The following is a 57337-nucleotide window of genomic DNA, read 5'->3' on the forward strand; positions in this document are numbered from 1 at the left end:
AAATGAAACAAAAGTGAATAAATTTTAGTAAGATTAAATTTTACTTCATTTAAGAGCAAATACATGCAGCCATTAGACAGCAAACAAACCGAGGCTTTGCTTGCCGTATTGGATAGTGGCAGTTTTGAATTGGCCGCTACACAATTGCGTTTAACACCTTCAGCAGTATCACAAAGAGTCAAGGCATTGGAAGCGGGCATTGGTATGCCTTTGGTTGAGCGTACTCGACCTTGTCGTCCTACGGCTTCAGGACGCATGTTGTTGCAATATTTGCGGCGGCGTAAGCTCTTGGAAGAGGAGTTTGCAGCCAATTTTGCGCACAACGAATATTTCATGCATGCACCGATTGCCACCAACCATGACTCCTTAGAAACATGGTTACTGCCTGCTTTGGCACCTGTGGCGATTGCGGAAAATGTGTTGTTGCAATTGAGTGTGGACGATCAAGAATTTACCCATCAAAAACTGCTCGATGGTTCGGTTGTCGCTGCCATTTCATCGAAAGACACGCCGATTAAAGGCTGTGCGGCGACACCTTTGGGTACGGTGCGTTATCGATTGATGGCCAATGTGGCGTTCCAGCAGCGTTATTTTTCTCAAGGCTTGACGCATGCTGCTTTGAAAGCCGCGCCTTTGGTGCGTTATAACCACAAAGATTTGTTGCAACATGATTTTTTACATCGGTTTTGTCATTTTAATGCCGATGCATGCCCACAATTGATGATTCCGTCTACCCAAGCATTTTATAAAGCGGTGGAATTGGGGTTGGGTTATGGCATGATTTTGGATGTGCAACAACAACAATTACAGGGCGCTGTGTTGGATTTGATGCCCGGAGCATTTGTAGATGTGCCTTTGTATTGGCATGATTGGCGTTTGCAATCGCCTAAAATGCAGCGTTTGAACCAAGCTTTGATTGAACATGCCAGTGCTTATTTATTGCCTTTGTCTCAATAAATACAGATACAAAAAGCGTCCTGTAAGTTTACAGGACGCTTATAAGAGGTGTTTTAAGCGTTGGCTTGCGCCAAAACTTTGTCTAAAGCATCGCTGAACAATTGCACTGAACGTTCGATGTCTTCTAATTTGTCTAAGCCAAACAAACCAATGCGGAACGATTTGTAAGAAGCAGGTTCATCGACTTTCAAAGGCACGCCGCCTGCAATTTGTACGCCTTCGGCGATGAATTTTTTGGTGTTGGAAATGTTGTCGTCATCGGTGAAACACACAACCACGCCAGGCGCTGCAAATTCGTCTGCCGCCACGCTGACAACGCCACGTTGTTTCATGACATCACGAATGCGCTCGCCCAATTCTTGTTGCTTGGCTTTTAATTGTTCAAAACCAATTTGTGCCGATTCTTGCATCACATCACGCAATACCACCAAAGCATTGGTAGGCATGGTTGCATGATAAGCATGACCGCCATTTTCATAAGCTTGCATGATTTCCAACCATTTTTTTAAATCCATTGCAAAACTGTTGCTTTGGCTGGTTTGCACAGCTTGCTTGGCCGTTTCATTCATCATTACCATGCCGCAGCAAGGTGGTGCTGACCAACCTTTTTGTGGTGCAGAAATCAAAATGTCGACACCCAAATCTTTCATATCCACCCAGATGCAGCCTGAAGCGATACAGTCTAAAACCAATAAACCACCAACTTCATGGGTTGCAGCCGCAATTTGGCGGATGTAGTCATCAGGTAAAATCATGCCTGCTGCGGTTTCGGTATGTGCTGCAAATACCACTTGTGGTTGGTTCGCGCGAATGGCAGCAACGGCTTCTTCGACAGGAATAGGGGTGAATGGTGATTGTGGATGGTTGGCATCTATTTGGCGTGCTTTTAAGACGATTTCTTCTTGTGGTAAGCGCGCCATTTCAAAAATTTGGCTCCAACGGAAGCTGAAAAAACCATTGCGAATGACCAAGCAAGTTTTGTTTTGTGCCAATTGGCGTGCCACGGCTTCCATGGCGTAAGTGCCTGATCCTGGCACGATGGCGACTGCATCGGCTTGGTAAACTTGTTTTAATGTGGTTGATAAATCACGCATCACTTGTTGAAATTTTTGTGACATGTGGTTGAGTGAGCGGTCGGTATAGACCACTGAATATTCCAACAAACCCTCTGTATCAATGTCGTTGCGTAAGGCTGGCATTGTTTTTCCTCTGTTATATGTGTGTCAGAAAGACTAGCTTAAACGACTTTGAGGTCGCTTGTCAGCTTAATAACGACGGGTAAACTGTGGTTGATAAGGACAATAGGGGCCAGCTACCAATTTAGTTTGCTGTTTTTGCATATATTTCCAGTTGTACCATCCATAAATGGCGTTGATGATTTTCAGTAGCCACATGGCAACAAATATCCAAGCAGCATCATCTCCGGGTGTAAATAGCAGTAACCAAACGGCTGAATTGACGATATTGATACAAATCCAAGCCACCCATTGTTCTACAAACCGCCAAGTCATGAGCAATTGTCCCGTTATGGCCATAATCATCAATACGCTGTCCCACGGAAAATGGTCGGCTTGGTAGTAAATTTGTAAGACTTGTATATAGATTAAGGACACAATGATGAGGGCAATTAAGATGGCCAACCAACCACGAGGAAAGATTTCTCGAATCACAATGTGTTCGTGTTTGATGGCGTACAGCGGCTTGTGTTTAGACCACACTTTCCACCCAACCCATTGCAAGGGTAGATAGAAACACAAATACAATCCTGTCATGAAATATAAGCCATATTTAAAACTGATATAAGCATGTAATGTGACATAAACCGTGCCAACATAAAAATTGGATAAATGCCCTTTCGCAACCAAAAAGACGCACCACATACCTAAAATGGTGGCAGACATGTTTAGCAATGGCGTATTTTTAAATACTGCCACGCCCAAACCGACCACTGTGAACGTGATGCACCACCACTTTTCAAAAGTGCTGCATTGTTGCCAGAAAGTGCGGATAGTGTTCATGGTGTGGTGGTAGCATTCTATCAATAAGGGTTAGCAAACAAATGAGTCATGTAGCTAGCAAAATTGTGTTATGGGTTGGTTATTTTTCCTACTTGAGGGATGGGTTTTTGAATATTGGAGGCCAAACGCAAAGAGCAATAAGGGCCGACAAACATTTCATTTTGCAATTGACTTATTCGATTCCAACGGTAACAGCCATAAAGACAATTGACTAAAAAAATACCCATCATAAAGCCTGAAATGTAAATAGGTGGGCTGAGCATGGAGGTATAAGCCCAATAACCAATGTTAAAGACATTGACTGCTATCCAAGCGACCCAACACTCTACGAAGCGTGCCAACATCAAAACATTGGCGATGATACTGAAAATAACCGCAATTATCACCAAATTAGGCATGCCATTGCCCAAACTGTAAATGACTTGTGCAGTAAAAGCTGCAATTAAAATCATGCCCAATACAATGGCAATCCACGCATTGGGAAACAAGCGCCGCAGTAAAATATTTTCTTGTAAAGTAGGATGACCAATGCTGTTTTTTTGCCAGAGATAAATACCCAAAATTTGTAGAGGCAGATGAAAGCAAAGGTGTAAATACATCGTCAATTCGTCATTGACCAAATAGCAATGTAAGGCATATAAGAGGTTGTAAACCACGCCGCAGTAAAAAGTGATGGTTTTGGCTTTTGCTGCAAAGAAGATACACAAACTACCAGCGCATGCGATGACCAACGACAGTCCGTCGAGTTGCTCTAAGGCAAACAGAGCTAAAAATGAAATGATACAGAACACCAACCATGACTGCTCAAAGTGGGTGCACTCTTTCCATAGATACATGGTGAAACCTTGTGTGTGTTTTAAGGTGTTGTTGTGTGGGACATCACCTTTAGTGTGTCTTAAAAAGCAAGCATCTATTATGCCAAGGTTATGTTTTGTGTGATGAGAACGAGTTAATAACTGGGTTTATTGTTTTATATCAATGTTTTTATTTAAAGTAAAAAAAGCGCCCTGATTCACAGCAGGACGCTTTTTAAAAGTCAGATTGAATTAAGCAACGTATACAGGACGCTTAGCGCACAAAGCCGTTACTTTCACTGCAATCGCTTGCAACGCAGCAGCATCGTTTGGTGTATCCAAAACGTCCGCAATCAAATGAGCCAATTCGCGCGTGTCGTTTTCGTCAAAACCACGAGTGGTGATGGCCGGTGTACCCAAACGGATACCTGAAGTCACGAATGGTTTTTCAGGGTCATTAGGAATGGCGTTTTTGTTCACAGTGATGTGTGCTTTGCCCAAAGCTTCTTCTGCCGCTTTGCCGGTGATTTGCTTAGCACGCAAGTCTACCAAGAATACATGGCTTTCGGTGCGGCCTGAAACAATGCGCAAACCACGCTCGGTCAACACTTCAGCCAAAACTTTGGCATTGGCTTTCACTTGTTTGGCGTAATCTTTCCAAGATGGATCCAAAGCCTCTTTGAAAGCCACCGCTTTGGCAGCAATCACGTGCATCAATGGGCCGCCTTGCAACGATGGGAAAATCGCTGAGTTGATTTTTTTCGCCAAAGCTTCGTCATTGGTCAACACGATACCTCCGCGAGGACCACGCAAGGTTTTGTGAGTGGTAGAGGTCACAAAGTGCGCGTGAGGCACAGGGTTAGGGTATTCGCCAGCGGCAATCAAACCCGCGTAATGCGCCATATCAACAAACAAATACGCACCGACTTTGTCTGCAATTTCGCGGAAGCGTTTGAAATCGATTTCCAACGCGTAAGCCGAAGCACCTGCCACAATCATTTTAGGTTGGTTTTCAATGGCCAAACGTTCTACTTCATCGTAGTCAATTTCTTCGGCATCATTCAAGCTGTAAGGCACAACTTTGTACAATTTGCCCGAAATATTCACCGATGCGCCATGCGTCAAGTGACCGCCATGCGCCAAATTCATGCCCATGATGGTGTCGCCTGGTTGCAAAACCGAAGTGTAAACCGCTTGGTTGGCTTGTGAGCCTGAATGTGGTTGAACATTGGCAAACTCAGCACCAAACAATTGTTTCAAACGGTCAATCGCCAATTGTTCAGCCACATCGACAAACTCGCAACCGCCATAATAGCGTTTGCCAGGATAGCCTTCTGCGTATTTGTTGGTCAATTGTGAGCCTTGGGCTTCCATAACGGCTGGTGAAACATAGTTTTCAGAAGCAATCAATTCAACGTGGTCTTGTTGACGTTCTACTTCTTGGGCAATGGCTTGCGCCAACTCTGGATCAAATGATGCAACGGTAACACTGCGAGAAAACATGACTATCCTTCCAATGAGAGTGCATAAAACAGGTCAAAAACCTGAATCAGGAATGGTATTTTAGCCCATCTTGAAGGTTTTTGCATGGGCTGAAAATACTTGCAATGCGCAATTGTTTATTTATTCGGAACAAATCTTTTGTAAACAGACATTTTGCAAGGAACAATCATTTTTGCATTGAAAATGATATGTCGGTTTATGAAGCATTTTAGCTAGAATTGGGTAGGTTGGTATCAAACCGATTGTGCCGTAATATGTGCCAATAAAGGTTTACAGGACGCTTGTAGCAAACGTTTGGTTTCTTCAAAGTCACCCGTATGCCAAGGATCGGGTACGCCTTGTGGATAGTTTAATTCAGGAAGCAAATCGGTGATGACAAACATGTGTTGGGCATCTTTGGTGAGTAACTGCTGCAAGGTTTGTAAATTGTTGGCATCCATCGCCACGATATAATCGTATTTTTCCGCGTCTTGTGGGCGCACTTGGCTGCTGACAAAGCCGCGGCTGTCTATGTTCAATCCGTCTAAAATATCCGCAGTGCCACAATGCATGTCTTCGCCATTGTGCCAACCTGATGTGCCTGCGCTGTCGATGTGAAACAAATGGCTTTGCCCTTGTTCTGTCAGCCATTGTTTCATGATAAATTCTGCCATCGGTGAACGGCAAATATTGCCCAAACAAACAAATAAAATGTGCGTCATGACCAGCTCCATTGGTTTACAGGACGCTTGAAGGCGTCCTGTAAATGTTTTAGTTAGGGAACATCGGATTGTGGCTTGGCATGTCTACGGCTCTGGCATAGCTAGGCAAAACATCCGTGTCTTGTAAAGCTTCATGCAAAATGCGAATGTGTTCTACTTGGCATTCGACCATCAAATCAATGAAATTGGCCAAAATCAGATTGATATCGTCATTCGGTGCCAAAGTCCATGTGAAAATTTGTGGTGCCAAACTCATGACTTCGTCGGTTGAATTAAAGCCAAACAAAATTTTGCCGCCTTCTTGTGCTGCCACCACCACACCTGCACGCGGGCTTTGTAAACGAATGGCGCGCAAAGCATTGGCAGCAAAGACATCCAAAGCCATGCGTGTGCGCAAAGCCGAGCCTTGTTGCAAGGCCAACATCGGTGTGGTCGGTGCCACGGGATTGGCAAAAACGGTGACGCCATTGCCATGTAAATGCTCAATCCACAATTGCATCAATGGCATTGCAGCTTCTTTTAAGGCTTGGTTCAAAGCGTCCTGTAAGTGTTTTTGACCATAGCCAACAGCATAAGCCACAACCACTTCTTGGCCTGCGGCAAATTGCAATGAAGCACTTGGAATTTGTGCTGCCAATTGTTCCGATGCCGCCATGTTTTGTTTGGCAGCATACCAAGCGTCCGATTTGAAATAAGCCAAATCAGAGCCGTCGATTAAATTGGGCAACCACGTTGTTTGTTGTAAGGCGGCAAATTGTGGGTATTGCGCAAAAAAGGCATTCAAATCAGGCAAGCTTTGTTTCAATTGCACAGGTTGTTTGCTACCGACCACCAAAATCACTGGCATGGCAATCCATTGAATTTCTTCTTCGGTTTGCGCCAATAACACTTGGTTCAAAGACAGCCACAATTGTTGGTAAACCGCTGCGTCCGGTGCCATAGACATGGCGACTGACAAGCCTAAAATGTGGCGTTGGAACAACATGTCAGAAATTTGATGGCGCAATTGTTCGCCTGCCAATTTGCCTTGGGCATTGTTAGGATTGGCAGCCATTTGACCTGCATACATCAACAAGTCATTTTTAACTGGGTCAGTTGGGAAGGGGCGGGTATCAGGGAGTAATGTGTTCACAGCGGTCTACATCCAAAAAGATTCAGACCGCTATTTTAACAGACGCAAGCGCAGAGGTTAAATAAGGCTGCGCTATTGTGCATTAGCCTCGGCTATTTTCATGACTTCTAAGTCTTTTTTGGCAATCGGTTGCAGCCATTTGTTTGCAGGCGTCAAATGTGGATCATGGTGCATGCGCCATTCATGTAATGCAATCATGGCACTTTGATGGTGAAAACCACTTTGGCGTTGACTGCGAATGTGCAACGCACCCGATAAAACCAAACTTAACAACATCATATAAGCCGATTGATGAATGTCAGGTACGGCTTTGAATTTGGTTTCCAGTAGCTCTAGCAATTTTTTAACTGCCAAAGTGCAGTTAGCATGGTAAACATGGTTGATGGATTCTAGCAACATGCTGTTCAAAATGGTGGCACTGACGGCGATTTGTGGATTTAAAGTGCTGCGCCAAATGGTTTGCTCTTGCTCGAGTTGAAAATGACCTGAGATGTGTAGTGAATCCAAGCTTTCATACATATCCTCATGCGAAGGCAGTCGAAATTGCAGCAATTGTGCAATCGGCATGATTAAGCTTGCGCGGCTGCTTTGATGGGTGAGTAAGTCGTATAAATTCTCACTTAAATGTCTGTTTCGGCCGCAGTGCGCTTGGATATCATCTGGTAAAGGTTGAAAATAATAGCGGGAAATATCGCTGTCGCAAACATAACCTAATTTTAATTCATGTAATCGGTGTAAAAAATCATCTGCAGTTTCCGTCTGAGCTTGTTTGAGTGACCAATAGCCATTGAGGCTCGGATGGGTACGCAAATTCATTTTTGGCATGATGTGGTTGAGTTGATGGCATAAAGGATGACTGGTCGGTAAATACCGATACAGCAAATTAATGCTTTGATTGAACGTGGTTTCATCAATAGATTGCAAATTTTCTGCTGGGTAAATTTGCGTCAATATATATTGCATGTTTTCAAAAGCTTGCCAGCCTGATGTGGTTAAATAATCAATGTAAACCATGCCTTGTGGATGTATCACTTTGGCAATTTGCGCAGTATGGCGTTGTTTTTCATCATCCGATAAATAACTGTAATAACCATGACACAGTACGTAGTCAATTGGTGTTTTAGGAGTGAAGTCTAACCATTTAGATACAGAAAGTATGCGCACATTTTTTATTTTTAAGTGTTTGCATGCTTCCTGTATTCGTTGGGCATACACAGCAGCACTGGCCACCGCAATGATTTTTGCGTTCGGATATTCACATGCTAAGGCCAAAGCATTGGCACCATGGCTGACACCCAATAAAACAATTTGCGCTTGTTCAACCGGTTGGGGTTGTGGCAATTTGAATAAGACACTCAACGCACGTAGGCGGTCTGGGTGTAAGTCAAATTTGGGCTGGTCGTCAGGCAAGTGCATGGCTTATTCTTTCTTTATTTTATGGTTATATCTTATGGTTAAGAAACCTGCTTGAAATAATTTATGTTAAATGGCATTTATTGTAATGCCGCAATGCAATATATTGATATGTTAAGTCAATTTTTAGCAATGCTTAACCGCTTGAGAGCGGATGGTGATATCCATTTTGGTTAAGCTAAATAACTGAGTCATTTGTTTGCTAGCATTGTCATTGGCCAGTTGCAAAATTTTTGCTTGGCAAGCAGATTGTTGGATTTGAACCTTCGCAGCATTTTGTGCTTGTTGGAGTAGATTGTTATCCAATGGTTCTAAATTCATCCAACCTCGTTGGTGGTCGTAAACTTGAATATTGGAAATTTGGGTGGAAAAAACTTCCGCAGCAGGCAAATCGACAATCATTTTTTGACCATCGGCCGAAACTGTGACATCACTGGCATCTAATTTTGATAAATCCACACCTGCCACCACTTGTCCTTTGACAATGAACAAACCTTTTTCATGGTCTTGCCATAATTTATACCAATTGCCTTGTTTCTCAGAATGCACCACGGTGTCGATGTGAAAAGCCATGGTTTCTAAGCGATTGAGTTCTTGGATTTTGGTTAATACGCCTTCACGCGTGATGGTCACGTGTTGTTGCTGGCTGATTTGTTGCTGTTTTTGATAGAAAAAATAAGCATAATAAGCTGCGGCTGCGAAGATGACAAGCAAGCTGAGAACGAGCAACAGTGAAAAGAGTTTTTTCATGTATTTTGAGTGCGGACTTTGGGAGAAAGGCTGCATCATAAAGCTTTGTGATTATAAATAGGGTTTGTACAGGTAAAAGTGGTTTAAAGCGTGTTTAAAAAGCGGATTAAAAAGCGTCCTGTAAGATTTACAGGACGCTGGTGAGACATCAACGTGAGAGCATTAGTCTAATTTTTTGAAATGACGACGGCGTTCGGTTTCGCTCAAGTAGCGTTTGCGCAAACGAATCGATTGTGGTGTGATTTCTACCAATTCATCATCGTCGATGAATTCAACCGCGCTTTCCAAAGTCAATTTCATAGGTGTGGTCAAACGAACCGCTTCGTCAGTACCAGAGGCACGAACGTTGGTCAATTTTTTACCTTTTAATGGGTTAACCACCAAGTCGTTGTCACGGCTGTGAATACCGATAATCATACCTTCGTACAATTTGTCGCCTGGGCTCACAAACATACGACCACGGTCTTCCAAGTTCCACAATGCGTAAGCCACGGCTTCGCCTTGTTCTTGAGAAATCAACACGCCATTATGACGACCTGGCATGTCAGCTTTGACAGGACCGTAATCGTCAAAGACGTGAGACATCAAACCCACACCACGGGTCATGGTCATGAATTCGCCTTGGAAACCAATCAAGCCACGTGCTGGGATTTTGTATTCCAAACGAGTGCGGCCTTTGCCATCACTTTCCATGTTCACCAATTCACCACGGCGACGACCCAATTCTTCCATTACCGCGCCTTGGGTGTTGTCTTCCATGTCTACGGTCAAGTTTTCGTAAGGCTCAGATTTCACGCCATCGATGTCTTTGAATACCACGCGAGGTTTGGCAACAGCCATTTCAAAACCTTCACGACGCATGTTTTCCAACAAAATGGTCAAGTGCAACTCACCACGACCAGACACACGGAAGATGTCCGCATCGGCAGTGTCTTCCACGCGCAATGCCACATTGGTCAACAATTCGTGAGTCAAACGGTCACGGATTTGGCGAGAGGTAACGAATTTACCTTCAGTGCCTGCCAAAGGTGAAGTGTTCACCATGAAGTCCATGGTCAAAGTCGGCTCATCCACAGACAACATTGGCAAACCTTTAGGGTTTTCTTTGTCAGAAATGGTCACACCGATGTTGATGTCGTCCAAACCTGAAATGATGACGATGTCGCCAGCTTCAGCTTCTTCCAAAGGCACACGATCCAAACCTTTAAAGCCCAATAATTGGTTGATACGGCCTTGAGCGATTTGTGTATCAGCTTGCATCACAGACACGATTTGACCTGGTTTGATACGACCGTTCAAGATACGACCAATACCCAAACGACCGGTATAAGTTGAGTAATCCAATTGTGAAATTTGGAATTGCAACACTTCGTCAGCCGAACCAGCTGGCTCTGGAGTGTGTTTCAAAATGGTTTCAAACAAAGGACGCATGTTGTCTGATTCGTCTTCTTCTTGCAATTTGGCAAAGCCAGATAAGCCAGAAGCGTAAACAATTGGGAAATCCAATTGTTCGTCGGTTGCGCCCAAGTTGTCGAACAATTCAAATGTTTGGTCAATCGCCCAGCTAGGACGCGCACCTGGTTTGTCTACTTTGTTTACTACAACAATCGGGTGCAAACCCAAAGCCAAAGCTTTTTTGGTCACAAAACGGGTTTGTGGCATAGGACCTTCTTGCGCATCCACCAACAATACCACGCAGTCAACCATACCCAATACACGTTCAACTTCACCACCGAAGTCCGCGTGTCCTGGAGTGTCAACGATGTTGATGTGGTAACCTTCGTAATCAATGGCAGTGTTTTTTGCCAAAATGGTAATACCGCGTTCTTTTTCGATGTCGCCATTGTCCATTACGCGTTCATCTACTTGTTGGTGAGCGCTAAATGTACCTGATTGACGTAATAATTGGTCCACTAATGTGGTTTTGCCATGATCGACGTGGGCAATGATGGCGATATTGCGAATTTGTTTGCTCATAATCTCGTTGATATCTAATGAATTTTTTGTAACAGTACATTATAGCACCATTCAAAAAACCATGATGCAATTTCTATTGCACCGCAATGTAATAAAATTTTATATTAAAAAATAATCAGTTAAAAAAATTCAAATGACCGTTGACGGTGTTTTGATTCAATACAAAGGGATAAATATGCGCATATTACAGCTTGGACGTTTGTCAAATGATGTTAATGAAGCTTTGGCCAGTGGCTATGACACCACATTTTTGTGGCAACAAACACAAGCGGACGAATATTTGCGCCAAAATGGCAATCGGTTTGATTTGGTGGTGACATCGGCACAGTTTGGTTTGACTCAAACCCAATTAGAATACCTGCCGAATTTGAAAGCAGTGTGCAGTTTTGGCGTGGGCTACGATGCCATCAATGTGGCAGATTTGCAAAAACGCGGCATTGTTTTGAGCAATACGCCCGATGTATTGACCGATTGTGTGGCTGACTTGGCATGGGGATTGATTTTAGATGTGGCCAGACGCATCAGCGCAGCAGACCGCTATGTGCGCAGTTTGTCTTGGGGAGGCAAGCAGCGTTTTGGTAACAGTACCCGCGTCAGTGGCAAGCGTTTGGGCATTTTAGGTCTGGGTCGCATAGGCAAAGCCATTGCCAAACGGGGCGAGGGTTTTGGGATGGATATCGCTTACCACAATCGCCAAAAAGTGGCAGATGTGGCGTATGCTTATTTTGATGATTTGGGCGAATTGGCCACTTGGGCTGATTTTTTGGTCATTGCTTGCCCTGGCGGCAAAGAAACGCAAGGTTTGGTTGATGCAAGCGTCCTGAAAGCTTTGGGCGAACATGGCTTTTTAATCAACATTGCGCGTGGCTCTATTGTCGATGAGGCAGCATTGATTGAGGTGTTGCAAGCCAAACAATTGGCGGGTGCGGCTTTGGATGTGTATGCACACGAACCTAATATACCGACTGCATTGTTACAAAACGGCACGGTGGTATTAACGCCACATATGGGCAGTGCGACTTTGGAAACCCGTCAAGACATGGATACGTTGTTGTTGGACAATGTGGCCAGCTTTATGCAAACAGGACGGTTGTTAACTGCGGTAACATTGTAAACTATGGTTAGCTCGTGTTCAGTGCTGTCTAGGTGTAAAGGAATGGTGCAATGGTCAATTTATATGAGTTATTAGACATACCAGAAAATGCAGATCGCTTGACTATCGAGCGAGCCATTCGGTTGGCAAGAAGCCAAGGCAATGTGGAAGAGCGTTATTTGCAATTGGCGAGCAATTATTTATTACATGATAAAAGACGAGCTCAATACAATCAAAAAATGGGTATTAAGGCGCGTACTCGTGAAAAAAATCGATTGTCAGTAGGAACGGATTGGCGTTATGTGGGTGGTGGCGTGGCTTTGGTGTTGTCTTTGTTCATACCGCTTGGTTATGTGATGTTAGGACAGCAAAAAGCGGCCGAGCAATTGTATCAAAATCCAAATAGCGAATATCAAAAAGCACAAGAATCCATGCAAAAAGCGTGGTCCAACCATCCTGCACAGCCAGATGAGTTACAACACAAAGCCATAGAGCGGCAATTAAATGAGGCGGCTGAGGCGCATCAGAAAAAATTAGAGCAGATGCAATAACTATAGAGTCAATGCAGTATAAGTATTGGTAATGTTTCCAAAACACGGTAATATGCCACGATATTTAACTTGAAGGAAACATATCATGACCGTTGAGAATGGCAAAGTAGTTAGCTTCCATTACACCTTGACCAATGCAGCTGGTGAAGTTTTGGATAAATCTCAAGAGCATCCTATGCCTTACTTGCACGGTGCAGGTAACATCATTCCTGGTTTGGAAAAAGAGTTGGCAGGTAAAGTCGCTGGTGACAAATTGACTGTGAATGTTCCTGCTGCAGAAGCTTACGGCGAATACCATGAGCAATTGGTTAACGAAGTGCCGCGTGAAGCATTCCAAGGTGTGGATGTGATTGAGCCTGGTATGCAATTTCAAGCAGGTACACCAGAAGGCGTGCAAATCATCACTGTTAAAGCCGTAGAAGGCGACTTGGTGATTGTGGACGCTAACCACCCATTGGCTGGTGAAGATTTGACTTTTGAAGTAGAAATCGTAGAAGTGCGTGAAGCGACTGAAGAAGAAACTGCTCACGGTCATGTACACGGTGTAGGTGGTCATCACCACTAATTAAACTGAGTATTCGGTTTTTAAAGCGTCCTGTAAACATTTACAGGACGCTTTTTTATGTCTGACAAATCATTTGATTTTCTTGTGTCGCAATGGCAATAAACGCCCATTGCGCTTCAAACTCATCATGACCATATTCGATTGTATGTCCCGCACACCTTTGATTTGATTCAAGGTATGGACAATGAATTCTGAAAAATGCTCAAAGTCTTGCGTGCGAATGTGCAGCAAATAGTTTGAGCCACCTGTAATCACATACGCATCAGAAATCTCGTCTAATTGTTCGATGGTATCTTGGAAAGATTGATGCCAATCGTCTGCACCTTGATCGATGCGCACTTGTACAAAAGCTTCAACGGTATAGCCTAATTTTTTCGCATTGAGCAAAGCATGGTAGCCCTGAATGTAGCCTGCTTGCTCCAAGGTCTTGACGCGGCGCAAACAAGCGGAAGGCGATAAAGCAACCATGTCGGCCAAATCTTGATTGCTGAGTCTGCCATTGGTTTGCAAGTGGCGAAGGATTTTAAAGTCAGTTTGGTCTAACATCATTACTCCTGCGAAAAATAAGCTATTAATTAGAATATTATTTGAAAATACTATTTTCCATGTCATATATATGCAATATTCTGCATGAAGGCTTATGCTACACTGATTTATGATTTTGTAGTAAAAAATAAAAATTTTCTAAGTGAATTTAATATCTTATTGAGATTATGATGAAAAATGAACGCCCGCCTGTTTATTATGCAGAATACTTGCAATTAGAGAAAATACTCAATGCTCAAGCACCTGAAAGCGTCAAAGAGGGTGTGCGTGCTGATGATGAAATGTTGTTCATCATTATCCACCAAACTTATGAGCTTTGGTTTAAGCAAATATTGCATGAAATCAACATTGTGCGTGATATTTTTGCGCAGCCCAATGTGTCTGATAATGCGCCTGATGTTTACAATGCAGTGAGTCGTTTAAAACGGGTGTGTGAGATTTTAGAAGTATTGGTCAAGCAAATTTCAGTTTTAGAAACCATGACGGCATTGGATTTTTTGGATTTTCGCGATTTTCTGCGTCCAGCTTCGGGTTTTCAAAGCATACAGTTCAAAATCATCGAAGCTTTATTGGGTTTGCAATATCAAAGCCGCCACGGCCAAGAATATTACTTGTCGCAATTGAGTGAAACAGACCGTTTGCGTGTACAAGCGGTAGAGAGTGAAACGTCATTATTGTCTTTGCTCAATGTTTGGTTAGAACGCATGCCTTTGGCCGAACATCACAATGCATGGGCTACAAGCCATGAGAAAGATTGGGGTTTTTGGCAGCAGTTGCGTCATACGTATGCCAAAGATTTGTCTGAGGGTGAGCAAAACAATTTAGCGGTGTTTGATCAATTGTTTATGACGCAAGACACTTATCCGACAGAACGGCGTTTGAGCCAATTGGCGAGCAAAAATGCGTTGTTCATCATGATGTATCGTGACCATCCATTGTTGCAATTGCCGTATGAATTGCTCAATTTATTATTAGAAATCGATGAACAATTGTCTTTATGGCGCTATCGCCACATTCATATGGTTGGCCGCACGATAGGCAAGCGTGTCGGTACCGGTGGCAGCACAGGTGCAGGTTATTTGAAAGCCGCTGCTGAGAGCCACATGATATTCAAAGAAATTTCAGAGTTAACCTCATTTTTGATGCCAAGACACCAATTGCCACAACCGCCACAAGAAGTGGTGGCATGCATGTCTTTTGCATCGAGCCGTTGAAAATTGATTTAAACCACACATTCCATTGAGAAATAGAGGAAAAAAGTATGTTGACATTAGAATACTGCCGCGAGTTGGACGAAAAAGACGTTTTGGCGGCGATGAAATCTGAATTTGCTTTGCCGAACAACACCATTTATTTGGATGGCAATTCGCTAGGTGTGCGCCCACATGCTGCTTTAGAGCGTGTTAACCACATTGTGCGCCAAGAGTGGGAACAAGATTTAATTGGCAGCTGGAACACGCATGGTTGGTGGGAGCTGCCTTTGCACATTGGTAACAAAGTGGCGCAATTGGTGGGTGCGAAAGCGGGTGAAGTGGCTGTGACCGATACTACCAGCTCTAACTTATTCAAAGTGTTGGCAACAGCTTTGAAAATTCAACAAGATGACAGCAAACGCAAAATCATTTTGGCTGAACGTGAGGCGTTTCCAACCGATTTGTACATCATTCAAGGCATGACAGCATGGTTAGAGCGTGGTTATGAGTTGCGCTTGATTGATGGCCCACAAGATTTACAGGACGCTTTGAGTGATGAAGTGGTGGCAGTGGTGTTGTCACATGTGAATTATCGCAGCGGTTATTTATGGCCTATGCAAGAAACCACCGCTCAAATTCATGCTCACGGTGCTTTGGTTATTTGGGATTTGTGTCATTCTATTGGTGCGGTCGAAATTGATTTGAATGGCAGCGATGCTGACTTTGCTATTGGTTGTACTTATAAATATTTGAATGGTGGCCCTGGTGCGCCTGCGATGGTGTGGGTGCCTGAAAAACACGTTAACCAAGTCGGTCAGCCTTTGTCTGGTTGGTGGGGACATGCTAAGCCATTTGATATGGCGACCGATTACACGCCTGCTCAAGGCATACGCCGTTATTTGAGTGGGACACAGCCAATCACTTCTTTGGCATTGGTGGATTGTGGCGTGGATGTGTTCTTAAAAACACAGATGTCCCAAATCCGCAGCAAATCTTTGGCTTTGACCGATTTGTTCATTGCTTTGGTAGAGCAAGAATGTGGACAGCATGCGTTGACTTTGGTAACGCCGCGCGAGCAAGCGATTCGTGGCAGCCATGTGAGTTTCCGTCATGAACATGGCTTTGCCATCATTCAAGCTTTGATTGAGCGTGGTGTGGTGGGAGATTATCGTGAGCCTGAAGTGATGCGTTTTGGTATTACACCACTTTATTTGAGCCATGAAGACATTTGGGATGCGGTACAACATTTGAAAAATATTTTAGACACAGGCAGCTGGGATCAAGCCCATTTTCACCGTCGTGGTGCTGTGACTTAATCTGATTCAATCAAAAGCGATGGTTAACAAATAAGCATCGCTTTTTTTTGTAGCAATACTACAAAAGCAAAAAGCAAAATTACAAAATGTCAGAAGGAAGTTTAGATGAGTCAATTTGATAAAATTCAAGCGCGTGAGGCGGGCTTGCACAAAAAGCTCACTGCACGGCAAATGAGCATGATTGCCATCGGTGGCGCCATTGGTACGGGTTTATTCTTGGGCAGTAAGTTTGCCATCAGTTTTGCAGGGCCTGCGGTGATTGTCAGTTATGCCATTGGCGGTGTGATTGCTTTGTTATTGATGGCATGTTTGGCTGAAATGACGATTGCCCATCCTACTTCAGGTTCGTTTGGTGCTTATGCCGAGCATTATATCAGTCCGTTGGCGGGTTTTTTGGTGAGGTATAGTTATTGGTCGTGTATTGTGTTGGCAGTGGGTACAGAAGTGACGGCAGTGGCGGAATACATGAAAATGTGGTTTCCTGATGTGGCTTCATGGTGGTGGATTGTGGGTTTTTCTGCGGCTTTGATTGGTGTGAATGCTTACAGTGTGAAAGCTTTTGGTTCGGTGGAGTATTGGTTTTCATCGGTGAAAGTGTTTGCAATTTTGGCGTTCATTTTATTGGCGGTGATTGTGTTGTTTGGTCAACATGGCATCAGCGATGGCATGAAGAATTTGACCGCACATGAAGGTTTTGCTCCGAATGGTTTTTGGGGTATTTGGGTTGGTGTGATTATTTCGATTTTCAGTTATTTGAGTATTGAGATGATTGCGGTGGCAGCAGGCGAAGCTGAAAACCCAGAAGAGTCGGTGCGCAAAGCTTTTCGTGCCACTGTATATCGTTTGGTAATTTTTTACTTGTTATCATTGAGTTTGATTGTAATGTTGGTACCTTGGACGGCATTGGTGGCTAAAGGTGCGAGCAGTCCATTCATTACTGTGATGCAAGAGTTGGGTATTCCGTTTGCTGATGGCATTTTGAATTTTATTGTGATTATTGCAGCTTTGTCAGCGATGAACAGTATGTTGTACATTTCTACTCGCATGATGTTCAGTTTGTCACGCGCAGGCGATGCGCCGAAAATGTTCGGTAAAATCAAAGCCAATGGTGTGCCGATGAATGCGTTGATTTTGTCAGCCAGCGGCATTGCGGTGGCTTCTATTGTGTATGGCATCAATCCTGAGGCGGCTTTCCCAGTGATGATTTCTTTGTCGATGTTTGGGGCGATGCTCACTTGGGGCATGATTTTTGTGACGCATTTCTTTTTCCGTCGTCAAATTGAAAAAGAAGGTCGTGTGTTGAGTTTCCGTGTCCCTGGTTTCCCTGTTGGTACGATTTTGGGTGCGGTGTTGATGTTGGCGATTATGTTGACCACTTATATGACTGATGTATTCAAATCCACTTTGTTGTTTGGCTTACCATTCACCATCGCTTTGGTCGGTTTGTATTATGTGTTGCGTCGCAAACCACAAGCACCTGAAACTTTGACTCAAGCAGAGCAAGAGCAAGTTTAAGTCATTCATTGGATGGTTTGATTTTACAGGACGCTGAGTCACATCAGCGTCCTGTATTATTTATGCTTGAGTTATTTCCAATAAGCGCGCCAATGTAGCATCGGTCGTATTGAAGATGTTGTCTAAAATAGTGTAATGGTTGGTGTGAGTCATCGGGTGCACGATGGGATGAAAACCTTGTTGCATCAGTTGTTCAGCATAATGACTCGATTGCCATTGCAACTCGTCTAGTTCTTCCAAGCCATAAGCAATGTGCAAAGGCTTGGTACTGGCTGTGTGGCGACTTGGGCTGTATTGCACAATATCTTGTTTACTGAGTTTCAAAGCTTCGTTCAAATGGGTATGCACCAAAGGTTGTAAATCATACAGGCCGCTGATGGCAATAATATGATTGACCCAAGCATGGTGTTGCCATTGTGCGCTTAAATGTCCGCCCGCAGAATGACCACACAAATACACTTGGCGGTTTTGCCATTGTGGCTGTTGTGCTAAAAAATCCAAACCTTGTCCAACGCTTTGAACCAATTGTTCAAACGAGACATCAGGTGTTAATGGATATTCCAACAATAAAACATCCAAACCTGTGGCCAATAAAGATGGCACGATAAAACCAAAATCCTCTTTGCAGCACCACTGCCAATAGCCTCCATGAATAAAAACCAATATGGGCGCTTGTTCACGCGCGCATTCAAATACATCTATGGTTTGGCGTGGGTGGGTGCCATAAGTCAGTGTGTGGTTGGGATGGTTTTGGTAAACGGTGCTACTGCGTTGTTGAAAATCCACCAAAATGGCATCTTCATTGGCTACAGTGCGGCTGTTGTCGTATAAACGCATGCAAAATCCTTTAAAAATGGGCTTTCTTGTATGGCTATGTTAGGAGGCGGTAGAGATTCTGTAATAATGCAGGTTGGTATTTGTTTAACATGATATTGGAATTATTTATGAAATCCATAATGGCTTTGTCTTCATTGTTTACCTCGGTCTCGGTGTTGTTCATCGGCGTCGGTTTGTTCATCTTTTTTTCCAATATTGAGTTGGCCAATGCAGGTGTGAGTTCTGAAAAAATTGGCTTAATCAATGCAGGTTTTTATTTTGGTGCATTGCTCAGTGGCATTGCCGCGCAGCGTTGGGTGGCCAAAGTGGGTCATATCCGCGCTTTTGCATTGTTTACGGCATTGGTTGTCATCAGTATTTTAATGCATGTTTTGGTTAAAAATGAATATGCTTTGGTGGGTTTTCGTGTGATATTGGGTTTTGCCGATTACAGTTTGTTAATGGTGGTGGAAAGTTGGCTCAATGCCCGTTCTACCAACAAAAACCGCAGCAGTATTTTGGCAGTATATACCATGGTTTTTTACATGGCGTTCATGGTCGCATCATTGGTCATTGCTTATCCTATTGGTGCCGCATCTATGTATGTTTTGTGTGCCATATTGGCGGTGGGTGCCATCATTCCCATCATGCTCACGCGCACCGAACAGCCTGAGTTACCCCATAAAATGGGCATCAGTTTTCCAAAATTGTGGGAAGTCGTGCCATTGGCCTTGCTTGGGACGGTGGTAGCGGGTTTCTTGGTCGGTGGCTTTATCACGATGGCGCCTGTGTATGTGTCTTTGCGTGGCTTGGACAATCAAGTGGCATCGTATTTTATTTTGGCAGCCATGACCGCAGGTTTGATGATTCAAATTCCAATGGGGAAATTCTCGTATCGCTTTGGTCGTCGAGCAGGTTTGATTTTGGCTTCATCGTTTGCCATTGTGGCGGCTGCTTTGATGTGGACCTTGGGCCAATATGAATATGTATTAATTGGTTCGGCATTTTTGATGGGTTGTGGCGTGTTTACCATGTATTCATTGAGTTCCGCTCGAGCCAACGACAGTATTCCTGCGCACTCCAATGTGGTAGAGGTTGGTCGCAGTTTGTTGTTCAGCTATTGTATTGGCTCATTTTTATCGCCTTTGTTATTGGGCTTTTTGATGAAATATATGGGTGCAGAAGGCTTTGTATTGCAATACTTGGTATTGGCTGGGATTTTGTTGGTCTTCGCTTTGACTCAAGCCGTGATTCCTTTGGCAAAACGGGGTCGTTATGTGTCTATGCCAGTGAATGCAGGCATGGGCAGCGTGTTGGTCGCGCAGGAATTAGAAGATGTGCAAGCACAGCAAGCGCAAGAATCAGCAGATGCCGCTTCTGCTGGTGAATCGGAGACAATCGTGACAGCGTCAAGCCCAGTTAGTCAAGAGACTCAGAAGGATAATACTGTTTTACAGGACGCTTCTATTGTATTGGATGAAAGCCTTAAAGCTGAAGCAATCATCATAGAAGATACAAAGCCTATGATGATGGAAGAAGGTGTTGATAAGTCTGAAAACGCAGATAAAAACAGCTTAACCACGCTTTAATTCACAACAATTTATGGGTGCGGCTCTTGTAATTTGAGTTTGCACCCATATTTGTACCCCATTCTCAACCATTTAGCCAAACCAACGAACATGAGTCAACGTGATTTTTATGAAGTGTTGGGTGTATCGAAAAGCGCCAGCGATGAGGAAATTAAAAAATCCTACCGCAAATTGGCGATGAAATACCATCCTGACCGCAATCCAGATAACAAAGAAGCTGAAGAAAAATTCAAAGAAATTCAGAAAGCTTATGACATCTTGTCCACGCCTGATAAAAAAGCAGCGTACGACCAATATGGCCATGCCGGTGTAGATCCTAATATGGGCGGCGGTGGTTTTGGTGGCGGCTTTGGCGGTGGTGGTGGTTTTAATGGCGATTTTGGCGATATTTTCAGCCAAATGTTTGGTGGCGCAGGTAGCGGTGGTGGTCGCTCGCGTCAACCTGATTATAGTGGTGCTGATTTGCGTTATGATTTGCGCATCACTTTGGAAGAAGCCGCGCATGGCGTGAAAAAGCAAATCACGTTTGCCACACACGATGAATGCGATGTTTGTCATGGCACAGGTGCCAAAGCTGGTAGTACACCTACAACTTGTCATACTTGTCATGGTTCAGGTTCGGTACACATTCGACAAGCGATTTTCCAAGTACAGCAAACTTGCCCGACTTGCCAAGGCGCAGGCGTGGAAATCAAAGACCCATGTATCAAATGTAAAGGTCATGGCAAAGTTCGCACCAGTCGCACTTTGGATGTCAATATCCCCGCTGGCGTGGATACAGGCAGCCGTATCCGTTTGAGCGGTGAGGGCGAAGCAGGTACGCACGGTGCGTCTTCAGGCGATTTGTATGTGTTTATTGAAGTGGCTGAACACAAGATTTTCGAACGTGATGGCATTGATTTGCATTGTGAAGTGCCGATTGGTTTTACCACCGCAGCTTTGGGCGGTGAAGTGGAAGTGCCGACTATTGACGGACGTGTGAAATTGAAAATTCCACCAGAAACCCAATACGGTCGTAAGATGCGCATTAAAGGCAAGGGTATCAAATCATTGCGCTCAAGTTCAGTCGGCGATTTGTATTGCCATATTTTGGTAGAAACGCCAGTGAATTTGACCGAACGTCAACAAGAATTGTTGGAAGAGTTTGAAACCATTTCAACGGGTCAAGAGCGTTCACAAACCCCGCGCCAAAAATCATTCATGGATAAATTACGCGATTTGTTTGATTGATTCATCAGTATTAAAAAAGCGTCCTGTAACTGTTTACAGGACGCTTTTTATTGGCTTGAAAATGTTTATTTAATCGTCCAATGGAATATCCACGCAGAACAATTTTTTAGCACTGTCCCAAGTCGCAGCATCGGTGTTTTCCACGCCTTGATTGAATAATTTGGTGCTGGTTTTAATTTTGCTCAAAGTTTTGGCATTGTCGCTGTCATTTAAAGATACAAATGCAACGCTGGTATGTTCAGAGATGGCTTTGATGGTTTTGCCTAATTTGACCCATGATGTCGGACGCACTTGGCTTGGGTAAATCAAGACATCGGCCTGTAAGCCTGCGTATAAATCTGCATGCAAAGCATGGATTTCATCGCCAAACGCAAAAGAAACTTGATGACCACGCACATTCAATACTCGTTTTTTGTTGATGCGCTTGATGAATTTGTCGCCTTGTTGGGTGATTTCTTCAATGCTACATTCACGACCCAATGAATCCACATCTTTGCGGCTGACCAACACATGTTTGGGTGCGTGACCGACACGCACTTGCTGGCAATACACTTTTTGGCCTTTGTGTAACACGGCTTGAATTTCTTCCACACTTGGGTACTCAAACACATAGTCACTATTGATGTGACTTAGGCTTGGGTTGTAAGTTGGCAAAACCACCAAATTTGCAGACGTTTCGCTAATGGCTTGCAAAATTTGTTGCTTGGTTGAGAAGAAAGAAGGTGAAATCAAACGCACCATACTCATGCTTGTTTTCCTTAGTATTATTTTGGTTACTGAACCTTAAATGGTAACCTGTTTGTATGGCAGTGTGTGATAAATCTGATTATTTCCATCTTGTGCCTTGATTTCAAAGCAAGATGATTCTATGAAAGAGGTCGTAAAAATGGAGTCTGAACACAAAAAAGTGCAAGTTTACCAAGATGAACCACACAATACCTTAGCGATTATCAGCTTGGTCGCAGGTGTGGCGGCTTGGGTGATTATTCCTATTTTAGGAGCGATTGTGGGTGTGATTTGTGGCCATTTGGCCAGAGGGCAGTTATTAGAAAGACCACATGAGACCAGTAGTATTATGGCTTTATTAGGCTTGATTTTGTCGTATGTGCAATTGGTTTGTGTGACTTTGCTCATTGGTTTTGTCGTTTGGTTTGGTTGGGCTTTGATACAAGGCGTGACATGATAAAGACTGGGTGGTTTTATTGAAATTTTAGCGTATGAAAATTTTAATTATTGCCATTTTTTTGACAGATAAAATTAAAGCCATGAATATTAATTGGCTTGTGTTTTCGTGTGGTTAAGGAAGACATTGTTGGTCGTTTGTGAATGATGTTGATGGCGTGAAGATGGGTTTGCATGAGGTATTTTGTGAGTTGAATGAGGAATAGTTGGTTGATGTCATAAGATGGTTTTCGCTGTATGACTGGTTTAGATGGCTTTGAATGTAGTCTATAAGAGCCATATTCACGGTTGTTGCTTGTTTTAATTTGTTTAATTGTAAAATGTTTCGGATTTTTATGTTTTTTGGTGTAAAATATTACGTTAATTGATGTAAAAAATAACGATAATACTGCCCATGATTCAAAAAACCAAATTGAACAGCCATGTTTATTTATGTGTGTTGTTTACCCTCTTGTCCTATACCATCTTGCCGATGATCGCATCATGGGCAGGCGTGTTGAGTGGTCAATCGGCATTGCGCGAAATCTCTCAAAATCCTGAAACATTTTATGGCGAACAAGCAGCAAGAATTGGCATATATGCTTCTTATTTTTCAGCTGGTATGTGGTTTTGTTTGATTGTTGGTTACGCCATATTCAGCTTGCTTAATACCAATATTGTGTAAGCTTTTTGCAGGCTTAAGCATTTTTAGGTAACATACTTGTTTTATTGTAAAGATTTCGGACAGTACCGAAATCTTTTTTCTTTTGGTGATTTGTGTCCGTGAACCATTCTGATATCCCTGTTACAAAATCGAAATTGAGCGACAAACAACTGTCTTTATTATTGGCTTTGCTGGTCGCCATTATGCCGTTTTCTATAGATACTTATTTGCCTGCCATGCCTATGATGGCAGAGGCTTTGAACAGCAATGTACATACCATTGAAAAAAGTTTGAGTGTGTATTTAGTGGGTGCCGCTTTAGGGCAATTGTTTGGGGGCTCTTTGTCAGATTTGAAAGGGCGCAAACCGATTTGTTTGGTGGGTTTGTTGATTTTTGTCATCAGCACGGCATGGATTACACAAACCAGCCAAGCCGACCACTTGATTGCATTGCGCTTGATTCAAGGTGCGGGTGCGGGTATGGCAACGGTGATTGTGCCAGCGATGGTGCGTGATCGTTATACAGGTTCCCAAGCGGCGCAAATGTTTGCCACCATTGGCATTATCATTATGATTGCGCCTGCGATTGCACCAATGGTCGGTGCTTTGATTCAAGGAATTTGGGGTTGGCAAGCAATCTTTGGTTTTTTGCTATTGTATGGTGTGGCTTTGCTAGGATGTATGTACCAATATTTGCCACACAATAAGCCACAACGAGAACCCAATGAAGCGTTTTGGAGTGGTGTTTTTAGCCGCTATCAAAGCGTCCTGAAACACAAAGAAGCCATGGGATTTTTGTTGTTACAAGGCTTTTGTTTCAGTTGTATGTTTGTGTTTTTGACGGAGTCGTCTTGGGTTTACCAACACCATTATGGTTTGAATCAGACCCAATATGCATGGGCATTCATGTTCAATATCATTGCAATGGCAACGTTTAACCGAATGACGGCTTGGCGTTTGAAAAAAGGCTCAGCCCCAAAAAACTTATTGCGTGCGGGCTTGGCAGTGCAAGTGATTGCAGCAAGCGTATTGCTGGGATGGAGTTTGGTGGCTTTGCCGCCATTGCCACTTATGGTTTTATTGTTGATGCTAACTATTGGTGCACAAGGCTTGATTGTGCCATCCAATCAGGCAATTTATATGTCTTACTTTAGTCGCGAAGCGGGCAGCGCCAATGCATTGTTAGGTGCGTGTATGCAGATGATTGCGGCTTTGATTGGTTGGAGTACTGCTGAATTGCATGCAACAACAGCAGGCAATGTGACGGTGATGCCTGCAATGATGTTTGCATCCACTTTGTGCGCCATCATTGCCATTAGCGTGTTGTCTCGTTCGGCGTTTAAAGTGTCATAATCAGCCTTTGATCATAAAATTGCATATGCTTTTTGAAAGCATTGTTTTATTCTTCTCAATGAAACAATGCATTATCAATGGTATTTTTCTGTTGAGCATATGGATTTAAAATCTGTTTTTAAATCCATATGCTTTTTTGAGTATATAGGTATGAAATAAAGTTCCTTTTTTCTTGTACAAGCTTCCTATATGATGTTAGTAAATAATATATTAACATCATAAATTGGAGCTCAAGAATGTCTCGTTTAACCATCAATACCGTTGCCACTGCCCCTAGCGATGCCCAAGCCCGTGTAGAAGCGGTTGAAAAAGCCAATGGTTTCATTCCCAACTTAATTGGTGTGTTGTCTAACGCACCAACGGCTTTGGAAATGTACCAAGAAGTGGGCAAAATCAATGCACGCACCAGCTTGTCTGCCGCGGAAATCGAAGTGGTACAAATCACGGCTGCTCGCATCAATGAATGTGGTTTTTGCGTGGCAGGTCACACCAAAATCTCAACGCTTAAAAAATTGTTTGCTGAGGAAGTATTGACTGCCATTCGCGCGGTAGAAGACTTTGCGGCGCAAGAACCTAAATTGAACGCTTTGGCACGTTACACCGTTGCGGTGATGCAAAACAAAGGTGCGGTGAGTGACGCAGAATTGGCTGCGTTTTTTGCCGCAGGTTACAACCAACAACAAGCCGTTGAAGTGGTGTTGGGTGTGGCTTTGGCAACGCTTTGCAATTACACCAACAATTTGGCTCAAACTGAAATCAATGAACAATTGCAAGCATTTGCTTAATTGATGCATTGATTGTGTGAGCGTCCTGTAAAACGCTTACAGGACGCTTTTTTATTTGTTGTCTTTGATATTTGTTTTTTGAAAGAACACCCTCCATGACTCGTGAATCTTTGATGCAAGCGGTGAGTTTGCATGCTCAAACTCAATTGCGCCCTTTGGTTGAAAAAATCGACCGCGAAGGTTTTTATCCTGCTGATTATTTGCGTGGCGTGGGTGAATTGGGTGGTTTTGCGGCATTGGGAACGGTGGCTGAAGGCGGTTTGGGTTTGGGCTTGGCGGCGCAAATTGAAGTCATTCGCCGCATCGGTCATGAGTGTGGTTCTACAGCATTTATGGCGTGGTGCCAAAGCGCATGTGCTTGGTATTTACACCAAAGTCAAAATGCTGGCGTGTGTGAGCGTTATTTGAAAGATGTGTTGCAAGCGAATGTATTGGCAGGCACAGGCATGTCCAACACCGTCAAACATTTGTCTGGCATTGAAAAACATTTGCTCAAAGCACAAAAAACCGATGATGGTTATGTGGTCAGCGGCATGTTGCCGTGGGTATCTAACATTGGTGAAGGTCATGTTTGGGCAGCAACAGCGCAAGTGAGTGAAACCGAATTTGTGATGTTCATGACGGGCACGCATATGGATGGTGTGACTTTGCGTGATTGTCCTGAGTTTTGCGGCTTGGAAGGCACGCGCACTTTGGGTGTGAAATTCAAAGATGTGGTGATTACCGAAGCCGATTTATTGGCAGACACACATCAATTTGCTGATTTCATCAAAGCGATTAAACCGGGCTTTATTTTGTTGCAAATTGGTATGGGTGCGGGTGTGGTGGATGGTTGCATCGACATCATGCGTGAAAGCAATGTGGTCACAGCACATGTGAATCAATATTTGGACGATGGCGAAGCCGAAACAGCAGCACAATTGGCTGACAATTGGGCAGCGACGGTGCGCTTGGCTGAGCAAGCCGATGCAGGCGATGTGTCGATGTTGGAGGTGTGCAAAACCCGTTTGGAGGCATCTGAATTGTCATTGGCTGCGGCACAGTCGGCGGCGTTGCATGCAGGTGCTAAGGGTTATTTGATGCGCCATCCTGCGCAGCGACGCAACCGTGAAGCGATGTTCGTGGCGATTGTGACTCCTGCCATCAAACATTTGCGCAAAGAAATTGCCAAGCTCGAATGCGAGTTGGTACAAGCGGCAACAGCAGAAAGTTAAGATAAAAATGGCACGTTATATTTGTGAGCCTTGTGGCTGGATTTACGATGAAACTGTGGGCGACCCAGAACATGGTTTGCCTGCAGGCACGTTGTTTGAAGACATTCCTGAGGATTGGGAATGCCCTGATTGCGGTATCGACAAAGAGTTTTTCACCCGTTTACCCGATTAATTGCTTGGAATCCGTTTCATGACTGTTTTACATGCTCACAACATCAATCTTGGCTATCAGCAAAAAGATGGTCAATTCAAGCGCATTTTGCAAAACTTTGATTTGCAATTGGCTCAAGGTCAGTTGGTGACTTTGCTTGGCCCCAGTGGCGTGGGCAAATCATCGTTGTTGCGTGTGATGGCGGGTTTGCAGCGTCCTGAAAGCGGTGAAGTGTCGTTATTCGACCAAAAAATTACCCAACCACATCCTCGTTTGGCATTTGTGTTTCAAAACCCGTCTTTATTGCCGTGGTTGAATGTGCGTGAGAATGTTGGTTTTGGTTTGCGTTTCAAAGACCAACCGAAAATCAGCAAAGAAGAAGCCGAGCAGCGCATTACCGAAGCTTTGGCAGATGTGGATTTGGCACATGCGGGTGCTTTGTATCCGAGCGAATTGTCAGGCGGTATGGCGCAGCGTGTGGCTTTGGCACGTGCTTTGGCGCGTCAGCCGCAAATCATTTTGCTTGATGAGCCATTCAGTGCGCTGGACGAAATCACGCGCACACAAATGCAAGGTTTGCTCACGCGTTTGATTGACAAACACCAAGCTGCTGCTGTGCTGGTGACGCATGACATTGATGAAGCTTTGCTCGTGTCGCAGCGCATTGTGTTAATTGGTAAAATGCCCGGCCGCACGATTGGTGAATGGACTGTGCATCGCCAAGGCGAGGGTGAAGAGGCTTTATTGCAATTGCAACACGAGCGCGCAGACATTTTGCGTACCTTACAAAGTGCCAAAGGCGAGCAATTGCAAACGGCCACTGTTGATTTTGTGATTTAAGGACGCTTGCTCATGATGCCAAGAAATCGCCGTGAATTTTTAAAGCTCGCCAGTTTGTTCAGTATGGCAGGCAGTTTGCCGCTCTTACAAGCTTGTGGACAGCGTTTTGCCCAACAACCGAATGCGCCGCTGAAAATTGGTTATCTGCCGATTACCGATGCCACGCCTTTATTGGTTGCTTTAGACCAAGGCTTGTTTGAAAAACGTGGTTTGGAAGTTGAGCGTGCGGCAATGTTTCGCAGTTGGGCGCAATTGGTGGAAGCGTTCATTTCAGGCCAAGTCAATGTGGTGCATTTGTTGTCTCCCATGACGATTTGGACGCGTTACGGCTCAACTGCACCTGCCAAAGTGGTGATGTGGAATCACATGGCAGGCTCGGCTTTAACCGTTGGTTTGGACATCAACAGCGTCCAAGATTTGGGCGGCAAAACCGTCGCCATTCCATTTTGGTATTCGATACACAATGTGGTGTTGCAGCATATTTTGCGTGAAAGCGGCCTGAAAGTTACTGAAAAAACGCCTAAAAATGCGCAAGAAGTGCGTTTGTCGGTGATGGCACCTGCGGACATGGTGGCGGCGTTGGCTGCCAAAACCATTGCAGGTTTCATCGTGGCAGAGCCGTTTAATGCGGTGGCGGAAGTCAAAGGCGTGGGCAAAATCTTGCGTTTCAGTGCCGATGTTTGGCGCGATCATGCGTGTTGCGTGACGCTGATGCACGAACACGATGTGCAAAACCGTCCTGAATGGGTCGGTTCGGTGGTGGATGCATTGGTTGAAGCGCAATTGTGGGCAAATGCAAACCGCGCCCAAACCGCGCATTTGATGAGTAAGCAAGGGCAAAACAAATTCACGCCACACGAAGAAAAAGTGTTGCAACGCGTGTTGTCGCCTGACAGTGCGCAATGGCAATCGTATGTCGACAGCGGCATCATTCGCCATCCCGATTGGCAGCAACACCGCATTGATTTTCAACCATATCCTTTCCCAAGTTATACCGAATCCTTGGTAGACATGCTCCAACAAACGCATATTGCTGGTGTGAACACGTTCTTAAATGATTTGGATGGCAAGCAAGTGGCGCAAGATTTGGTGGACACACGTTTTGTCAAAGCGGCTTTGCAGCGCCAAAATGCGTTTGAAAAATTTGCTTTACCGCCATCTTTGCAACGCCAAGAAACCATCATTGTGTAAGGTCTTTGTATGAATCAGAAAAATTTGTTGTTGAACCTTGCAGGTTTGGCGGTTTTGTTGCTGTTGTGGTCGGTGGGCGTGGCGGCTTTGGGGCAAAATTTGCCATTGGCAAAATTATTATCACCAACGGCGACATTCAGTCATTTATACCATTTGTTGGCTGAAAATTTACTGACTGAGCATATTTTAGCCAGTTTGCAGCGTGTGGGCATTAGCTTAGGTTTGGCTTTGGCTTTGGGCGTGCCCATTGGTTTGGCAGTTGGACAATCGCGTTTATTGGAGACGGCCAGTAGCGGCTCGTTTCAATTGTTGCGCATGATTTCGCCATTATCATGGATGCCGATTGTGGTGATGCTTTTTGGCATTGGCAATGCGCCGATTTACTTTTTGCTGACCTTTGCAGCGATTTGGCCGATTATTTTGAATACTGCCACAGGTGTTAAAAACATTGATCCGCATTGGTTGCAACTGGGTGCATCTTTAAGTGCCACACGTTGGGAAATGCTGACTAAAATCACTTTGCCCGCCATCATAGGCCCGATTCTAACTGGTTTGCGTTTGGCCATAGGCGTGGTGTGGATTGTGCTCGTACCATGTGAGATGTTGGGCGTGAACGAAGGTTTGGGTTATTTTATTTTGGATACGCGCGACCGTTTGGCCTATTCAGAATTGATGGCGGCGATTATTTTGATTGGCGTGATTGGTTGGGCATTGGACAGCAGCGCTCGCGCTTTACACCGTTATTGGTTGCATTCATAAATTAGGTTATATCTATTCTAAATAAGCGTCCTGTAAATATTTACAGGACGCTTTGGTTTTTGTATGGTGCTGAAATAAAATTGAATAAGACAATGCAAAATGAATGAAAAAATGAAAATAGCCGTGTTGTACACAGGTGGTACAATCGGCATGTATGCGGGTGAGAATGGTTTGCGTCCGAGCCAAGAGACTGTTTTACAAGCTTTGAAGGTTTATCAAACACAAGCCGATTTTGACGTGACGGTGTGTCATCCATTGATAGACTCATCGCAAGTGACACAAGTGCATTGGTGCGAATGGCAGCAATGGTTGCAACAGCAAACTCATACAGATGCCATTTTGATTTTACATGGCACCGATACGATGGCGTATACGGCGAATGTATTGGCGTTGGCAATGGGCAGCTTGCGTGTGCCTGTGGTGTTGACAGGTTCGCAATATCCGTTGGGCACCGAAAATGGCGATGCTGAAACCAATTTAGAAGCGGCGGTACAAGCATTGTTGCAAAAAGCCGCGCCCAAACAAGTGAGTGTGGTGTTTGCAAACCAAATGTTGGCAGCCATTGGCAGCCGTAAAATCAGCACACAAAGTTTGGATGGTTTTGCCAATAAGCATCACCCACCTTTGAATGAATTTCAAAACGCTTTATGGTTGAAATCTTTATGCGAAACCAATGTGGCGTTGATGCCAAAAACTGCTATGACACCGCTCAACCCCAATATTCGTATCGCCAGTCATTATTGCGTGCCAGCAAGTGAGCAATGGGCGCTGCGTGCTATTTTGCACAGCGGTGCAGATGCCGTGATTTTGCAAAGTTTTGGTCATGGCAATGGTTGGTTTAGCCAAGCAGATGTGCAAGTGATGCAAGCGTATCAAGCGCAAGGCGGTATGATTATCAATGTTTCACAAGTTTTTGATGGACATGTCGCAGCGCAATATGAAGCTTCCAAAGCTTTGTTAGATGCGAAGGTGTTTATGGCGGGAGCTTGGACAGTGGAAACCGCTTATGCCAAAGTATGGGTGGGATTGAGCCAAGGTTTGCGTGGACATGCATTGCAGCATTATTTACAACAAGATGTGTTGGGTGACGCAGGTTGTGGGTCTTGATGCTGCGACAACAGATGATTAAAAGCGTCCTGTAAACTTTACAGGACGCTTTTTAATGGGTTTAACCATGTATGTCTAAGTGTTTGCGCATCAATTGGCATTGCACTGTCACTTGTTCATTCAAATTCAATTCGGCATCACCCAAAGCATGGTAATCGTTCAGTTCATAAAATGGCACTGAATTGAGCGATGCATACAGTTTCACAAAGCCCAAACCTGCATCAAACGCGACTTTTTCAGCTCTTTGTAGCAAAGCCGTACCCAAGCCTTGTTTGAATACAAACGGATGCACATACAAAGCATCCAATTGTGCTTCTTGGGTATCGAGCTGGAAAAAGCCTTGTACATGCCCTTTGTATTCAATCACCCATAAGGCTTTGTGTGGCAAAGTCATGGTTTCCAAATAGCTCTCAGGCGACAACAACACAGACCACGCATTCAAAATCGTGTCATTGTATGTGCTGGCGCAGGTATAACGCACCGCATACAAATGGGCATGATAAATCTCATCACAATCGGCAACAGTAGCAGGGCGAATCACAGTAGGTAAAGGCATGCAGTCAGGCTTTCTGAATCTATCGCATTACATGCGTGACAATTCGTTTTGCAAGGCTTGGACGTTTTGCATGCGATCATCAACCGCACGTTGCAAGCTGGCCAAGTTTTGTTGTTGGCGTTGGTCATTGTCTGAGCGGATCAATCGTCCATTGCTCAAAGCCAAACGGGCTTGTGCCAAGGCTTTTTTCTCATTGGACAATTCGGTGGTGAGAATGTCTCGTCGACCTTGGTCACGATGGTTTTGCGGATGATTGACAGGTTTGGCAGTGGCCGCCGCAGGCGCGGGTGTTGCTGCGTGTGTCGCGGCGGCGGCGGTTTGGGTACGAGCTTTGGGTGCGGCAGCGGGTGGATTGGCTGCGCTGGCATGATTGGCTTCATTTTGGCGAGCTAAAATCGTTTTATCGCTGGTATAAGAGCCAATTTTCTCTAATTTTGCCGTTTGACAATTGCCACTGGGCTTATTGGTGTAGACGTTTTGACCGTTGACCACGCAATGATAAACGTTTGCTTGTGCCGTAGACACCGATAACATGCCAAAGCCGACACAAGCCAACCAAATGATGGGCTTCATGTTCATACTCCTGTTTGATTATTCACCGAATTGGGCTTGTATGTCGGCAGTCAATTGTTCTAATTCATCTTGCCACATCAGCCAATCTTCTTCTATTTGTGCCAATTGTGCTTTGATTTCACCCAAGCGTGTGGCACTTTGCTGCATTTGGGCTTTGTTTTCGGGCGCATAAGCTTCTTCAGAAGACAAAAAGCTTTCTAAGCTTTGTTGTTCGTCTCCCAATTTTGCCATTGTCGTTTCGGCGGTGGCAATTTTTTTCTGCAAAGGCTTGGCTTGTTGTGATAATTGTTGGCGTATTTGCGCTTGCTGGCGTTTTTGGTCTTTGCGATTGCTGCTGCTCGAAGGCGTGGCATTGGCGTTGCCTGTGGATTGGTTGGCAGCTTGTTCTTGTTGCAAACGCCATTGGCGGTAATCGTTCAAATCGCCATCAAATTGGTGCAATTGATGGTCGTGAATGAACACAAAACCATCGGTCGTGGCTTCGAGCAAGCTTCTGTCGTGCGACACCACAATCAAAGCGCCCTGAAAGCTTTGTAAAGCCACTGTTAAAGCGTGGCGCATGTCCAAATCCAAATGGTTGGTCGGCTCGTCCAATAACAATAAATTCGGTTGTTGCCACACAATCATCGCCAAAGCCAAACGCGCTTTTTCACCGCCTGAAAACGGGGCAATCGCTTGCATCGCCATCTCGCCTTGAAATTGAAAACCGCCTAGAAAATTGCGAATTTCTTGTTCACGCACTTGCGGGCTCAATTGTTGAATGTGCCAAATCGGGCTTTGGTCGGAGCGCAGCGTTTCCAATTGGTGTTGGGCAAAATAGCCAATATTGAGTTTTTCAGCACGGATGATTTGACCTGCCAAAGCAGGAATTTCGCCTGAAATGGTTTTGATTAAAGTCGATTTACCGCTGCCATTGACGCCAAGCAAGCCAATGCGCGCGCCACTTTCTATCGAGAGCGACACTTTTTTCACAATGGTTTTGTCAGCATAACCCAAATCCACCTCGTCCAATTTCAACAAAGGATTGGGCAAATGTGCCGGTTCAATGAATTCAAAGGAAAATTCACTGTCCAGATGGGCAGGTGCAATGCGCTCCAAACGTGCCAAAGCTTTGATGCGGCTTTGCGCTTGTACGGCTTTGGTGGCTTTGGCTTTGAAGCGGTCGATGAACGATTGCAAATGGGCAATGTGCGCTTGTTGTTTCACATAGGCTGATTGTTGTTGTGCCAAACGCTGTGCGCGTTCTTGTTCGTAAAAATCGTAATTGCCGCCGTAAACCGTCAATTTTTGTTGGCTTAATTCCACGGTCGTGTTGGTCACAGCATTCAAAAAATCGCGGTCGTGCGAAATGATGATTTGAGTGCAATTTAAATTCGCCAAATGTTGCTCGAGCCACAACACCGTTTCTAAATCCAAGTGGTTGGTCGGCTCGTCAAGCAATAATAAATCCGCGCGACACATCAATGCTTGTGCCAAATTCAAACGCATGCGCCAGCCGCCCGAGAAAGTTTTAACGGCATTTTGTTGCTCTTCGGTGGAAAACCCCAAACCGTTGAGCAATTTTCCCGCACGAGCAGGCGCGCTGTAAGCATCAATTTCGTCCAATTGTGCCAACACATGCGCCATTTCTTCACCGTTATTGCTGTCTTCGGCTTGTTTCAAAGCGTCCTGTAAACGTTGCAATTGCGCATCGCCTTGCAAGACATAATCGATGGCTGAACAATCCAATGCAGGCGTGTTTTGTGCCACAGAAGCGAGCAGCCAATGCGCAGGCACAGAAGCATCGCCGCCATCGCTGTGCAATTCGCCTTTGAGCAAGGCGAACAAAGACGATTTGCCCGTTCCGTTTTTACCAATCAAGCCGATGCGTTGATTGGGATTGATGGTCAGATTGGCTTGGTCAAATAAGACTTTATTGCCGCGTTGTAAGGTCAGGTTTTGAATGTAAATCATGATGGCACACAGAACAAATGAGCCACCATTTTAACACCATCTGCCCATCATGATGTATGGATTACAGGACGCTTTTTAACGCATCGCGTTTGCCAGTGCTTGAATATTGTGGCGCATCAATCCCAAATAAGTATTGGCAGGCGCTTGCTGGCTCAAAGCATCGGCATACAATACGCCGCTTTGGCGTGTATGGGTTTCTTTGGCAATTTGCTGCACCAGTTTGGGATTGACCATATTTTCCACAAACACCGCCTTGATTTTGTCCCGTTTGATTTGTTGGATGAGTGCCGCCACGCTGGCTGCACTGGCGGCATCATGGGTAGAAATGCCTTGCGGTGCATAAAAATGAATGTGGTAGCGCTTGCCCAAATAAGCAAACGACTCATGTGCCGTCAAAGCTTTGCGTTGTGCCTGTGGAATGTTTTGAAACTGTTGCGCTGCCCAAGTGTGCAATTGCTGCAATTGGCTTTGGTATTGTTGCAAACGCTGTTGGTAATACGCTTTGCTTTGCGGGTCTATTTGTATCAATGCTTGGCTGATATTGCGGCTGTAAGTTTGCATCAAAATCGGGTCATGCCAAACGTGTGGGTCGAATGCACCGTGTTCGTGACTTGCATGGTGTTCGTGTTCTGCCATAGGCAATGCAGGTAAACCAGCAGCAGCGTGAACGATTTTTTTACCACTGTTTTGAGTGGCTCGGCGAATGTCTGCGCGCTCAAAACTCAAACCATTGAGCACAATCAATTGAGCGGCCTGAATCTTTTGCATGTCTTGCGCACGCAATTGATAAGTATGGGCATCGGTATTGGGACTTATCAGCGTGGTGACCTGAACCCGATTGCCACCTAATTGCTGCGTGATGTCTTGCAAAATACTGAAACTGGTCACAATCGCAATGGGTTTTTGAGCCCAAACCATCACAGGCATGAAAGCCAGCATAAGTATAAGAATCCAACGTTTAAAAATATTCATCTATAGGTCTTTCATTGCCAATTGAAATGGTCTTAATCATGGAGAGAATCGATAATCAGGCTTTACAATTGAAATGTTATAACATAACATAAATTAACAGCAAGCAAATTCGATTCAAAACATTGGGAGTCATGAATGAAGAAAACAGCAGTTTGGGTGGTATTGGGTTTGGTCGCAGCACAAGCGGCATCGGCACATGAAATGTGGGCAGCAGCCAAACACACACATGGCGGCGAAATGTTGCAAGCGGCGATTGGTTATGGACATTTTCCCAAGCAAGAGCCGATTGTGGCGGAGCGTTTGGCGATTTTCAAAGCCATGGAATTGGTTGGACGTGAAGGCAAACAAACGCTGAAGCAACAGGGTAAAAATTATCAATATGTCAGCAAAAAACCATTAAAAGAAGGCTCGTATTTGTTGTTGGCGACGTATCAGCCGACATTTTGGTCGGAAAACCAACAAGGTTGGAAGCAGCAATCTTTGTTGCAAATGAGAGATGCCCATTATTGTGAACAATCGGCGATGTATGGTAAGGCTGTTTTGAATATCGGTCATGGCGTGACCGACAATGCTGTTATCAGCCGTCCTGTAGGGCAAATGCTGGAGATTGTGCCTTTACTCAATCCTGCCAAAGTGCATGTGGGTGAAAAAATGCCGGTGCAAGTGTTGTTCAAAGGTGAGCCATTGGCGGGCGCGACTTTGGTGGCGACGTTCGATGGTTTTAGCCCAAGAGATTCTAACGATAAAAGCCATGCTTTGGGTGCACAAGCATTTTCGGATCAAACCGATGCTCAAGGCATCACACACATCATTCCTTTGCGTGAAGGGCATTGGAAGGCGAAAGTAGTGCACAAAGCCGATTATGCTAATTTAAGTGAATGTCAAAAATTGGCGGCTTATGCCACGTTGACTTTTGAAATTGGTTCTGCACACTGACAAGCATTCTTGTTGTAAGATGTGTCGATGACTGTTTGGCAAGCAGCAACAAACAGCTTTTTATCACCACACATGGGAGCAAATACATGGCAACAGTGAATTTACAAGGTAGCGCAGTACAATTGAACGGTGAGTTTGCACAAGTGGGTCAAGCGGCAACGGATTTTCAGCTGACCGCAGCGGATTTGAGCGATAAGGCTTTGGCAGATTTTGCAGGCAAACGCAAAATTTTGAACATTTTCCCAAGCGTGGACACGCCTGTGTGCGCCAATTCCGTTCGCAAATTCAATCAAGAAGCGAGTGCTTTGGACAATGCAGTGGTATTGTGTATTTCTGCTGATTTACCGTTTGCGCAAGCGCGTTTTTGTGGTGCTGAAGGTTTGGACAATGTGGTGAATTTGTCGACTTTCCGCAGCGCCTCGTTCCAAAGCGATTACGGTGTTGACTTGGCAGAAGGTCCGTTGAAAGGTTTGTGCGCTCGTGCGGTGGTGGTGTTGGATGAAAACAACCAAGTCATTCATGCGCAATTGGTGCCTGAAATCAAAGAAGAGCCAGATTACGCTGCGGCGTTGGCGGTGTTGTAATTGTATTGAATGGCTATAATATAAGCGTCCTGTAAACTTTTACAGGACGCTTTTGATGTGCGCTTAACGTGTGGCAATCAATGGCCAGCGCGGTTTGACATCAAAGCCGCCAACCGTTTGCGCTTTGTGCAAATTCATCGCCCCTGCAAACGCAATCATCGCGCCATTGTCGGTACACAAAGCCAAAGGCGGGAAAAACACCTTGGCAGGCAATTGTTTTAAATGTTCACGCAATTTCCAATTGGCACCGACGCCACCGGCAACGACCAAAGTATTGAAGCCTGTTTGTTTCAAAGCGTCTTGTACTTTGCGTGTTAATACATCGACCACAGCGTCCTGAAACGCCAAACAAATGTCTTTGCGGGTTTGTTCATCAATTTCGCCTTGTTCGGCTTTGATTTTGTTTACCGTGGTCAAAACAGATGTTTTCAAACCAGAAAAACTCATATTCAAATCGTGTGAATGCAACATCGGACGAGGAAATTCAAAGCGTCCTGTAACACCTTCTTTGGCCAATTGCGATAATTTGGCACCACCTGGGTATGGCAATCCGAGCAGTTTGGCGGTTTTGTCGAATGCTTCACCTGCAGCATCGTCAATGCTTTCGCCTAGCAATTGATATTGTCCGACATTGGTCACCGCCATGATTTGCGTGTGACCGCCTGAAACCAATAAAGCGACAAATGGAAATTCAGGTTTGTCATCGGCCAACATCGGTGACAATAAATGACCTTCCAAATGGTGCACTGCAATCACAGGTTTGTCGTTGGCAAACGCCAAAGCATTGGCAAAACTGGTGCCTGTGAGCAAAGCGCCACCCAAGCCGGGACCTTGTGTGTAAGCGATGGCATCGATGTCGGCAATGTTGACATTTGCTTCTGCCAAACACGCTTGCGTCAATGGTACCAAACGGTGAATGTGGTCACGGCTTGCCAATTCAGGTACGACGCCACCGTATTCAGCATGCATCGCCATTTGCGTGTGCAATTGGTTGCCAATCAAACCACGCTCGGTATCGTATAAAGCGACGCCAGTTTCATCACAAGAAGACTCAATTCCCAAAACCAACATGTTGCATATCCTATTTTTACAGACCGTTATTGTAGCCCAAATTGACACAGCTTGCCCGCATGTGTGAGAGCTTATGGCAATGGTATTGATTGATGGATTTTGATGGTTTTTAAATCAGGGAAATGGGCGATGAGGATGAATGTGATGGTCGATGAAGTGTGGTGTTGTGGCTGATTGGAGGTGTGGCGTGTGTGGTTGAATATTTGAATAGATTGGCTTAATCAGCTGATTGTATAAATTGTTGTTTGGATTGAACTGGCTATGGATTTTTTTGGAAGCGCGTCATGATAAAGCCACGGAGATGGTGAAAAACGCAGAAATGACTTGTCAGCTTAGAAAAAACGAAGTTTAATGGTCGGCAAGTTTACCGTCATAAATCAGTCAAACTTTATAGGCTTGACCCACGTCATTACATACATTCCAACGTGGGTGAAGGTCAGTCAACTTTATGGAATACAATTATGAAAAAAACACTTCTGGCATCTTCAATTGTGGTTATGTTTTTAGCGGCATGTGGTGGCGGTAATAGCAATGCAACACAAACGGCGCCATCTGAAACAAACAATGCTCCAGCGGCCAGTAGTGGTGCAGCAGCCGCACCTGTGGCAGCGGCAACAGGTGATTTGAAAATTTACAATTGGTCTGATTATGTTGACCCAGAAACCATCAAAGAATTTGAAGCTGCCAACAGCGTAAAAGTCACTTACGATGTGTATGACAGCAACGAAGCATTGGAAGCCAAAGTATTGACGGGCAAATCAGGTTACGATTTGGTGGCACCAAGCAATTCATTTGCAGGCCGCCAAATTAAAGCGGGCGCTTATTTGAAATTGGATAAGAGCCAAATCCCTAATTACAACAATATTGACCCATCTTTGTTGAAATTGTTGAATGAAGTCGATCCTGGCAATGAATATGCCGTGCCTTATTTCTGGGGCATCAATACTTTGGCGATTAACAAAGACAAAGTAGAAGCGGCTTTGGGCGGTCCATTGCCTGACAATCAATGGGATTTGTTGTTCAAGCCTGAATATTCGAGCAAATTGAAGTCTTGTGGCGTCAGCATTTTGGACAGCGCTGCTGAAGTATTCCCAATGGTTTTGAACTATATGGGTAAAGACCCACACAGTGACAAAGCGGAAGATTTGAAAGCCGCGCAAGAAGTGTTGATGAAGGCTCGTCCGAACATCCGCCGTTTCAGTTCGTCAGGCTATATTGATGACATGGCGCGTGGTGATTTGTGTGTGGTGTTGGGTTACGGTGGTGATTTGAACATCGCTGCACGCCGTGCCAAAGAAGTCGGCAGCAATGTGAACATTGATGTGTTGGTGCCTAAAGAAGGCTTTGGTGTGTGGATTGACTCTTGGATGATTCCAAAAGATGCGGCGAATGTGGCCAATGCTTACAAATACATCAATTCTACTTTGGATGCCAAAGTAGCGGCTAAAAATGGCAATTTTGTGACTTATGCGCCTGCGAGCAAAGGTGCGAAAGATTTGATGGAAAAAGAATATGCTGATAACCGTTCTATTTTCCCAACAGAACAAGATTTGCAAAATGGTTTTGTGATGATTCCAATGAATCCTGACAGTTTGAAATTGGCTGTGCGCTTGTGGCAAGACATCAAAAAAGGCAGCTAAAGTGATGGTTTTAAACAAAAGCCCGCGTGAATGCGGGCTTTTTTGTGTTTAAGGCATTTAAAAAGCGGTTTCTAAGGCAAAACGTGGAACGATTTGATGGTGGTGTTCAACCGATTCGGTAAACATCTTGAAAGGTCGCACCCACAAACCATAATCACCATACAAAGCACGGTATACCACGAGTATTTCTTCGGTTTCGCTGTGACGGGCACAATCTAAAACTTCGTACAACTGACCTTTGTAATGGCGGTAAATGCCTCGGGCAAGGATAGACATGAAAGCTTCTTTCTTAATAAATGCAAATGGTAGTAAATGATACAAGACAAGCGTCCTGTAACATTTGCAGGACGCTTGTTATTTGATGGAATGGGCATCAACGTTCGTTCATGCGCCGATTTTGAAATTCACGCGCTTGGCGATTTTGTTGGTATTGTATTTGACGATTTTGCTGCGTTTGGCGCATGATTTCTTGGCGTTGCGCCGCATTCAAATTAGGCCCCATTTTTTGTGGCGCAGGTCGATTTTGTTGGGCATTCGGACGCTGTTGGACGGTTGGTCGAGTGAGCTGTGGTCGATTTTGATTCACTTGTGGTCGTTGCTGATTGACCTGTGGTTGATTGGGTCTTACTTGTTGTGTATTGGGGCGACCATTGTTTGGGCGTACGTTGGGTCTGTTTTGATTTGGACGTTGTATGTGCGGTGGCGTTGGGCGATATTGGGGGTCAAAAGACGAGGCTTGATTGTGTTTCCAATGGTTGATTTGTGCTGCATTCAAATGGCGATAACGCGCATTGGGATGGTACATCGAAGGGCGGTTAAAATCAGGACGATAATAACGGCGATTATTATTGGTGTAATAGCTAACTGGATAATAGCGGTCGTTCCAATAATAGGCATTGCCAATCAAAAAGCCTGTGGTTACAGCAGCCGCAGAATTGGTATAAACGGTTTGAGTACTTACGGTATTGATAGGGTAGACGGTAGTGCCTGTGTCATCATAGTTTACACCAGAATAATAAGGGTCTATCACGCATGCAGTCGTGCTCAAAACTGCCATAGCGGCACAAATTTGCAGGCTTCGTTTGAACAAGAGATTCATTTGAGTATTCCTAAAAAAGAGGCGATAACGGTATTTAAACTACACAAAACCGCATCATAGTGGTGACAGACAACAATATGATAACAGTTGTTTTTTCTATTTTATCAATGGTGCGCTTGGTTTTACTTAGTTTTATGCTTATTCACATTGAATATGAAGCGTTAAAAAGAGTATAAAATCAAGATAATAGACAAACTGATGAACATCATGAGTGTGGTCAACAATAAGACTGCGGCACTGCGTGAACCGATGCCATATTGTTGTCCAAACAAGCTGAAAACCGTTGCCATGGAAATGGATGCAAGCAACACGCCTGCCATTTCCATTTCGGCGCTGACATTGGGTAAAAATTGAAACACCAACCAAACGGTCGCCGGCATCAACACCAATTTGATTGCGCTGATGAATAAAGCATGTTTGCCAGCGGCCTGTATCGAAGTACCTGCTAATGAGCCACCAATGACTAATAAGGCGATGGGAGAGGCGCAAGTGCTGATGAGGTTTAACACACGCTCTATTGGCGCGCTGACGCTGATTTTGAAACCTGACAATAACAAACCTATTGCCAAGCCAATTACCAATGGGTTTTTGATGACATTTTTGAAGGTTTGCAAGGCAATTTTGGCAATCGCTGTTTGGCTGTTTTGCTGTTTTCCCCATTCGGCTAAGGTCAAGACCAAAGGGATGATTAATAAGTTTTCAATCAGCAAATTCATGGAAAAATACACTGCCGCTTGCGGGCCAATGAGCATGCTTAAAACACCATAACCAATAAAGCCTGTATTGGACATAGACGCACCCATCGCCATAATCGCCGCTTGCGGTAAAGCTTCTTGTAAACGAATATGGTAGAGCCACAAAGCGGTGAATGCCGCCACCAAAGAGCCGATGCCATAAGCAATCAGATATTGGGTTTGCCAAATTTCGGCAAAATCTTTTTGCATCAACGCATTCACAATCAACAAAGGCAAAGCCACTTTCAAAACAAAAACACCCATGCCTTGAATGTGTTCACGTTTGAGCCATTCATAACGCACACAGACAAAACCCAAACCTATTAAGATTAAAATAGGTGCAATGATATTGAAAATTTGATTCATATTCGCATGTTATCAGAATAAAAACAGAGCGACATTATGCTCTTATAATTTAAAAACAACCACTAGGCTGACGGCAGTTTACAGGACACTTGTTGATTTAAATCTTTGGTGGCTTGCTCTAGCCATTGTGCAAATGCGTGCTCTTGGCAAAAAGCCACATTAAAACGAAACCACGGATGGCTTTGCCATTGGTCTATGGCAAACAACATGCCCGGTGCAAAGGTGAGATTGTCTTGGTAATGGTCTTGAGCAAATTGATAGGCATCGTCAATCAACGGGTGTTTGGCAAAAACGAACAAGCCGCTGCTGGCATGAGCAAATACTTCCCAACCCAAGCTTTCTAATAATTGTTGTACTTGGTGTTGTGCTTGGCTTAAACGGCTGCGCCACGAACTTAATTGTTTGTGACTGCGCAAGTCTTGCCACATCAACAAAGCCAAATGTTCGCTGATGACGGATGTTGTTAATCCCGCCAGCATTTTTTGTTGCATCAAAGCTTGGATGCGGCCTTCTGTGGCAAACACATAACCGACACGCAAAGCAGGTGACAAATGTTTGGTAAAACTGCCTATCAAAATGCTGTTTTGAATATTGTCCAATGCGCTCAAAGGTGGCGGTGGATTGTGGGCGAGCCAAAACGACACTTGGCTTTCAACCAACAAGCAATCGGCCTGCTTGAGCAATTGCAACACTTGATGCGCAGTGGCAAGACTGTATGACGCGCCTGTGGGATTTTGTAAAACGGGATTGGTAAACATCAATTTGGGCTGATATTGCTGTAATAATTGCGCCAATTGCACCACATCAGGACCATCTTCACGCCAAGGCACGCCCACAATGTTCAATTGTTTGCTGCGCAAACGTGTGAGCAAATTGGTATAGCCGGGGCTGTCGATAAAAACAGTGTCGCCTGCTTGGCAATATGTGGCGGTGATGATGTCTAAAGCTTGGCTAGCGCCTTGGGTTAACAACACTTGTTGGTCATCCAGCGGCAGATGGTGTGCTGCCCAGCGTTGGCTGAGCAATTGGCGCAATGGCAATAAGCCTTGCGGTTGACCGTATTGGTTTAACTGTAATGGTGAACGTGCCAATTTGCGCAAAGCAGCGCTGGCCAATTCTGGATCATACCAATCATCTGGCAGCCAACCGCAGCCCGCTTGCAACATGGCATCATCGCTTTGGTAAATGCCTTGCAATAACCATTCTGGATTCAATGGTTGGCGGGGTGTGCGAATGTGTAAAGGCGTGGTTTTGGCTTGGCTGACAAAAAATCCACGACCAGCTTCAGATTGAATACAGCCTTGTGTATTCAAGCGTGAATATGCTTCGGCAACGGTAAACGTGCTGACTTGATGCAATTTGGCTGCTTGGCGTATGGATGGCAATTTGCTGCCATGAGGCAATTGTCCTCGCTCAATTTGTGCACGTATGGTTCGAATCAATTCGTCTACTAAAGTGGTCATGGTTGGGCAGGATTCAGGTGAATGAAAATATCTTAACTGTATAGGAAAACAGACCTATACAGTAAGTCTAAAATTGTCAAAAGTGTCACTGTTTTTTTAGGCTGCAAATGCATAGAGTGAGCACTTCATTTGAATGTAATCCCCCACAAAGACAGAAAAGAGAAACGCCATGAATTTAGATGCAATGTGGATGCCTTTTAGTGCCAATGAGAGCTTTAAAGCCAATCCTCGCATTATCACTGCCGCGCAAGGCATGTACTTTACCGACAATACAGGCCGCCAAATTTTGGATGCCAGTGCCGGTTTATGGTGTGTCAATGCAGGTCATGGTAATGAGCGCATCATCAATGCGGTGACAGAACAAGCAAAAAAATTGGATTATGCACCATTTTTCAATATGTCTCATGACATTGGTTTTAAGGCCGCTGAGCGTTTGGTTGAGATGGCACCTAAAGGTTTTGATAAAGTCTTTTTCACCAATTCAGGTTCTGAGTCTGCAGACACGTCTTTGAAAATCGCCTTGGCTTACCATGCTGCGCGCGGAGAAACAGGTCGCATCAAATTCATCGGTCGTGAAAAAGGCTATCATGGTGTGAATTTCGGTGGTACTTCTGTTGGCGGTATTGGTTTTAACCGCAAAGCGTTCAACCATTTGTTGCCGTTTGTCGATCATTTGCGCCACACTTTGGACATTGAGCGCAATGGTTTTACCAAAGGTTTGCCTGCATATGGCGCGGAGTGGGCGGATGAATTGGAAAATCGTATTTTCACTTTGCACGATCCTAAAACCATCGCAGCCGTGATTATTGAGCCTATGGCAGGTTCTGCGGGCGTGATTTTGCCACCACAAGGTTATTTGCAACGCATTCGTGACATTTGTACCAAACATGGCATTTTGTTGATTTTTGATGAAGTGATTACGGGTTTTGGTCGCACAGGCGGCGATTGGGCGACCAACACGATGGGCGTGACACCTGATATTTTAAATTGTGCCAAAGGCATCACCAACGGTGTAGTGCCGATGGGTGCGGTGTTGGTGGGTAATGGCATTTACAATACGGTGGTGGATGCCGCGTCTGAGAAAACCATTGAGTTTGCACATGGCTATACTTATTCAGCGCATCCTTTGGCTTGTGCCGCAATGATTGCGACTTTAGACGTTTACCGCGATGAAGGTTTGTTTGAGCGCGCAGCGCAATTGTCACCTGTGTTTGAGCAAGCAGCGCACAGTTTACAAGGCACACCATTTGTCAAAGACATCCGCAATATCGGTTTGGTCGCTGGCGTGGAGTTGGAAACAAGCAGCGCAGGCTTGGGCAAACGTGCAGGCTTAGTACAACAAAAATGTTGGGAAGCGGGTGTGTTGATGCGCTTGACGGGCGAAACTTTGGCATTCTCTCCGCCATTGATTGTCAATGAAGCGGAAATTGAACGCATCTTCTCGACTTTAGGTCAGGCGATTACAGAAGTGGCCAATCAAGAAGCGGCTACGGTTTAAATTGTATTAAAATCAAGCGTCCTGTAACTTTACAGGACGCTTTTTTGTGGTTGGCAAAAGGGAAAATATGAACATTAGATTGGCACAACAGACCGATGTTGCTGCGATTGAAGCTTGTGCAATTGCTGCTTATTCGCCTTATATTGTAGCCATAGGGCGAAAACCTGCGCCCATGTTGGCAGATTTTGCGGCACAAATTGCGGCAAAATGTGTGTATGTGGCTGAGAATGAGGATGGGATTTTATGCGGTTATATTGTGTTTTTCCAACAAGATGAAGCGGTATTATTGGAAAGCGTGGCGGTTATCCAAGCTGCTCAAGGGCAAGGCGTGGGTAAGGCATTGGTGGCGTTTTGTGAACAAACGGCGCAATCTTGGGGCATCCACAAAGTGTGTTTGTACACCAATGAGAAAATGACGAACAATTCGGCGATGTATCCAAAAATCGGTTATGTGGAAGTGGATAGGCGCAGCGAAGAGGGTTTTAATCGGGTGTATTTTGAAAAAGTGTTATAAATGGGTGGTTGATGGTTTTGAAATTGTCTTGCAAATGGTTTTAGTGAGAGAAGATTGGGCGTGTTGTGATGGTTCAATTTGGTAACAATCAAGTGTCCTGTAAACCTTTACAGGACGCTTGATTGCTTATCGCTTTAAGGTTTTAAAATTTTCAACAAACTGCGAATCACGACACCATAAGGTGGTCCCATCAAACCCATGGTATTGAAGCGTTTTTGTACCAATACCGCTTTCAGATGTGACAAGCTGTCAAATCCTGTTTTGCCATGATACGCGCCCATGCCCGATGGACCAATGCCGCCAAAAGGCAAACCGTCTTGCACCACATGCAGCAACACTTCATTGATACACATGCCGCCTGCCACAATTTCTTGCAAACAGCGTTCTTGTACGGCTGAGTCTTGGCTGAACACATAACAGGCCAAAGGGCGAGGGCGGGCGTTGATGTAATGAATGCTGTCGTCCAATGATGCGGTGGTGACAATCGGCAAAATGGGACCAAAAATCTCTTCTTGCATCAAAGCGCAATGATTGGGTGCATCGATGACCAAACTTGGTGCTATTAAGCCTTCTTTGGCAGGTGCCAATGCCATGATGCGCGCGCCTTGGATTTGGGCTTCATCCAAATAAGCTTGCAAGCGTTGGTTTTGTTGGGTGTTGATGATGTGCGTGAAGTCGGAATTTTGTTCCCATTTTGGATAGGTCTTCGCAAACCAAGCTTGTGCCGCTGCGACAAAATCATCGAGTAAAGTATGGTGGATGAGCAAATAGTCTGGCGCAATACAAGTTTGCCCTGCATTGACCATTTTCCCATACATAATGCGCGCAACAGCTTGCTGTAAATGGCGCACATCGTGAATCAGAACAGGTGATTTGCCGCCCAATTCTAAGGTTACAGGGGTTAAATTTGGCGCTGCTGCTTGCATCACATGTTTACCGATAGCCGTTGAGCCGGTGAACAGCAAATGGTCAAATGGCAAGGCGCAAAATGCCGCTGCGACCTCTGCGCCGCCTGTGACCATGTTCACTTCGTCATCTTGAAAATACAAAGGTATGATGCGTGCCATCAATGCCGCAAAGACAGGTGCGTGTTCAGACAATTTAATCATCGCTCGATTGCCGGCGACCAAAGCATCGACCAAAGGACCGATGGTCAAAAACAAAGGATAATTCCACGGCACCACAATACCAATCACGCCTTTCGGCTGTGGCAAGACATGATTGGATGCAGGCAAAAACAACCACGAAGTTTTTACAGGCCGCTTGCGCATCCATTTTTTGCCATGTTTCAAAGCATGTTGGATGGCTTGTGTGCTTGGAATCAGTTCCAATACCGAGGTTTCAATTGGGTTGCGTTGCCCAAAATCTTCAGCAATGGCTGCTGTTATGGCGTGTTGCTGTTCTTTGAGCAATAACAATAATTGCTGCAAACGGTGTTGGCGCGTTGCCCAATCGACAACGATGTGGCGGCGACTGGCAGCATGGATTGCCGCAAACGATTCTTGTAAAGACTCAGCACTCATGAACACACTTTCTCAAATCAATTCAATGGGAGGCATCTACTTGGGTAATGCGTTGGTGGTCGGACAAATTGATGGCAGTCAAGGTGCGCCCCCAAATGGCACCCGTGTCCAAACCAATTACATGGTCATCTATATGCAAGCCCAAAGCTGACCAATGTCCAAATACAATGGTATGGTCGTTCCATGCTGGATTTTTGGCTTTGAACCAAGGCAATAAATTTTCAGGCATATCAGACACTTCACCTTTGAAATCCAAATCCAACTCGTGTTGTTGATTGATCACGCGCATCCGCGTCATCACATTCAAAGTAAAGCGCAAACGTTCTAATTCGGTCATTTCGCCATGGTCTTTAATCGGTTTGTTGCCATACATGTTTTGTAAAAACCAATCCAAACGCTCTGATGTGAGCACGTTTTGCACTTGTTCGGCATATTGCTTTGCCATATCAATGTCCCAGTGCGGCAGCAAGCCTGCATGCACCATCACATGTTGTTTGTGTTGGACCAGCAATGGTTGCGCACGCAGCCAATCGAGCAACACATCTTTGTCTGTGGCTTTTAAAATCGGGCTTAAAGTATCGCCTTTTTTGGCTTCAGCATGACCATGTGCCACCGCCAGCAAATGCAAATCATGATTGCCCAAAACGGTTTGCACACAATAATCATGTTCTTTGGCAAAGCGCAAAACTTCTAAAGATTTGGGACCACGATTGACCAAATCGCCTGTCAACCATAAGGTGTCGCTGCCAAAATTGAAGGCAATTTTAGACAACAATTTCATCAATTGTGTGTAACAACCTTGTACATCGCCAATAGCATAATGGGCCATGTGGTACTCCTGTGTGTGAATATCATACTGTTATATTGAAAATGTATGACAATGTTCTTGCTCAAAGTTCTCAGACCAAGACTTTGAAGTGGGATGGCTTTTATCTTACTGCAATTGCCATGACAAAAAACAGCGTCCTGTAAACCATTTACAGGACGCTGCCAAGATGTGTTTGATTCTATGGCGAAATCAATCTTCGCTGATGGATGCCAACAATTCTGCTTGGTGTTCGGTGACCAAAGCACTGGTGATTTCGCTCAAATCGCCATCCATGATGAAATCCAATTTGTACAAGGTCAAATTGATGCGATGGTCGGTCACGCGACCTTGAGGGTAGTTGTAAGTGCGAATGCGCTCTGAGCGGTCGCCACTGCCGACCAAACTCTTGCGTTCAGCCGCTTCTTTGTCGTGTGCTTCACGGCGTTGCAAATCGTTCAAACGTGCGGCCAAGACTTTCATCGCTTGCGCTTTGTTGCTGTGTTGCGAACGACCGTCTTGGCACTCCACCACCAAGCCTGTTGGAAAGTGGGTAATGCGAATCGCTGAGTCGGTTTTGTTGATGTGTTGACCACCTGCGCCTGAAGCACGGAAGGTGTCAATGCGAATGTCGGCGGCATTGATGGTGATGTCTTCGAGTTCATCCGCCTCAGCCATCACCGCGACCGTACAGGCCGATGTGTGCACACGGCCTTGGCTTTCGGTGGCTGGCACCCGTTGTACACGGTGCGCGCCCGATTCAAATTTCAATTGGCTGTAAACGCCTGTACCAATGATGCGCACAATCGCTTCTTTGTAGCCGCCCAAATCCGATTCGCTTTCAGATACCATTTCCGTTTGCCAGCCTTGACGCTCGGCATAACGCACATACATGCGCAGCAAATCGCCTGCAAACAAAGCCGCCTCGTCGCCGCCTGTGCCTGCACGCACTTCGATGAAGACGTTTTTGTCATCATCTTGGTCTTTAGGTAAAAGCAATTTTTGCAAAGCCAAATCCAATTGCTCGATTTTGTCATTGGCGGCCTGAATTTCTTCAACTGCAAATTCTTTCATGTCAGGGTCAGATAACATGTCTTCAGCATCGATTTTGTCTTGTTTGGCTTGCTCGTAAGCTTGGTAAGTTTCTACCAATGGCGTCAATTCTGCATATTCTTTGTTCAGCTTACGGTATTCATCCATATTGGCAGTGGCGTTTTCACTGGCCAATAAATGTGTCACTTCTTCTAAACGGTCTGCCAATTGGTGCAGTTTTTGTAACAAGGATTCTTTCATGTCAACTTTCTAAAGAGCGATTCAAAATAGCGTGTGTACAATGCAAACAAGCAAGATGCGTCCGATGGACACATCTTGCTTGTGTGAAAAACAGCGCTACAAATGTTCAGGTAAACGGTAAATTTCGGAGACCGCTTCAGACAAATGCGGATGTTGGTTGATTTGGTGTAAAGCGACAGTGGGCGCATGCAAAAGCTTGTTGGTCAATTGCAAAGACAATTTTTCTAAAACTTCTTCGGCAGACACGCCTTTGCCCAATTGCTTCAACGCGGTATTCAAAGCTTGCTGACGCTGCACATCTGCCGCTTCACGCAAAGCCTTGATGGTCGGAATGACTTGGCGTGAGCGTTGCCATAATAAAAATTCGTTCACGCGACTTTCGATGATGGATTCGGCTTCTGCGGCGGCTTCTTGGCGGGCTTCTTTGCCCATTTGTACCACTTGCATCATGTCATCGACGGTATACAAATAAGCATCGTTGATGTCTGCCACTTGCGCTTCAATGTCGCGAGGCACCGCCAAGTCTAATAAGAACATCGGATGGCGGCGACGTTGTTTCAGGGCGCATTCAATCATGCCTTTGCCGACTATCGGCAATGGGCTGGCAGTAGAAGACACCACCACATCGTATTGATGAATGATATTGGGTAAATCGGTCAATAAAGATGCATCGGTATTGCCGCCCAATTGTGAACACAATTGGCGAGCGCGCTCTAAAGTACGGTTGGCAACGGTGATTTTTTTCGGGCTTTTGGCAGCAAAATAAGTCGCTACCAATTCAATCATCTCGCCTGCGCCAATGAACAACACATTCAAATCGGCAATTTTAGGAAAAATTTGTTCAGCCATTTTGACCGATGCAGCCGCCATAGACACAGAGCTGTCGCCGACGGCAGTATTGCTGCGCACTTCTTTGGCGACGGAAAATGTTTTTTGAAACAGATTGTTCAGTGTGGTGTCGATGCTGGCTTGTTCTTGTGCCACACGCACGGCATCTTTAAGTTGTCCTAAAATTTGTGGTTCACCCAAAACCATAGAATCCAAGCCGCAAGAAACGCGAAAAGCGTGGCGGATGGTTTCGTCGCTGTCTAAGGTGTACAAATAAGGGCGGATGTCGTTTTCAGGCAAGCTGTGGTAGTCTGCCAACCAGTGGACGATGTCATTGGCTTTGCCGACGCAATAAAGCTCGGTGCGGTTGCAAGTGGATAAAATCACTGCTTCGCGCGCCGCACGGTTTTGTACAATTTGTTTCACTGCGTCAGGCAACGATTGTGCCGCAAACGCCAAGCGTTCGCGTATGCTCAATGGGGCTGTCTGATGGTTCAAACCGATTGCAGTCAATTGCATGGCAAAATGCATCCTTTTGAAAAGCTTGGGTCGTATTTTAACGCATTTTGCGTCAAAACGACATATTAATGGGTTGTTTAATAACTTAATTAAATTGGATTTATCGAAGCGTTTGCTTTGATTGGGGGTTGAGAATGGATTTACATGTCATCAGACAAGATTATGCCAAAGAAAGTTTAGAATTGAATGATTGCGCTGAACTTCCTTTGACGCAACTCAAAACTTGGCTGGAGGCGGCTTTGCATGCCAAAGTCAATGAACCGACAGCGATGAATGTGGCGGCAGTGGATGAAAATGGTCGTCCTAATGCGCGCATTGTGTTGCTCAAAGAAGTCAATGAACAAGGTTTGGTGTTTTTTACCAACTATAACAGTCGCAAAGGACAGGCTTTGCAAGCGAATCCATTTGCGGCGGTGACATTTTTTTGGCCAGAATTAGAACGTCAAGTGCGTGTAGAGGGCCAAGTGGTGAAATTGGATGCAGCGGCATCGGATGAGTATTTTGCCTCACGTCCCTATGCCAGCCGAATCGGTGCGTGGGCGAGCGAGCAAAGCCAAGTGATTCCTGACAAAGCGCATTTGATGAAGCGCGCCGCTGCCATCGGCATCAAACATCCATTGAACGTGCCACGTCCTGAGCATTGGGGTGGTTTTGTGGTGATTCCCGACAGTGTGGAATTTTGGCAAGGTCGCCCAAGTCGTTTGCATGACCGAGTGCAATACCGTTTGCAAGACGATGGACAGTGGACGAAAGTACGTTTGGCACCTTGATGTGCGGCTTTATTAGCACATGTGTGTGATGGCAAGCGGCCTGTAAACATTTGCAATACGTGGATCATGAAAACAGGAGTGCGATTATGAAAGGTTGGCTTGTGGGGGTATTGGGTATTTGGATGGCTCAGGCGCAGGCTTTGAGCTGTTTGCCTTCTGCACCATTTTCTGTGGTTCACACCCAAACCATGCAGCCGCATTCGGTGGTATGGTTGAATCGAGTCGAATCCGCACCTTACGCGCCAGTATGGCTACAAAGCCAACATGGTAAGAGCGATACCATGACCCAAACCGTGCATTGGTTGCCACAATGGGTGGCATTGGTGCCCAATCGCCCTTATGTTGCTGGTCGAACGTATACCGTGACTTCCAAGCAAATCACCGCTGAATATACGGACATGGTGGCGTTGAACAATTCGTTTCAGGTTGGTGTTTCTCAACCCAATACCGAGTTGAAGTGGCGACAAAAGCCCGTTTTGGATGCGGTGCAAGTGCATCAATCGCCATGGGGACAGGTGGGACATGTGACTTTGGGATTGGATGTGACAGTGGCACCTGAAAATTATTTGGTGATGGTAACCGCAGCTGATGATGCTGACATGCGAGATGCCAAAACGTGGTTGTTGCAGCCTACGCTCATCAATGGGCATACCAAATTGAAATTGTCTCACGGTCCTTGTATGGCCAACCATCAGGCATTTTGGTTTCAGGTAGGTCAAAGCAAATGGCTGACTTTGGCGCTTATCAGCCACGATGGTCGCATCATACCTTGGCAGGGCTCGCCTTGGCGTTTGGATTTGCCAGCCAAGTGAGGTGGTGATTAACTGCATTCAGTTGTTTGGCACCTGCGCCATCAGCTCTGCGCTGGTATTTCAAGTTGATACAATCCAGACCATTGATGTGTTGTCTGAGAATTTTGATGATGGTATCCAATCAAGCGTCCTGTAACTTTTTACAGGACGCTTGATTGGGTCAATCAGGATGATTCATTGACCACGCAAAAACAAAGCATCCAAATCGTTAAGTTTGAGTTTGACCCAAGTTGGTCTGCCATGATTGCATTGGTTGGCGCGAGGGGTTTGTTCCATGTCACGCAGCAATGCGTTCATTTCAGGTAAAGTCAAACTGCGTCCTGCTCGCACCGAGCCATGACACGCCATCGTGGCTAAGATATGGTTTTGGCTGGCTTGTAAGGTGTCGCTGCTGCCTACTTGTGCCAATTCTGCCAACACATTACGACTGAGTTTTTCGACATCACTTTTGGCCAGTAATGCAGGCACGGATTCAATGGCAATCGTGTGTTCAGCAACGGCTTTCAAGCTCAATCCCCATTGTTGTAAGGCGTTCTGAAAACCGTTTAATGTGGCCATTTCCAACGCGCTTGCGCGAAAGTCTTGCGCAATCAGCAACGCTTGTGTGGCGACATTGCCGCTTTCATGTTGGCTTTTTAGTTTTTCGTAAGTCACCCGTTCATGCGCGGCATGCATGTCTACCAAAATCAAACCATCGGCCGTTTGCGCCAAAATATAAATGCCCAACAATTGCGCCAAAGCATAACCTAATGGATTTTCCACCTCATCGTCGACTGCCAAATCCATATTCAAATCGTGTGAATGGTTGGTATGGGTTGAGGTTGATGCGCTGGTATGCGCTTGAGTGGCGGCAGCTGGGTGCAAAGGCTTGTCGTACAAGGTGGCATACGTTTGTAAAGCCTGTCTGCTTTCATGCGCGCTCAATGGTTTGGAAGAGGTGTTGCTAGCGTATTGAAACGGCGTTTGTGAACGAGTGGGGTGATGGTCTTGGCTGTTGTATGCTGGTGATGTGTGGCGTTCGAAAGCCGACGTATCACGCCATGGCAAGCTGTTTTGAGTGGGCGCAGCAGCAGTTTTTTGGACTTGTTGTTGTAAAACTTCACCAGCATTGCTGACTGAATCTGTGTGGCGTGCATCGGTTTTGGACAGTGCTTGGTGTAAAGCATGAAACACCAAACGATGTACCGATTGGCTGTCACGAAAACGCACTTCGGATTTGGTTGGATGCACATTGACATCCACCTCATGCGCAGGCACGTTGACGTTTAACACAAAAGCAGGCGTCAAAGCCACATGTAACACATCTTGATATACTTGTTTGACTGCATGCAAAACGATTTTATCGCGCACAAAACGCCCATTCACAAACACAAATTGCTTGTCGCTTTTGCCTTTGCTGTAAGTGGGTTTGCCGATAAAGCCTGATAAATGCATCAAGCCATTGTCGCCTTGTACGGGCAAACAAGCGTCCTGAAAATCGTTGCCAACGATAGCGCCTATGCGTTCAAGCAAGGTTTGTGCAGGCAATTGGTGTACGGTTTTTTGATTGTGTGAAATATAAAATGCGACATCAGGACGGCTCAAAGCAATGCGTTCGATGGCGGTCAAACAATGCGCCCATTCGGTTTGGTCGGATTTTAGAAATTTGCGTCGCGCAGGCGTGTTGAAATAAATGTCTGCCACTTCCACCGTGGTGCCTAGGCCGTGAGCGGCAGCCGTTGGGGCATGTAAGACGCCATCGATGGCGGTGACGCTCATGGCGTGCGGCGCATCCGCAGTTTTGCTGGTCAATGTTAAGCGGCTGATGGCGGCAATACTCGCCAAACCTTCGCCCCGAAAACCCATGCTCGAAACATTTTCCAAGTCTTGCAAAGAGCGAATCTTGCTGGTGGCGTGGCGGTGCAAAGCCAAAGCCAAATCTTCGTGAGCGATGCCATTGCCATTGTCAGTCAAACGAATGTGTTTGATGCCGCCTTGCTGCAAAGCAATGTCCACGCGCGTAGCACCAGCATCCAACGCATTTTCTAACAACTCTTTGAGCGCGTTTGCAGGACGCTCGACCACTTCGCCTGCGGCAATTTGGTTGATGAGGTGGTCGGGTAAGGTATGGATGCGTTGGTTCATGCGGTTTCTTTTTTGGCAGCCATTTTGTGACGGACAATTTCAATCACTGCAGGCAAAACAGACAACACAATAATGGCAATCAAAACCAAGCTTAAATTGTCTTTAACGATTTGCATATTGCCAAAGAAATAACCCAAATAAGAAAAACCCACTACCCACAACACCGCACCAATGACGTTGTACAAGAAAAATTGTCCATAATGCATGCGACCCATGCCAGCTACAAATGGTGCAAAAGTTCGCACAATCGGCATAAAGCGGGCAATGATGATGGTTTTGCCGCCATGTTTGGCGTAAAAATCTTGGGTTTTTTGTAAGTGAGATTGTTTGAATATCTTGGAATTGGGATTGGAAAACAGCTTTTCACCAAAATATTTGCCGATGGTGAAATTGACCGCATCGCCCAAAATCGCAGCAATAATCAGCAATAAAACCATCAAATGAATGTTCATGCCACCAATGGCCGCAATGCTGCCTGCGGCAAATAACAATGAATCACCTGGCAATAAAGGCATGACTACCAAGCCAGTTTCACAAAAAATAATCGCGAACAATATGGCGTAAATCCACACGCCATATTGTGCGCTCAGTTGGGTTAAGTGTTCATCAATGTGCAAAATGAAATCGATGATGAAATAGAAAAAATCCATAATATTGTATGTATTTCAAATGTAGAGGCGACCTGAAAGGTTTCAGGCCGCTTTGAGAGGCAGAAATTAAACCACAATTTCTTCTTTTTTCTTACGCTCTTTGACCAAGTTTTGACGGTTCAAACCAAATGCCATTAACAATGGGCTGGCCACCAAAACCGATGAATACACGCCAAACACAATACCGATGGTCAAAGCCATGGCAAAACCATGCAATGCCGTGCCACCGAAAATCAACATTGAAATCACCATCGCTTCGGTCGAGCCGTGGGTGATGATGGTACGGCTCATCGTGGCAGTGATGGCGTTGTCGATAACTTCAGGGATGGTTTTGTCACGCATTTGTGGTTTGCGGAAGTTCTCACGAATACGGTCAAATACCACCACCGATTCGTTCACCGAATAACCCAAAACCGCTAAAATGCCCGCCAAAACCGTCAATGAGAATTCCCATTGGAAGAGGGCAAAACAGCCCAAAATGATGATGACGTCGTGCATATTGGCAATGATGGCAGATACCGCAAAACGCCATTCAAAGCGCACCGACAAATAAATAATAATGCCGATACACACCATCGCCAAAGCCGATAAGCCATGGCTTACCAACTCTTCACCCACTTGTGGACCAATAAAATCGTTTTGCAATAATTGCACGTTCGGGTCTTGCTTTTTGAGCAATTCCATCACTTGATTGGACAAATTGGCATTGGCTTCTGAGCCTTTGTTAGGCAAGCGTATCATGATGTCACGCGTGGTGCCTAAGGCTTGAACTTGTACTTCACCTATGTTCAAAGTGTGCAAATCGTCACGGATTTTATTGACGTCTGCACCTTGGCTGTATTGCACTTGCATCACCGTGCCGCCTGTAAACTCTACTGAGAAATTCAGACCTTTGGTAAACAAGAAAAACATTGCCAAGATGAAAGTGATCAATGAAATGGCTGTGGTCAATTTGCCATAGCGCATGAACGGAATGTCACGTTTGATTTTGAACAATTCCATGGTTTACTCCTTTTCTACCGCAGGGCGTGTGTCTGTTTCAGGACGCCATACTTGACCAATGGAAATGGATTTCAAACGGGCTTGGCGACCGTACCACAAATTCACCAACGCACGTGAGCACACTACCGATGAGAACATCGAAGTCAAAATACCCAAACAATGCACCACCGCAAAACCACGAACAGGACCTGAACCAAAGATGAGCAATGCCACACCTGCAATCAACGAAGTCAAGTTAGAGTCCACAATCGTCGCCCAAGCATGTTCATAACCTTTGCTGATGGCAATATGAGGATGGAGCCCTGCGCGCAACTCTTCTCGAATGCGTTCATTGACCAACACGTTAGAGTCAATGGCCATACCCAAAGTCAATGCAATGGCAGCAATACCTGGTAAGGTTAAGGTCGCTTGTAAGATGGACAGCAAAGCAATTAAGAACAATAAGTTGAAGGTCAACGCAATCACAGAGAATACACCAAACACACGGTAGTAAATCACCATGAATACGGCCACAGCTATAAAGCCCCATAAGGTTGAATGGAAACCTTTGGTAATGTTGTCTGCACCCAAGCTAGGGCCAATGGTACGTTCTTCAATGATGTGCATCGGTGCTGCCAAAGAACCCGCGCGCAATAATAAGGCTGTATCGTTGGCTTCCGCCGCTGTCATGCTGCCTGAAATTTGTACACGACCACCGGTAATCGGTTCGTTGATGGTCGGTGCAGTCACCACTTCGGCATTGCCTTGGTCGATTAAGACCATCGCCATGCGCTTGTTGCGGTTGGCGCGAGTCAAATCTGCAAAAATGTCTGAACCAGAACTGTCCAAAACCAAATTCACAGATGCTTGGTTGTTTTCAGTAAAACCAGGTTGAGCGTCCTGAATGTTGTCACCAGTCAATTCCACTTGTTTGCTGACCAAAGTTGAACCTTGACCGCCTGCATTTGGCAACAATTCATAACCATCAGGTGCAGTACCTAACATCGCTTGTTGTACCAAAGCGGGATCATCCGACACCATGCGCACTTCCAACGTTGCCGTACGACCCAAAATGTCTTTGGCTTTGGCTGTGTCTTGTACGCCTGGCAATTGCACCACAATGCGGTTGCTACCTGCTTGTTGAATCACAGGTTCCGCTACGCCCAATTCATTGACACGATTGTGCAAGGTGTTCATGTTTTGTGACACAGCAGCCGAGCTGATTTGCAATAGTTGTGCTTCGGTTAACGATGCTTGTAATTGATTGCCTTCAAGCAATTGCAACGTGGCTTCTTGACCCAATTGGCGGCTCATGCTGCGGAACATTTCTTGCGCAGCAGCAGCGTCCTGAAACGGAATGATGACGCTGTTATCGGTGAGTTTGACTTCGCCCATCATTAATTTTTGTTTGGCTGCTTCACGACGGATATCGCCTGTGATGCGGTCTAAGGTTTTTTGCTGCGCTGCTTTCATGTCCACTTCTAAAGTGAAATGCACGCCACCACGTAAATCCAAACCTAAGAACATCGGGCGAGCGTTGATGTTGCTCATCCAAGTCGGTGTGTTGGGAATCAAGTTTAAAGCAATGATGTAGCCATCGCCCAAAGCTTGGTCTATCACATCACGCGCTTTGATTTGTTCTTCAGTAGACGCAAAACGGAATTTCAAACTGCCATCATCAAAAAAATCACCTTCGGTTTTGATGTTTGCTTGAGTCAGCGCAGTATTGATTTTTTGTGCCAATACATCGTCAATGACAATGGCTTGGCGGTTGGTAGAAACCTGTACAGCAGGGGTTTCACCATAGAAATTGGGTATGGTGTAAATACAACTGATGACGACCAATACGGCAATCAACAGGTATTTCCATAAAGGATAGCGATTCATGCCTTAAGCCTTTGAAGCACAATAAACCGCTCTTCAGAGCGGTTTATTGGAGAGAAATGATTAGTCTTTTTTGTCTTCGACGGCTGCGCCAGTGGCATCCAAACGAGCAGTAATGGCTTGACGTTCAAATTCCACATTCACATTAGGAGCAATTTCAACAGTGAAAAAACGGTCACTCACTTTGGTGATTTTGCCAACCATACCTGAGCCAGTCACGACTTTGTCGCCTTTTTTCAACTCAGTTAACATTTGTTGATGGGCTTTGAATTTCTTTTGTTGCGGACGCATGATCAAGAAATAAAA

Annotated in this window: 56 protein-coding genes (1 of these 56 cut by a window edge); 26 read left to right on the plus strand and 30 right to left on the minus strand. The window is 45.1% G+C overall.

Annotation, left to right across the window (positions count from 1 at the left end):
- Positions 1-63: 63 nt before the first annotated feature.
- Positions 64-957 (plus strand): LysR family transcriptional regulator ArgP, encoded by an 894-nt coding sequence (locus H150_RS0102250; protein WP_019957421.1) that lies wholly within the window; start codon positions 64-66, stop codon positions 955-957.
- Between the two features lie 53 nt (positions 958-1010).
- Here the strand turns inward: H150_RS0102250 and H150_RS0102255 are convergent, their stop codons facing one another.
- From H150_RS0102255 to typA, 9 genes are all read right to left on the minus strand, one after another.
- Positions 1011-2156, minus strand: a complete 1146-nt coding sequence (locus tag H150_RS0102255) for an aminotransferase class V-fold PLP-dependent enzyme (protein ID WP_019957422.1) — start codon at positions 2154-2156, stop codon at positions 1011-1013.
- 66 nt (positions 2157-2222) lie between these two features.
- Positions 2223-2975: a nicotinamide riboside transporter PnuC gene (gene pnuC / locus H150_RS0102260; RefSeq protein WP_019957423.1), complete on the minus strand. Its 753-nt coding sequence runs from the start codon at positions 2973-2975 to the stop codon at positions 2223-2225.
- 68 nt (positions 2976-3043) lie between these two features.
- Positions 3044-3811 (minus strand): nicotinamide riboside transporter PnuC, encoded by a 768-nt coding sequence (pnuC, locus tag H150_RS0102265; RefSeq protein WP_081619527.1) that lies wholly within the window; start codon positions 3809-3811, stop codon positions 3044-3046.
- A gap of 210 nt (positions 3812-4021) precedes the next feature.
- Complete coding sequence (glyA, locus tag H150_RS0102270) at positions 4022-5272, minus strand: serine hydroxymethyltransferase (RefSeq protein WP_019957425.1); 1251 nt, start codon at positions 5270-5272, stop codon at positions 4022-4024.
- A gap of 233 nt (positions 5273-5505) precedes the next feature.
- Positions 5506-5973, minus strand: a complete 468-nt coding sequence (locus H150_RS0102275) for a low molecular weight protein-tyrosine-phosphatase (RefSeq protein WP_026353399.1) — start codon at positions 5971-5973, stop codon at positions 5506-5508.
- A 49-nt stretch (positions 5974-6022) separates the two neighbouring features.
- On the minus strand, positions 6023-7105 hold the full coding sequence (locus H150_RS0102280; protein ID WP_026353400.1) for a hypothetical protein: 1083 nt from the start codon (positions 7103-7105) through the stop codon (positions 6023-6025).
- 72 nt (positions 7106-7177) lie between these two features.
- On the minus strand, positions 7178-8521 hold the full coding sequence (locus H150_RS0102285; protein WP_019957428.1) for a class I SAM-dependent methyltransferase: 1344 nt from the start codon (positions 8519-8521) through the stop codon (positions 7178-7180).
- 123 nt (positions 8522-8644) lie between these two features.
- Positions 8645-9268, minus strand: coding sequence for a DUF4230 domain-containing protein (locus tag H150_RS0102290; RefSeq protein WP_019957429.1), 624 nt, complete (start codon positions 9266-9268; stop codon positions 8645-8647).
- A 162-nt stretch (positions 9269-9430) separates the two neighbouring features.
- On the minus strand, positions 9431-11245 hold the full coding sequence (gene typA / locus H150_RS0102295) for a translational GTPase TypA (RefSeq protein WP_019957430.1): 1815 nt from the start codon (positions 11243-11245) through the stop codon (positions 9431-9433).
- A gap of 175 nt (positions 11246-11420) precedes the next feature.
- Here typA and H150_RS0102300 point away from each other — a divergent pair, with 175 nt between their 5' ends.
- The 3 genes from H150_RS0102300 to H150_RS0102310 all read left to right on the plus strand — a co-directional run bounded on the left by H150_RS0102300 (position 11421) and on the right by H150_RS0102310 (position 13454).
- Positions 11421-12359 (plus strand): 2-hydroxyacid dehydrogenase, encoded by a 939-nt coding sequence (locus tag H150_RS0102300; protein ID WP_019957431.1) that lies wholly within the window; start codon positions 11421-11423, stop codon positions 12357-12359.
- Between the two features lie 50 nt (positions 12360-12409).
- Positions 12410-12889: a hypothetical protein gene (locus H150_RS0102305; protein WP_019957432.1), complete on the plus strand. Its 480-nt coding sequence runs from the start codon at positions 12410-12412 to the stop codon at positions 12887-12889.
- A gap of 85 nt (positions 12890-12974) precedes the next feature.
- A complete protein-coding gene (locus tag H150_RS0102310) occupies positions 12975-13454 on the plus strand; it encodes an FKBP-type peptidyl-prolyl cis-trans isomerase (protein WP_019957433.1) in 480 nt (159 codons plus the stop codon).
- Positions 13455-13523: 69 nt separating this feature from the next.
- Here H150_RS0102310 and H150_RS0102315 read toward each other — a convergent pair whose 3' ends face one another.
- Complete coding sequence (locus H150_RS0102315) at positions 13524-14000, minus strand: Lrp/AsnC family transcriptional regulator (RefSeq protein ID WP_019957434.1); 477 nt, start codon at positions 13998-14000, stop codon at positions 13524-13526.
- A 170-nt stretch (positions 14001-14170) separates the two neighbouring features.
- On the opposite strand from H150_RS0102315, the gene H150_RS0102320 reads away from it, so the two are divergent.
- The 3 genes from H150_RS0102320 (at position 14171) to H150_RS0102330 (ending at position 18024) form a co-directional block, all read left to right on the plus strand.
- Positions 14171-15214 carry a tryptophan 2,3-dioxygenase family protein gene (locus tag H150_RS0102320; protein WP_019957435.1) on the plus strand — a complete coding sequence of 348 codons (1044 nt, stop codon included), beginning with the start codon at positions 14171-14173 and terminating at the stop codon, positions 15212-15214.
- Between the two features lie 47 nt (positions 15215-15261).
- Complete coding sequence (kynU, locus tag H150_RS0102325) at positions 15262-16509, plus strand: kynureninase (protein WP_019957436.1); 1248 nt, start codon at positions 15262-15264, stop codon at positions 16507-16509.
- 105 nt (positions 16510-16614) lie between these two features.
- Positions 16615-18024: an amino acid permease gene (locus H150_RS0102330; protein ID WP_019957437.1), complete on the plus strand. Its 1410-nt coding sequence runs from the start codon at positions 16615-16617 to the stop codon at positions 18022-18024.
- A 60-nt stretch (positions 18025-18084) separates the two neighbouring features.
- Here H150_RS0102330 and H150_RS0102335 read toward each other — a convergent pair whose 3' ends face one another.
- A complete protein-coding gene (locus tag H150_RS0102335; RefSeq protein ID WP_019957438.1) occupies positions 18085-18861 on the minus strand; it encodes an alpha/beta hydrolase in 777 nt (258 codons plus the stop codon).
- A gap of 107 nt (positions 18862-18968) precedes the next feature.
- On the opposite strand from H150_RS0102335, the gene H150_RS13550 reads away from it, so the two are divergent.
- Positions 18969-20429 carry an MFS transporter gene (locus H150_RS13550; protein ID WP_169708858.1) on the plus strand — a complete coding sequence of 487 codons (1461 nt, stop codon included), beginning with the start codon at positions 18969-18971 and terminating at the stop codon, positions 20427-20429.
- 90 nt (positions 20430-20519) lie between these two features.
- Positions 20520-21659: a molecular chaperone DnaJ gene (gene dnaJ, locus H150_RS0102345; protein ID WP_026353404.1), complete on the plus strand. Its 1140-nt coding sequence runs from the start codon at positions 20520-20522 to the stop codon at positions 21657-21659.
- 69 nt (positions 21660-21728) lie between these two features.
- On the opposite strand, the gene H150_RS0102350 is transcribed toward dnaJ, so the two are convergent.
- Positions 21729-22406 (minus strand): hypothetical protein, encoded by a 678-nt coding sequence (locus H150_RS0102350; RefSeq protein WP_019957441.1) that lies wholly within the window; start codon positions 22404-22406, stop codon positions 21729-21731.
- A gap of 139 nt (positions 22407-22545) precedes the next feature.
- Between H150_RS0102350 and H150_RS13555 the strand changes: the two genes are divergently transcribed.
- From H150_RS13555 to H150_RS13560, 10 genes are all read left to right on the plus strand, one after another.
- Positions 22546-22842, plus strand: coding sequence for a DUF4190 domain-containing protein (locus H150_RS13555; RefSeq protein WP_019957442.1), 297 nt, complete (start codon positions 22546-22548; stop codon positions 22840-22842).
- 393 nt (positions 22843-23235) lie between these two features.
- Positions 23236-23505: a hypothetical protein gene (locus tag H150_RS0102365; protein ID WP_019957443.1), complete on the plus strand. Its 270-nt coding sequence runs from the start codon at positions 23236-23238 to the stop codon at positions 23503-23505.
- 98 nt (positions 23506-23603) lie between these two features.
- A complete protein-coding gene (locus H150_RS0102370) occupies positions 23604-24836 on the plus strand; it encodes a multidrug effflux MFS transporter (RefSeq protein WP_051082966.1) in 1233 nt (410 codons plus the stop codon).
- A gap of 236 nt (positions 24837-25072) precedes the next feature.
- Positions 25073-25621: a carboxymuconolactone decarboxylase family protein gene (locus H150_RS0102375; protein WP_019957445.1), complete on the plus strand. Its 549-nt coding sequence runs from the start codon at positions 25073-25075 to the stop codon at positions 25619-25621.
- Positions 25622-25716: 95 nt separating this feature from the next.
- Entirely contained in the window at positions 25717-26835 is a 1119-nt protein-coding gene (locus H150_RS0102380) for an acyl-CoA dehydrogenase family protein (protein WP_019957446.1), read from the plus strand.
- A 7-nt stretch (positions 26836-26842) separates the two neighbouring features.
- On the plus strand, positions 26843-27007 hold the full coding sequence (locus H150_RS0102385; RefSeq protein ID WP_019957447.1) for a rubredoxin: 165 nt from the start codon (positions 26843-26845) through the stop codon (positions 27005-27007).
- Positions 27008-27025: 18 nt separating this feature from the next.
- Positions 27026-27826 (plus strand): ABC transporter ATP-binding protein, encoded by an 801-nt coding sequence (locus H150_RS0102390; RefSeq protein ID WP_019957448.1) that lies wholly within the window; start codon positions 27026-27028, stop codon positions 27824-27826.
- Positions 27827-27838: 12 nt separating this feature from the next.
- Positions 27839-29017, plus strand: a complete 1179-nt coding sequence (locus tag H150_RS0102395) for an ABC transporter substrate-binding protein (RefSeq protein WP_019957449.1) — start codon at positions 27839-27841, stop codon at positions 29015-29017.
- A 9-nt stretch (positions 29018-29026) separates the two neighbouring features.
- A complete protein-coding gene (locus H150_RS0102400; RefSeq protein WP_019957450.1) occupies positions 29027-29776 on the plus strand; it encodes an ABC transporter permease in 750 nt (249 codons plus the stop codon).
- A 111-nt stretch (positions 29777-29887) separates the two neighbouring features.
- Positions 29888-30883, plus strand: coding sequence for an asparaginase domain-containing protein (locus H150_RS13560; protein WP_051082968.1), 996 nt, complete (start codon positions 29888-29890; stop codon positions 30881-30883).
- 61 nt (positions 30884-30944) lie between these two features.
- Here the strand turns inward: H150_RS13560 and H150_RS0102410 are convergent, their stop codons facing one another.
- From H150_RS0102410 to H150_RS0102425, 4 genes are all read right to left on the minus strand, one after another.
- On the minus strand, positions 30945-31439 hold the full coding sequence (locus H150_RS0102410; protein ID WP_019957452.1) for a GNAT family N-acetyltransferase: 495 nt from the start codon (positions 31437-31439) through the stop codon (positions 30945-30947).
- Between the two features lie 27 nt (positions 31440-31466).
- Positions 31467-32012: a hypothetical protein gene (locus H150_RS0102415; protein WP_019957453.1), complete on the minus strand. Its 546-nt coding sequence runs from the start codon at positions 32010-32012 to the stop codon at positions 31467-31469.
- An 18-nt stretch (positions 32013-32030) separates the two neighbouring features.
- A complete protein-coding gene (locus tag H150_RS0102420; RefSeq protein ID WP_019957454.1) occupies positions 32031-33965 on the minus strand; it encodes an ATP-binding cassette domain-containing protein in 1935 nt (644 codons plus the stop codon).
- Between the two features lie 75 nt (positions 33966-34040).
- The gene (locus tag H150_RS0102425; protein ID WP_019957455.1) at positions 34041-34904 is read right to left on the minus strand and encodes a metal ABC transporter solute-binding protein, Zn/Mn family; all 864 of its coding nucleotides are present in this window, start codon (positions 34902-34904) and stop codon (positions 34041-34043) included.
- Between the two features lie 168 nt (positions 34905-35072).
- Between H150_RS0102425 and H150_RS0102430 the strand changes: the two genes are divergently transcribed.
- Positions 35073-35873, plus strand: coding sequence for a DUF4198 domain-containing protein (locus H150_RS0102430; RefSeq protein ID WP_019957456.1), 801 nt, complete (start codon positions 35073-35075; stop codon positions 35871-35873).
- Positions 35874-35959: 86 nt separating this feature from the next.
- Entirely contained in the window at positions 35960-36457 is a 498-nt protein-coding gene (gene tpx, locus H150_RS0102435; RefSeq protein WP_019957457.1) for a thiol peroxidase, read from the plus strand.
- A gap of 63 nt (positions 36458-36520) precedes the next feature.
- Here the strand turns inward: tpx and tsaD are convergent, their stop codons facing one another.
- Positions 36521-37528, minus strand: coding sequence for a tRNA (adenosine(37)-N6)-threonylcarbamoyltransferase complex transferase subunit TsaD (gene tsaD / locus H150_RS0102440; RefSeq protein ID WP_019957458.1), 1008 nt, complete (start codon positions 37526-37528; stop codon positions 36521-36523).
- A 461-nt stretch (positions 37529-37989) separates the two neighbouring features.
- Between tsaD and H150_RS0102445 the strand changes: the two genes are divergently transcribed.
- Complete coding sequence (locus H150_RS0102445) at positions 37990-39168, plus strand: polyamine ABC transporter substrate-binding protein (RefSeq protein ID WP_019957459.1); 1179 nt, start codon at positions 37990-37992, stop codon at positions 39166-39168.
- A 57-nt stretch (positions 39169-39225) separates the two neighbouring features.
- On the opposite strand, the gene H150_RS0102450 is transcribed toward H150_RS0102445, so the two are convergent.
- The 4 genes from H150_RS0102450 to H150_RS13570 form a co-directional block, all read right to left on the minus strand.
- A complete protein-coding gene (locus H150_RS0102450) occupies positions 39226-39444 on the minus strand; it encodes a DUF1653 domain-containing protein (protein WP_019957460.1) in 219 nt (72 codons plus the stop codon).
- Between the two features lie 97 nt (positions 39445-39541).
- The gene (locus H150_RS0102455; RefSeq protein WP_019957461.1) at positions 39542-40267 is read right to left on the minus strand and encodes a hypothetical protein; all 726 of its coding nucleotides are present in this window, start codon (positions 40265-40267) and stop codon (positions 39542-39544) included.
- Positions 40268-40428: 161 nt separating this feature from the next.
- Positions 40429-41367 (minus strand): AEC family transporter, encoded by a 939-nt coding sequence (locus H150_RS13565; RefSeq protein WP_019957462.1) that lies wholly within the window; start codon positions 41365-41367, stop codon positions 40429-40431.
- 62 nt (positions 41368-41429) lie between these two features.
- Positions 41430-42830, minus strand: coding sequence for an aminotransferase-like domain-containing protein (locus tag H150_RS13570; protein ID WP_019957463.1), 1401 nt, complete (start codon positions 42828-42830; stop codon positions 41430-41432).
- A gap of 169 nt (positions 42831-42999) precedes the next feature.
- Here H150_RS13570 and aptA point away from each other — a divergent pair, with 169 nt between their 5' ends.
- Both aptA and H150_RS0102475 read left to right on the plus strand, forming a co-directional pair.
- Entirely contained in the window at positions 43000-44328 is a 1329-nt protein-coding gene (gene aptA / locus H150_RS0102470) for an omega-aminotransferase AptA (protein ID WP_019957464.1), read from the plus strand.
- 67 nt (positions 44329-44395) lie between these two features.
- Complete coding sequence (locus H150_RS0102475; RefSeq protein WP_019957465.1) at positions 44396-44842, plus strand: GNAT family N-acetyltransferase; 447 nt, start codon at positions 44396-44398, stop codon at positions 44840-44842.
- Positions 44843-44976: 134 nt separating this feature from the next.
- Here H150_RS0102475 and H150_RS0102480 read toward each other — a convergent pair whose 3' ends face one another.
- The 4 genes from H150_RS0102480 to hemA all read right to left on the minus strand — a co-directional run bounded on the left by H150_RS0102480 (position 44977) and on the right by hemA (position 49810).
- Positions 44977-46365 carry a coniferyl aldehyde dehydrogenase gene (locus H150_RS0102480; protein WP_019957466.1) on the minus strand — a complete coding sequence of 463 codons (1389 nt, stop codon included), beginning with the start codon at positions 46363-46365 and terminating at the stop codon, positions 44977-44979.
- A gap of 22 nt (positions 46366-46387) precedes the next feature.
- The gene (locus H150_RS0102485; RefSeq protein WP_019957467.1) at positions 46388-47194 is read right to left on the minus strand and encodes a symmetrical bis(5'-nucleosyl)-tetraphosphatase; all 807 of its coding nucleotides are present in this window, start codon (positions 47192-47194) and stop codon (positions 46388-46390) included.
- A gap of 189 nt (positions 47195-47383) precedes the next feature.
- A complete protein-coding gene (prfA, locus tag H150_RS0102490) occupies positions 47384-48463 on the minus strand; it encodes a peptide chain release factor 1 (protein ID WP_019957468.1) in 1080 nt (359 codons plus the stop codon).
- A 96-nt stretch (positions 48464-48559) separates the two neighbouring features.
- Positions 48560-49810, minus strand: a complete 1251-nt coding sequence (gene hemA / locus H150_RS0102495) for a glutamyl-tRNA reductase (protein WP_019957469.1) — start codon at positions 49808-49810, stop codon at positions 48560-48562.
- A gap of 134 nt (positions 49811-49944) precedes the next feature.
- Between hemA and pdxH the strand changes: the two genes are divergently transcribed.
- Positions 49945-50580, plus strand: coding sequence for a pyridoxamine 5'-phosphate oxidase (gene pdxH / locus H150_RS0102500; RefSeq protein WP_019957470.1), 636 nt, complete (start codon positions 49945-49947; stop codon positions 50578-50580).
- Positions 50581-50666: 86 nt separating this feature from the next.
- A complete protein-coding gene (locus tag H150_RS0102505) occupies positions 50667-51392 on the plus strand; it encodes a hypothetical protein (RefSeq protein ID WP_019957471.1) in 726 nt (241 codons plus the stop codon).
- Positions 51393-51566: 174 nt separating this feature from the next.
- Here H150_RS0102505 and mutL read toward each other — a convergent pair whose 3' ends face one another.
- The 5 genes from mutL to yajC all read right to left on the minus strand — a co-directional run.
- Complete coding sequence (gene mutL, locus H150_RS0102510; RefSeq protein ID WP_019957472.1) at positions 51567-53516, minus strand: DNA mismatch repair endonuclease MutL; 1950 nt, start codon at positions 53514-53516, stop codon at positions 51567-51569.
- Positions 53513-54166, minus strand: a complete 654-nt coding sequence (locus H150_RS0102515) for a DedA family protein (protein ID WP_019957473.1) — start codon at positions 54164-54166, stop codon at positions 53513-53515. The genes mutL and H150_RS0102515 overlap by 4 nt, the downstream gene beginning before the upstream one ends.
- 66 nt (positions 54167-54232) lie before the next feature.
- Positions 54233-55168, minus strand: a complete 936-nt coding sequence (secF, locus tag H150_RS0102520) for a protein translocase subunit SecF (protein ID WP_019957474.1) — start codon at positions 55166-55168, stop codon at positions 54233-54235.
- A gap of 3 nt (positions 55169-55171) precedes the next feature.
- Positions 55172-57034: a protein translocase subunit SecD gene (secD, locus tag H150_RS0102525; RefSeq protein WP_019957475.1), complete on the minus strand. Its 1863-nt coding sequence runs from the start codon at positions 57032-57034 to the stop codon at positions 55172-55174.
- A 60-nt stretch (positions 57035-57094) separates the two neighbouring features.
- Positions 57095-57337, minus strand: the 3' portion of a protein-coding gene (yajC, locus tag H150_RS0102530; protein ID WP_019957476.1) for a preprotein translocase subunit YajC. Its footprint extends 51 nt past the window's final position; 243 of the gene's 294 nt are visible here — the last part of the coding sequence; the start codon falls outside the window, past its right edge — the gene reads right to left on this strand; it ends in the stop codon at positions 57095-57097.

The organism is Vitreoscilla stercoraria DSM 513, assembly GCF_000382305.1.
Taxonomy (GTDB): Bacteria; Pseudomonadota; Gammaproteobacteria; order Burkholderiales; family Neisseriaceae; genus Vitreoscilla; species Vitreoscilla stercoraria.

What these genes read in the sequence shown, in the direction of transcription:
- hemA (WP_019957469.1), bottom strand. Translation starts at nt 49,810, where the DNA reads ATGCAATTGACTGCAATCGGTTTGAACCATCAGACAGCCCCATTGAGC.
- H150_RS0102380 (WP_019957446.1), top strand. Translation starts at nt 25,717, where the DNA reads ATGACTCGTGAATCTTTGATGCAAGCGGTGAGTTTGCATGCTCAAACT.
- H150_RS0102450 (WP_019957460.1), bottom strand. Translation starts at nt 39,444, where the DNA reads ATGTCTATCCTTGCCCGAGGCATTTACCGCCATTACAAAGGTCAGTTG.
- H150_RS0102290 (WP_019957429.1), bottom strand. Translation starts at nt 9,268, where the DNA reads ATGAAAAAACTCTTTTCACTGTTGCTCGTTCTCAGCTTGCTTGTCATC.
- H150_RS0102275 (WP_026353399.1), bottom strand. Translation starts at nt 5,973, where the DNA reads ATGACGCACATTTTATTTGTTTGTTTGGGCAATATTTGCCGTTCACCG.
- dnaJ (WP_026353404.1), top strand. Translation starts at nt 20,520, where the DNA reads ATGAGTCAACGTGATTTTTATGAAGTGTTGGGTGTATCGAAAAGCGCC.
- H150_RS13555 (WP_019957442.1), top strand. Translation starts at nt 22,546, where the DNA reads ATGGAGTCTGAACACAAAAAAGTGCAAGTTTACCAAGATGAACCACAC.
- typA (WP_019957430.1), bottom strand. Translation starts at nt 11,245, where the DNA reads ATGAGCAAACAAATTCGCAATATCGCCATCATTGCCCACGTCGATCAT.
- H150_RS0102425 (WP_019957455.1), bottom strand. Translation starts at nt 34,904, where the DNA reads ATGCTGGCTTTCATGCCTGTGATGGTTTGGGCTCAAAAACCCATTGCG.
- H150_RS0102455 (WP_019957461.1), bottom strand. Translation starts at nt 40,267, where the DNA reads ATGAATCTCTTGTTCAAACGAAGCCTGCAAATTTGTGCCGCTATGGCA.
- H150_RS0102255 (WP_019957422.1), bottom strand. Translation starts at nt 2,156, where the DNA reads ATGCCAGCCTTACGCAACGACATTGATACAGAGGGTTTGTTGGAATAT.
- H150_RS13560 (WP_051082968.1), top strand. Translation starts at nt 29,888, where the DNA reads ATGAAAATAGCCGTGTTGTACACAGGTGGTACAATCGGCATGTATGCG.
- H150_RS0102395 (WP_019957449.1), top strand. Translation starts at nt 27,839, where the DNA reads ATGATGCCAAGAAATCGCCGTGAATTTTTAAAGCTCGCCAGTTTGTTC.
- pdxH (WP_019957470.1), top strand. Translation starts at nt 49,945, where the DNA reads ATGGATTTACATGTCATCAGACAAGATTATGCCAAAGAAAGTTTAGAA.
- secD (WP_019957475.1), bottom strand. Translation starts at nt 57,034, where the DNA reads ATGAATCGCTATCCTTTATGGAAATACCTGTTGATTGCCGTATTGGTC.
- H150_RS0102285 (WP_019957428.1), bottom strand. Translation starts at nt 8,521, where the DNA reads ATGCACTTGCCTGACGACCAGCCCAAATTTGACTTACACCCAGACCGC.
- H150_RS0102505 (WP_019957471.1), top strand. Translation starts at nt 50,667, where the DNA reads ATGAAAGGTTGGCTTGTGGGGGTATTGGGTATTTGGATGGCTCAGGCG.
- H150_RS0102485 (WP_019957467.1), bottom strand. Translation starts at nt 47,194, where the DNA reads ATGGCCCATTATGCTATTGGCGATGTACAAGGTTGTTACACACAATTG.
- secF (WP_019957474.1), bottom strand. Translation starts at nt 55,168, where the DNA reads ATGGAATTGTTCAAAATCAAACGTGACATTCCGTTCATGCGCTATGGC.
- H150_RS0102365 (WP_019957443.1), top strand. Translation starts at nt 23,236, where the DNA reads ATGATTCAAAAAACCAAATTGAACAGCCATGTTTATTTATGTGTGTTG.
- H150_RS0102330 (WP_019957437.1), top strand. Translation starts at nt 16,615, where the DNA reads ATGAGTCAATTTGATAAAATTCAAGCGCGTGAGGCGGGCTTGCACAAA.
- H150_RS0102390 (WP_019957448.1), top strand. Translation starts at nt 27,026, where the DNA reads ATGACTGTTTTACATGCTCACAACATCAATCTTGGCTATCAGCAAAAA.
- pnuC (WP_081619527.1), bottom strand. Translation starts at nt 3,811, where the DNA reads ATGTATCTATGGAAAGAGTGCACCCACTTTGAGCAGTCATGGTTGGTG.
- H150_RS0102410 (WP_019957452.1), bottom strand. Translation starts at nt 31,439, where the DNA reads ATGCCTTTACCTACTGTGATTCGCCCTGCTACTGTTGCCGATTGTGAT.
- aptA (WP_019957464.1), top strand. Translation starts at nt 43,000, where the DNA reads ATGAATTTAGATGCAATGTGGATGCCTTTTAGTGCCAATGAGAGCTTT.
- H150_RS0102305 (WP_019957432.1), top strand. Translation starts at nt 12,410, where the DNA reads ATGGTCAATTTATATGAGTTATTAGACATACCAGAAAATGCAGATCGC.
- H150_RS0102515 (WP_019957473.1), bottom strand. Translation starts at nt 54,166, where the DNA reads ATGGATTTTTTCTATTTCATCATCGATTTCATTTTGCACATTGATGAA.
- H150_RS0102250 (WP_019957421.1), top strand. Translation starts at nt 64, where the DNA reads ATGCAGCCATTAGACAGCAAACAAACCGAGGCTTTGCTTGCCGTATTG.
- H150_RS0102310 (WP_019957433.1), top strand. Translation starts at nt 12,975, where the DNA reads ATGACCGTTGAGAATGGCAAAGTAGTTAGCTTCCATTACACCTTGACC.
- H150_RS0102320 (WP_019957435.1), top strand. Translation starts at nt 14,171, where the DNA reads ATGAAAAATGAACGCCCGCCTGTTTATTATGCAGAATACTTGCAATTA.
- H150_RS13565 (WP_019957462.1), bottom strand. Translation starts at nt 41,367, where the DNA reads ATGAATCAAATTTTCAATATCATTGCACCTATTTTAATCTTAATAGGT.
- H150_RS0102420 (WP_019957454.1), bottom strand. Translation starts at nt 33,965, where the DNA reads ATGATTTACATTCAAAACCTGACCTTACAACGCGGCAATAAAGTCTTA.
- tpx (WP_019957457.1), top strand. Translation starts at nt 35,960, where the DNA reads ATGGCAACAGTGAATTTACAAGGTAGCGCAGTACAATTGAACGGTGAG.
- H150_RS0102475 (WP_019957465.1), top strand. Translation starts at nt 44,396, where the DNA reads ATGAACATTAGATTGGCACAACAGACCGATGTTGCTGCGATTGAAGCT.
- H150_RS0102315 (WP_019957434.1), bottom strand. Translation starts at nt 14,000, where the DNA reads ATGTTAGACCAAACTGACTTTAAAATCCTTCGCCACTTGCAAACCAAT.
- tsaD (WP_019957458.1), bottom strand. Translation starts at nt 37,528, where the DNA reads ATGTTGGTTTTGGGAATTGAGTCTTCTTGTGATGAAACTGGCGTCGCT.
- mutL (WP_019957472.1), bottom strand. Translation starts at nt 53,516, where the DNA reads ATGAACCAACGCATCCATACCTTACCCGACCACCTCATCAACCAAATT.
- H150_RS13570 (WP_019957463.1), bottom strand. Translation starts at nt 42,830, where the DNA reads ATGACCACTTTAGTAGACGAATTGATTCGAACCATACGTGCACAAATT.
- H150_RS0102400 (WP_019957450.1), top strand. Translation starts at nt 29,027, where the DNA reads ATGAATCAGAAAAATTTGTTGTTGAACCTTGCAGGTTTGGCGGTTTTG.
- kynU (WP_019957436.1), top strand. Translation starts at nt 15,262, where the DNA reads ATGTTGACATTAGAATACTGCCGCGAGTTGGACGAAAAAGACGTTTTG.
- H150_RS0102480 (WP_019957466.1), bottom strand. Translation starts at nt 46,365, where the DNA reads ATGAGTGCTGAGTCTTTACAAGAATCGTTTGCGGCAATCCATGCTGCC.
- H150_RS13550 (WP_169708858.1), top strand. Translation starts at nt 18,969, where the DNA reads ATGAAATCCATAATGGCTTTGTCTTCATTGTTTACCTCGGTCTCGGTG.
- H150_RS0102430 (WP_019957456.1), top strand. Translation starts at nt 35,073, where the DNA reads ATGAAGAAAACAGCAGTTTGGGTGGTATTGGGTTTGGTCGCAGCACAA.
- H150_RS0102375 (WP_019957445.1), top strand. Translation starts at nt 25,073, where the DNA reads ATGTCTCGTTTAACCATCAATACCGTTGCCACTGCCCCTAGCGATGCC.
- H150_RS0102415 (WP_019957453.1), bottom strand. Translation starts at nt 32,012, where the DNA reads ATGAAGCCCATCATTTGGTTGGCTTGTGTCGGCTTTGGCATGTTATCG.
- H150_RS0102445 (WP_019957459.1), top strand. Translation starts at nt 37,990, where the DNA reads ATGAAAAAAACACTTCTGGCATCTTCAATTGTGGTTATGTTTTTAGCG.
- prfA (WP_019957468.1), bottom strand. Translation starts at nt 48,463, where the DNA reads ATGAAAGAATCCTTGTTACAAAAACTGCACCAATTGGCAGACCGTTTA.
- pnuC (WP_019957423.1), bottom strand. Translation starts at nt 2,975, where the DNA reads ATGAACACTATCCGCACTTTCTGGCAACAATGCAGCACTTTTGAAAAG.
- H150_RS0102300 (WP_019957431.1), top strand. Translation starts at nt 11,421, where the DNA reads ATGCGCATATTACAGCTTGGACGTTTGTCAAATGATGTTAATGAAGCT.
- H150_RS0102385 (WP_019957447.1), top strand. Translation starts at nt 26,843, where the DNA reads ATGGCACGTTATATTTGTGAGCCTTGTGGCTGGATTTACGATGAAACT.
- H150_RS0102350 (WP_019957441.1), bottom strand. Translation starts at nt 22,406, where the DNA reads ATGAGTATGGTGCGTTTGATTTCACCTTCTTTCTTCTCAACCAAGCAA.
- H150_RS0102335 (WP_019957438.1), bottom strand. Translation starts at nt 18,861, where the DNA reads ATGCGTTTATACGACAACAGCCGCACTGTAGCCAATGAAGATGCCATT.
- glyA (WP_019957425.1), bottom strand. Translation starts at nt 5,272, where the DNA reads ATGTTTTCTCGCAGTGTTACCGTTGCATCATTTGATCCAGAGTTGGCG.